General features: G+C 72.2%; 56 protein-coding genes (1 of these 56 running past the window's edge). 44 read left to right on the top strand and 12 right to left on the bottom strand.

What is annotated here, in order from left to right; all coding sequences use genetic code 11:
* The 4 genes from NP777_RS36560 to NP777_RS36545 form a co-directional block, all read left to right on the top strand.
* Window positions 1–2,415, top strand: the 3' portion of a protein-coding gene (locus NP777_RS36560; RefSeq protein ID WP_256654490.1) for a bifunctional acetate--CoA ligase family protein/GNAT family N-acetyltransferase. The gene continues 594 nt to the left of window position 1, outside the view; 2,415 of the gene's 3,009 nt are visible here — the last part of the coding sequence; its start codon lies beyond the left edge, outside the window; its stop codon occupies window positions 2,413–2,415.
* A 127-nt stretch (window positions 2,416–2,542) separates the two neighbouring features.
* Window positions 2,543–3,139: a DUF5998 family protein gene (locus NP777_RS36555; RefSeq protein WP_138917161.1), complete on the top strand. Its 597-nt coding sequence runs from the start codon at window positions 2,543–2,545 to the stop codon at window positions 3,137–3,139.
* A complete protein-coding gene (locus NP777_RS36550) occupies window positions 3,139–4,380 on the top strand; it encodes an alkaline phosphatase family protein (protein ID WP_256654489.1) in 1,242 nt (413 codons plus the stop codon). The genes NP777_RS36555 and NP777_RS36550 overlap by 1 nt, the downstream gene beginning before the upstream one ends.
* 73 nt (window positions 4,381–4,453) lie before the next feature.
* Window positions 4,454–5,098, top strand: coding sequence for a thymidine kinase (locus NP777_RS36545; protein WP_256654488.1), 645 nt, complete (start codon window positions 4,454–4,456; stop codon window positions 5,096–5,098).
* A gap of 43 nt (window positions 5,099–5,141) precedes the next feature.
* Here NP777_RS36545 and NP777_RS36540 read toward each other — a convergent pair whose 3' ends face one another.
* A complete protein-coding gene (locus NP777_RS36540) occupies window positions 5,142–5,915 on the bottom strand; it encodes a VOC family protein (protein ID WP_256654487.1) in 774 nt (257 codons plus the stop codon).
* A gap of 288 nt (window positions 5,916–6,203) precedes the next feature.
* Here NP777_RS36540 and NP777_RS36535 point away from each other — a divergent pair, with 288 nt between their 5' ends.
* Window positions 6,204–7,040 (top strand): sulfurtransferase, encoded by an 837-nt coding sequence (locus NP777_RS36535; RefSeq protein ID WP_256654486.1) that lies wholly within the window; start codon window positions 6,204–6,206, stop codon window positions 7,038–7,040.
* 99 nt (window positions 7,041–7,139) lie between these two features.
* Here NP777_RS36535 and sepH read toward each other — a convergent pair whose 3' ends face one another.
* Window positions 7,140–8,198: a septation protein SepH gene (gene sepH / locus NP777_RS36530; protein WP_256654485.1), complete on the bottom strand. Its 1,059-nt coding sequence runs from the start codon at window positions 8,196–8,198 to the stop codon at window positions 7,140–7,142.
* 388 nt (window positions 8,199–8,586) lie between these two features.
* Here sepH and NP777_RS36525 point away from each other — a divergent pair, with 388 nt between their 5' ends.
* Complete coding sequence (locus tag NP777_RS36525; protein WP_256654484.1) at window positions 8,587–9,447, top strand: hypothetical protein; 861 nt, start codon at window positions 8,587–8,589, stop codon at window positions 9,445–9,447.
* Between the two features lie 108 nt (window positions 9,448–9,555).
* On the opposite strand, the gene NP777_RS36520 is transcribed toward NP777_RS36525, so the two are convergent.
* Together NP777_RS36520 and NP777_RS36515 are read right to left on the bottom strand one after the other, a co-directional pair.
* Window positions 9,556–10,881 (bottom strand): D-arabinono-1,4-lactone oxidase, encoded by a 1,326-nt coding sequence (locus tag NP777_RS36520; RefSeq protein WP_256654483.1) that lies wholly within the window; start codon window positions 10,879–10,881, stop codon window positions 9,556–9,558.
* A complete protein-coding gene (locus tag NP777_RS36515; RefSeq protein ID WP_256654482.1) occupies window positions 10,835–12,091 on the bottom strand; it encodes an MFS transporter in 1,257 nt (418 codons plus the stop codon). The genes NP777_RS36520 and NP777_RS36515 overlap by 47 nt, the downstream gene beginning before the upstream one ends.
* A gap of 118 nt (window positions 12,092–12,209) precedes the next feature.
* On the opposite strand from NP777_RS36515, the gene NP777_RS36510 reads away from it, so the two are divergent.
* Together NP777_RS36510 and NP777_RS36505 are read left to right on the top strand one after the other, a co-directional pair.
* Entirely contained in the window at window positions 12,210–13,361 is a 1,152-nt protein-coding gene (locus NP777_RS36510) for a ferrochelatase (protein ID WP_256654481.1), read from the top strand.
* A gap of 98 nt (window positions 13,362–13,459) precedes the next feature.
* Entirely contained in the window at window positions 13,460–14,260 is an 801-nt protein-coding gene (locus tag NP777_RS36505) for an inositol monophosphatase family protein (protein ID WP_256654480.1), read from the top strand.
* Between the two features lie 182 nt (window positions 14,261–14,442).
* Here the strand turns inward: NP777_RS36505 and NP777_RS36500 are convergent, their stop codons facing one another.
* Complete coding sequence (locus NP777_RS36500; RefSeq protein ID WP_020867951.1) at window positions 14,443–14,616, bottom strand: hypothetical protein; 174 nt, start codon at window positions 14,614–14,616, stop codon at window positions 14,443–14,445.
* Window positions 14,617–14,977: 361 nt separating this feature from the next.
* On the opposite strand from NP777_RS36500, the gene NP777_RS36495 reads away from it, so the two are divergent.
* From NP777_RS36495 to NP777_RS36480, 4 genes are all read left to right on the top strand, one after another.
* A complete protein-coding gene (locus tag NP777_RS36495; protein WP_014055413.1) occupies window positions 14,978–15,631 on the top strand; it encodes a response regulator transcription factor in 654 nt (217 codons plus the stop codon).
* 6 nt (window positions 15,632–15,637) lie between these two features.
* Window positions 15,638–16,885 carry a sensor histidine kinase gene (locus NP777_RS36490; protein ID WP_256654479.1) on the top strand — a complete coding sequence of 416 codons (1,248 nt, stop codon included), beginning with the start codon at window positions 15,638–15,640 and terminating at the stop codon, window positions 16,883–16,885.
* A 406-nt stretch (window positions 16,886–17,291) separates the two neighbouring features.
* Window positions 17,292–17,594 (top strand): DUF4193 domain-containing protein, encoded by a 303-nt coding sequence (locus NP777_RS36485; RefSeq protein WP_009714537.1) that lies wholly within the window; start codon window positions 17,292–17,294, stop codon window positions 17,592–17,594.
* Window positions 17,504–18,310: a hypothetical protein gene (locus tag NP777_RS36480; protein WP_391858643.1), complete on the top strand. Its 807-nt coding sequence runs from the start codon at window positions 17,504–17,506 to the stop codon at window positions 18,308–18,310. Before NP777_RS36485 ends, NP777_RS36480 begins: the two co-directional genes overlap by 91 nt.
* Window positions 18,311–18,328: 18 nt before the next feature.
* Here the strand turns inward: NP777_RS36480 and NP777_RS36475 are convergent, their stop codons facing one another.
* Window positions 18,329–18,775, bottom strand: a complete 447-nt coding sequence (locus NP777_RS36475) for a DUF3093 domain-containing protein (protein ID WP_256654477.1) — start codon at window positions 18,773–18,775, stop codon at window positions 18,329–18,331.
* Window positions 18,776–18,834: 59 nt separating this feature from the next.
* Here NP777_RS36475 and NP777_RS36470 point away from each other — a divergent pair, with 59 nt between their 5' ends.
* The 8 genes from NP777_RS36470 (at window position 18,835) to NP777_RS36435 (ending at window position 26,829) form a co-directional block, all read left to right on the top strand.
* Window positions 18,835–19,416 (top strand): PaaI family thioesterase, encoded by a 582-nt coding sequence (locus NP777_RS36470; RefSeq protein WP_256654476.1) that lies wholly within the window; start codon window positions 18,835–18,837, stop codon window positions 19,414–19,416.
* The gene (gene dut / locus NP777_RS36465; protein WP_191066121.1) at window positions 19,413–19,928 is read left to right on the top strand and encodes a dUTP diphosphatase; all 516 of its coding nucleotides are present in this window, start codon (window positions 19,413–19,415) and stop codon (window positions 19,926–19,928) included. The genes NP777_RS36470 and dut overlap by 4 nt, the downstream gene beginning before the upstream one ends.
* A gap of 1 nt (window position 19,929) precedes the next feature.
* Window positions 19,930–20,715, top strand: coding sequence for a DUF3710 domain-containing protein (locus tag NP777_RS36460; RefSeq protein ID WP_256654475.1), 786 nt, complete (start codon window positions 19,930–19,932; stop codon window positions 20,713–20,715).
* Window positions 20,716–21,086: 371 nt separating this feature from the next.
* Window positions 21,087–21,977, top strand: coding sequence for a hypothetical protein (locus tag NP777_RS36455; protein ID WP_256654474.1), 891 nt, complete (start codon window positions 21,087–21,089; stop codon window positions 21,975–21,977).
* Window positions 21,978–22,245: 268 nt separating this feature from the next.
* Window positions 22,246–24,858 carry a sensor histidine kinase gene (locus NP777_RS36450; RefSeq protein ID WP_256654473.1) on the top strand — a complete coding sequence of 871 codons (2,613 nt, stop codon included), beginning with the start codon at window positions 22,246–22,248 and terminating at the stop codon, window positions 24,856–24,858.
* On the top strand, window positions 24,855–25,538 hold the full coding sequence (locus NP777_RS36445) for a response regulator (protein ID WP_256654472.1): 684 nt from the start codon (window positions 24,855–24,857) through the stop codon (window positions 25,536–25,538). The genes NP777_RS36450 and NP777_RS36445 overlap by 4 nt, the downstream gene beginning before the upstream one ends.
* 46 nt (window positions 25,539–25,584) lie before the next feature.
* A complete protein-coding gene (locus tag NP777_RS36440) occupies window positions 25,585–26,004 on the top strand; it encodes an OB-fold nucleic acid binding domain-containing protein (RefSeq protein WP_256654471.1) in 420 nt (139 codons plus the stop codon).
* A gap of 3 nt (window positions 26,005–26,007) precedes the next feature.
* On the top strand, window positions 26,008–26,829 hold the full coding sequence (locus NP777_RS36435) for a DUF3159 domain-containing protein (protein WP_256654470.1): 822 nt from the start codon (window positions 26,008–26,010) through the stop codon (window positions 26,827–26,829).
* A gap of 96 nt (window positions 26,830–26,925) precedes the next feature.
* Here the strand turns inward: NP777_RS36435 and NP777_RS36430 are convergent, their stop codons facing one another.
* Both NP777_RS36430 and NP777_RS36425 read right to left on the bottom strand, forming a co-directional pair.
* Window positions 26,926–27,603 (bottom strand): potassium channel family protein, encoded by a 678-nt coding sequence (locus tag NP777_RS36430; protein WP_256654469.1) that lies wholly within the window; start codon window positions 27,601–27,603, stop codon window positions 26,926–26,928.
* Window positions 27,600–28,268 (bottom strand): potassium channel family protein, encoded by a 669-nt coding sequence (locus tag NP777_RS36425; RefSeq protein WP_256654468.1) that lies wholly within the window; start codon window positions 28,266–28,268, stop codon window positions 27,600–27,602. The genes NP777_RS36430 and NP777_RS36425 overlap by 4 nt, the downstream gene beginning before the upstream one ends.
* A 612-nt stretch (window positions 28,269–28,880) precedes the next feature.
* On the opposite strand from NP777_RS36425, the gene NP777_RS36420 reads away from it, so the two are divergent.
* From NP777_RS36420 to NP777_RS36385, 8 genes are all read left to right on the top strand, one after another.
* Window positions 28,881–30,467, top strand: a complete 1,587-nt coding sequence (locus NP777_RS36420) for an ATP-binding protein (RefSeq protein WP_256654467.1) — start codon at window positions 28,881–28,883, stop codon at window positions 30,465–30,467.
* Window positions 30,464–30,892, top strand: coding sequence for a roadblock/LC7 domain-containing protein (locus NP777_RS36415; RefSeq protein WP_037962350.1), 429 nt, complete (start codon window positions 30,464–30,466; stop codon window positions 30,890–30,892). Before NP777_RS36420 ends, NP777_RS36415 begins: the two co-directional genes overlap by 4 nt.
* Window positions 30,889–31,245 carry a DUF742 domain-containing protein gene (locus tag NP777_RS36410; RefSeq protein WP_256654466.1) on the top strand — a complete coding sequence of 119 codons (357 nt, stop codon included), beginning with the start codon at window positions 30,889–30,891 and terminating at the stop codon, window positions 31,243–31,245. The genes NP777_RS36415 and NP777_RS36410 overlap by 4 nt, the downstream gene beginning before the upstream one ends.
* Window positions 31,223–31,834, top strand: a complete 612-nt coding sequence (locus NP777_RS36405) for a GTP-binding protein (protein ID WP_256654465.1) — start codon at window positions 31,223–31,225, stop codon at window positions 31,832–31,834. Before NP777_RS36410 ends, NP777_RS36405 begins: the two co-directional genes overlap by 23 nt.
* Window positions 31,831–33,303 carry a cytochrome P450 gene (locus NP777_RS36400; protein WP_256654464.1) on the top strand — a complete coding sequence of 491 codons (1,473 nt, stop codon included), beginning with the start codon at window positions 31,831–31,833 and terminating at the stop codon, window positions 33,301–33,303. Before NP777_RS36405 ends, NP777_RS36400 begins: the two co-directional genes overlap by 4 nt.
* Window positions 33,285–34,400, top strand: a complete 1,116-nt coding sequence (locus NP777_RS36395; RefSeq protein WP_256654463.1) for a cytochrome P450 family protein — start codon at window positions 33,285–33,287, stop codon at window positions 34,398–34,400. The genes NP777_RS36400 and NP777_RS36395 overlap by 19 nt, the downstream gene beginning before the upstream one ends.
* 88 nt (window positions 34,401–34,488) lie before the next feature.
* Window positions 34,489–36,594 (top strand): APC family permease, encoded by a 2,106-nt coding sequence (locus NP777_RS36390; RefSeq protein ID WP_256654462.1) that lies wholly within the window; start codon window positions 34,489–34,491, stop codon window positions 36,592–36,594.
* A 157-nt stretch (window positions 36,595–36,751) separates the two neighbouring features.
* The gene (locus NP777_RS36385) at window positions 36,752–38,086 is read left to right on the top strand and encodes a class I SAM-dependent RNA methyltransferase (RefSeq protein WP_256654461.1); all 1,335 of its coding nucleotides are present in this window, start codon (window positions 36,752–36,754) and stop codon (window positions 38,084–38,086) included.
* Between the two features lie 60 nt (window positions 38,087–38,146).
* Here the strand turns inward: NP777_RS36385 and NP777_RS36380 are convergent, their stop codons facing one another.
* Entirely contained in the window at window positions 38,147–38,554 is a 408-nt protein-coding gene (locus NP777_RS36380) for a hypothetical protein (RefSeq protein WP_256654460.1), read from the bottom strand.
* 631 nt (window positions 38,555–39,185) lie between these two features.
* Entirely contained in the window at window positions 39,186–40,133 is a 948-nt protein-coding gene (locus tag NP777_RS36375; RefSeq protein ID WP_256654459.1) for a hypothetical protein, read from the bottom strand.
* A gap of 674 nt (window positions 40,134–40,807) precedes the next feature.
* Between NP777_RS36375 and NP777_RS36370 the strand changes: the two genes are divergently transcribed.
* Window positions 40,808–41,614: a DNA-binding response regulator gene (locus NP777_RS36370; protein ID WP_256654458.1), complete on the top strand. Its 807-nt coding sequence runs from the start codon at window positions 40,808–40,810 to the stop codon at window positions 41,612–41,614.
* A 97-nt stretch (window positions 41,615–41,711) separates the two neighbouring features.
* A complete protein-coding gene (locus tag NP777_RS36365; RefSeq protein WP_256654457.1) occupies window positions 41,712–42,500 on the top strand; it encodes a LuxR family transcriptional regulator in 789 nt (262 codons plus the stop codon).
* Window positions 42,501–42,839: 339 nt separating this feature from the next.
* Here the strand turns inward: NP777_RS36365 and NP777_RS36360 are convergent, their stop codons facing one another.
* The gene (locus tag NP777_RS36360) at window positions 42,840–42,998 is read right to left on the bottom strand and encodes a hypothetical protein (protein WP_256654456.1); all 159 of its coding nucleotides are present in this window, start codon (window positions 42,996–42,998) and stop codon (window positions 42,840–42,842) included.
* On the opposite strand from NP777_RS36360, the gene NP777_RS36355 reads away from it, so the two are divergent.
* A complete protein-coding gene (locus tag NP777_RS36355; RefSeq protein WP_256654455.1) occupies window positions 42,990–43,817 on the top strand; it encodes an IclR family transcriptional regulator in 828 nt (275 codons plus the stop codon). The genes NP777_RS36360 and NP777_RS36355 overlap by 9 nt on opposite strands.
* 155 nt (window positions 43,818–43,972) lie before the next feature.
* Here NP777_RS36355 and NP777_RS36350 read toward each other — a convergent pair whose 3' ends face one another.
* Entirely contained in the window at window positions 43,973–44,263 is a 291-nt protein-coding gene (locus tag NP777_RS36350; protein WP_256654454.1) for a DUF6269 family protein, read from the bottom strand.
* A gap of 527 nt (window positions 44,264–44,790) precedes the next feature.
* On the opposite strand from NP777_RS36350, the gene NP777_RS36345 reads away from it, so the two are divergent.
* The 13 genes from NP777_RS36345 (at window position 44,791) to NP777_RS36285 (ending at window position 55,070) form a co-directional block, all read left to right on the top strand.
* Window positions 44,791–45,561, top strand: coding sequence for a thioesterase II family protein (locus NP777_RS36345; protein WP_256654453.1), 771 nt, complete (start codon window positions 44,791–44,793; stop codon window positions 45,559–45,561).
* 117 nt (window positions 45,562–45,678) lie between these two features.
* Complete coding sequence (locus NP777_RS36340; protein ID WP_256654452.1) at window positions 45,679–45,930, top strand: acyl carrier protein; 252 nt, start codon at window positions 45,679–45,681, stop codon at window positions 45,928–45,930.
* A gap of 40 nt (window positions 45,931–45,970) precedes the next feature.
* On the top strand, window positions 45,971–47,221 hold the full coding sequence (locus tag NP777_RS36335) for a beta-ketoacyl-[acyl-carrier-protein] synthase family protein (protein ID WP_256654451.1): 1,251 nt from the start codon (window positions 45,971–45,973) through the stop codon (window positions 47,219–47,221).
* The gene (locus NP777_RS36330; RefSeq protein ID WP_256654450.1) at window positions 47,218–48,351 is read left to right on the top strand and encodes a beta-ketoacyl synthase N-terminal-like domain-containing protein; all 1,134 of its coding nucleotides are present in this window, start codon (window positions 47,218–47,220) and stop codon (window positions 48,349–48,351) included. The genes NP777_RS36335 and NP777_RS36330 overlap by 4 nt, the downstream gene beginning before the upstream one ends.
* Entirely contained in the window at window positions 48,348–49,298 is a 951-nt protein-coding gene (locus NP777_RS36325) for a beta-ketoacyl synthase N-terminal-like domain-containing protein (protein ID WP_256654449.1), read from the top strand. The genes NP777_RS36330 and NP777_RS36325 overlap by 4 nt, the downstream gene beginning before the upstream one ends.
* A complete protein-coding gene (locus NP777_RS36320) occupies window positions 49,298–50,149 on the top strand; it encodes an alpha/beta fold hydrolase (protein ID WP_256654448.1) in 852 nt (283 codons plus the stop codon). Before NP777_RS36325 ends, NP777_RS36320 begins: the two co-directional genes overlap by 1 nt.
* A complete protein-coding gene (locus NP777_RS36315) occupies window positions 50,149–51,144 on the top strand; it encodes a thioesterase family protein (RefSeq protein ID WP_256654447.1) in 996 nt (331 codons plus the stop codon). Before NP777_RS36320 ends, NP777_RS36315 begins: the two co-directional genes overlap by 1 nt.
* Window positions 51,141–52,247: a beta-ketoacyl synthase N-terminal-like domain-containing protein gene (locus NP777_RS36310; RefSeq protein ID WP_256654446.1), complete on the top strand. Its 1,107-nt coding sequence runs from the start codon at window positions 51,141–51,143 to the stop codon at window positions 52,245–52,247. The genes NP777_RS36315 and NP777_RS36310 overlap by 4 nt, the downstream gene beginning before the upstream one ends.
* A 40-nt stretch (window positions 52,248–52,287) precedes the next feature.
* Entirely contained in the window at window positions 52,288–52,563 is a 276-nt protein-coding gene (locus NP777_RS36305; protein WP_201852722.1) for an acyl carrier protein, read from the top strand.
* Window positions 52,560–52,970 carry a 3-hydroxyacyl-ACP dehydratase FabZ family protein gene (locus tag NP777_RS36300; RefSeq protein ID WP_256654445.1) on the top strand — a complete coding sequence of 137 codons (411 nt, stop codon included), beginning with the start codon at window positions 52,560–52,562 and terminating at the stop codon, window positions 52,968–52,970. The genes NP777_RS36305 and NP777_RS36300 overlap by 4 nt, the downstream gene beginning before the upstream one ends.
* Entirely contained in the window at window positions 52,967–53,476 is a 510-nt protein-coding gene (locus tag NP777_RS36295) for a 3-hydroxyacyl-ACP dehydratase FabZ family protein (protein ID WP_256654444.1), read from the top strand. Before NP777_RS36300 ends, NP777_RS36295 begins: the two co-directional genes overlap by 4 nt.
* Before the next feature lie 73 nt (window positions 53,477–53,549).
* Window positions 53,550–54,296: a 3-oxoacyl-[acyl-carrier-protein] reductase gene (fabG, locus tag NP777_RS36290; protein ID WP_256654443.1), complete on the top strand. Its 747-nt coding sequence runs from the start codon at window positions 53,550–53,552 to the stop codon at window positions 54,294–54,296.
* 57 nt (window positions 54,297–54,353) lie between these two features.
* Window positions 54,354–55,070 (top strand): 2-hydroxychromene-2-carboxylate isomerase, encoded by a 717-nt coding sequence (locus NP777_RS36285; RefSeq protein WP_256654442.1) that lies wholly within the window; start codon window positions 54,354–54,356, stop codon window positions 55,068–55,070.
* The last annotated feature ends 297 nt before the right edge of the window (window positions 55,071–55,367 follow it).

The raw sequence follows: 55,367 nt of genomic DNA, 5'->3' as shown, positions 1-55,367 counted from the left end.
TTCGACCTCGAACCCACCGACCGCTCCCTGGCCGTCATGCGCGCCCGTGAGCAGCGCGCCGAGGCCCGGTCCGTCCAGCGGCTGCTCGCGCCCGGCTCCGTGGCCGTCATCGGCACCAGCCGCACGCCCGGCGGCGTCGGCCGCACCGTGCTGCGCAACCTCCTGGACGGCGGTTTCACCGGGCGCGTCCACGCCGTCAACCACGCGTTCCCCGACGACCTGACGCGCCTGGAGCCCGAGGGCGTCCCGGCCCACCGCTCGCTGCGCGCCATAGAGGAGCCCGTGGACCTGGCCGTCGTCGCCGTCCCCGCCGAGCGGGTCCCCGCCGTCGTGGCCGAATGCGGCGACCACGGCGTCCAGGGGCTCGTCGTGCTCTCCGCCGGATACGCCGAGAGCGGGGGCGAGGGCCGCGACCGGCAGCGCGAGCTCGTCCGCCAGGCCCGGTCCTACGGCATGCGCGTCATCGGCCCCAACGCCTTCGGCGTCATCAACACCGCCGACGGCGTCCGGCTGAACGCCTCCCTGTCCCCGCAATTGCCCAACCCCGGCCGGCTGGGCCTGTTCACCCAGTCCGGGGCGATCGGCATCGCGCTGCTGTCCGGGCTGAACCGGCGCGGCGCCGGGCTGGCGAGCCTCGCCGGGATCGCGGGGATATCGACCTTCGTCTCCGCCGGGAACCGCGCCGACGTCTCGGGCAACGACCTGCTCCAGTACTGGTATGACGATCCGCTGACCGACGTCGTCCTGATGTACCTGGAGTCGATCGGCAACCCCCGCAAGTTCACCCGGCTCGCCAGGCGCACCGCCGCCGTCAAACCGGTGGTCGTCGTCAAGGGCGCCCGCCACACCGGCAGCGCCCCCACCGGCCACGCCGTGCCCACCACCCGGATCCCGGACGCCACCGTCTCCGATCTGCTGCGGCAGGCGGGCGTCATCCGGGTCGACACCGTGACCGAACTCGCCGACACCGGGGTGCTGCTCGCCTCCCAGCCGCTGCCCGCCGGTCCGCGCGTCGCCATCCTCGGCAACTCCGAGTCGCTCGGCCTCATCACCTACGACGCCTGCCTCACCGAGGAGCTCCGCCCGCTGCCGCCCCGCGACCTGACCACGGACGCCACCCCGGACGACTTCCGGCGCGCCCTGGCCGAGGCCCTTACCGACGACACCTGCGACGCCGTGGTCGTCACCGCCATCCCCTGGGTCGGCGACGGCAGCGCGCAGGCCCTCGCGGCGGCCGTGCGGGAGGCGGCGCAGGCTCCCGGGCCCGGTCCGGCCAAGCCGGTGGCGGTGGTCCACCTGGAGATCCAGGAGCTCGCGCAGGCCCTGGCCGGCACCGGCGACGAGCCCGCCCCGGGCACCCGCCGGATCCCCGCCTACCCCGCCGCCGAGCGTGCCGTGCGTGCGCTCGCCGAGGCCGTACGGTACGCGCGCTGGCGGGAGGAGGCCGCCGAGCCCGGGCGGGTCCCGCAGTACGACGACATCGACGAGGCGGGCGCCGCCGCCGACATCCAGGTGCTGCTCGCCCCGGCCGACGGCGCGAGCGGGGACGGCATGGGAGTCGGAACCGGCCACGGCACGGGAGTCGGTACCGGCCATGACATGGGCGTCAGTACCGGCCATGACACGGGCGGCGGAACCGGCCACGACATGGGCGTCGGAATCGGCCATGACGTGGCCGTCGGGATCGGCGAAGCCACGAGCGGCGGGGCCTTCGACGGCACCGGCCCCGGCGTCGAGCTGTCCGCCGCCGACACCCAGCGCCTCCTGGCCCGCTATGGCGTCAGCGTGCTGCCCGCCCTCCCCGCGCCCGATCCCGACGCCGCCGTGAGGGCCGCCGAGCGGCTCGGCTTCCCGGTCGCGCTCAAGCCCACCGCCTCCCATCTGCGTCACCGCGCCGACCTGGGCGGGGTGCGGCTGGAGCTGGGCAGCGAGGCGGAACTGCGCCGGGCCTACGCCGAGTTGACCGACTATCTGGGCCGCCCCGAGGAGCTGGGGCTGGTCGTCCAGCGGATGGCGCCGCGCGGCGTGGACACCGTCGTACGGGCCGCCATCGACCCCGCCGCCGGGGCCGTGCTCTCCTTCGGGCTCGCCGGTGCCCCGTCCGAACTGCTCGGCGACACCGCCCACGGCCTCGTCCCCGTCACCGGCCGGGACGCCGCCGAGCTGATCCGGTCCATCCGGACCGCGCCGCTGCTCTTCGGCTGGCGCGGCTCCAAGCCGGTGGACACCGCGGCCCTCGAGGAGCTGCTGCTGAGGGTGTCCCGCCTGGTGGACGACCATCCCGAGATGGTCGCCGTCGACCTCGAGCCCGTCGTCGTCGCCCAGCACGGCCTGTCCGTGCTCGGCGCCTCGGCGCGGCTCGCCCCGCCGCCCCCGCGCACCGACCTCGGCCCCCGCCACATGCCCGCCTACTGAGCCGCCCGCCGAGCCCCCGCCGAGCCGTCCGGACCTTGGCGGGGGTCGTCCCCACCTCGGCGGGCAGTCGTCCCAGCCTTGACGGGCACGGGCGCCCGTGTCGGCGTCGCCCCGTAGGATGGTGCACATGGCGAAGACCGGTACGACGACCCAGGGGCTGCGCGCGGCGATCGAGCGCAGCGGCTATTACCCGGCACTCGTGGCCGAGGCGGTGGAGGCCGCCGTGGGCGGCGAGCCCATCGTGTCGTACCTGGTCCACCAGGAGACCACCTTCGACGCCAACGAGGTCCGCCGCCATGTGACGGTCCTCGTCCTCACGGACAATCGCTTCATCGTCAGCCACACCGACGAGCAGGCCGCGGACGGCACCTCCCCGTCGCCGTACGCCACCACCTCCACCGAGTCCGTGAAGCTCCAGCGGATCTCCTCGGTCGTGCTCAGCCGCGTCGTCGCCAACCCCGAGTCGTACACCCCGGGCACGCTGCCCCGCGAGGTCGTGCTGACCATCGGCTGGGGCGCCGTCAGCCGCCTGGACCTGGAGCCCGCCGCCTGCGGCGACCCCAACTGCGAGGCCGACCACGGCTACACCGGCTCCTCCACCGCCGACGACCTCAGCCTGCGCGTCAGCGAGGCCGGGGACGGCCCGGACACCGTCCGTCAGACCCTCGCCTTCGCCCAGGCGCTCTCCGAGGCCACCGCGGCCACCCCGGACGCCGGCCGCTGATGTCCGGTTCCGCCACCGGCCCGCTGCCCTCCACCGCCTCCTTCTGGCCCGAGCCCACCCCGCTCGATCCCCGCTCCGCGCCGCTGCCGCGGTACGGCACCGGCTCGCTCGCCGATCTGCTGCCCGCGGTGGCCGCGGGCCAGGAGGTCCCGGGGCTCTCCTCCGGTCTGGCGCTGGCCCCCGCCGACCGCGTCTGCGTCTTCCTGGTGGACGGCCTCGGCTGGGAGCTGCTGCGCGCCCACCCCGCCGAGGCGCCCTTTCTGACCTCGCTGCTGCCCAGTTCGCTGAACGGTTCGGGGGAGCCGCTCACCGCGGGCTTCCCGTCCACCACCGCGACCTCGCTCGCCTCGGTCGGCACCGGACTGCCCCCCGGCGCCCACGGCCTGCCCGGCTACACGGTGCTGGACCCGGAGACCGGCCAGCTGATGAACCAGCTGCGCTGGCAGCCCTGGACGGAGCCGCACGCCTGGCAGCCGTATCCGACCGTCTTCCAGCTCGCGGACGCCGCGGGCGTGCACACCTGCCAGGTCTCCGCGCCCACCTTCGCCGAGACCCCGCTCACCAAGGTCGCGCTCAGCGGCGGCACCTTCCACGGGCGGCTCACCGGTGAGGAGCGGATGGACCTCGCGGCCGAGCAGCTCGGCGCCGCGGGCCGCTCGCTCGTCTACACGTACTACAGCGAGGTGGACGGCAAGGGGCACCGCTTCGGCGTGGACTCGTCCGAGTGGCGTGAGCAGCTCCGCTATGTCGACGGGCTCGCCCAGCGGCTCGCCGAGAGCCTCCCGCCCCGCTCGGCGCTCTATGTCACCGCCGACCACGGCATGATCGACATCCCCTTCGACCCGGAGTCGCGCATCGACTTCGACGAGGACTGGGAGCTGCGCGCGGGCGTCTCGCTGCTCGGCGGCGAGGGCCGCGCCCGCCATGTGTACGCCGTTCCCGGCGCCGCGGGCGATGTGCTGGCCGTCTGGCGCGAGGTGCTGGGGGAGCGGATGTGGGTGGCCGGGCGTGACGAAGCCATCGAGGCGGGCTGGTTCGGCGGGCCCGGCGGTGCCGATGGCGGGGGTAAGGGCGTCGACGACCGGGTGCACCGGCGGATCGGCGATATCGTGGCCGCCGCGCGCGACGACATCGCGATCGTCGCCTCGCACACCGAGCCGAAGGAGTCCGCCATGGTCGGGCTGCACGGTTCGATGACCCCTCTGGAGCAGCTGGTGCCGCTCCTCGAAGTACGCTCCTGAGCGCCCCCGTTCACTCCTGCCCTGCTCACCCCCGCCCCGGTCACCCCCGCCCCACGAAAGGCCCCGCCTCCTCATGCCCGAGCTGGTGTTCTTTTCCGGAACGATGGACTGCGGAAAGAGCACCCTCGCTCTGCAGATCCAGCACAATCGCTCGGCGCGCGGGCTGCAGGGGATGATCTACAGCCGGGACGACCGGGAGGGCAAGGGCAAGCTCTCCTCACGGCTCGGGCTGGCCACCGAGGCCATAGAGGTCGCCGACGACCTCGACTTCTACACCCATGTGGTCCAGGCGCTGACCGCCGGGGGCCGGGTCGACTACGTCATCGCGGACGAGGCGCAGTTCCTGACCCCGCCGCAGATCGACCAACTCGCCCGGGTGGTGGACGACCTGGAGGTGGACGTCTTCGCCTTCGGCATCACCACCGATTTCCGCAGCAAGCTCTTCCCCGGCTCCCAGCGCCTGGTGGAGCTCGCCGACCGGGTGGAGGTGCTGCAGGTGGAGGCGCTGTGCTGGTGCGGCGCCCGGGCGACGCACAACGCCCGTACCGTCGGCGGCCAGATGGTCGTCGAGGGCGCCCAGGTGGTCGTGGGCGACGTCAACCGGCCGGGGAGCGAGGTCGGTTACGAGGTGCTGTGCCGGCGCCACCACCGGCGCCTGATGACGGCCGCCCGGGCGAGCGCCGCCGCCCTGTCGCCGGACGTGCTGCCCGTCGACTGACGGCGTCCTCCCGTGGACCGGCCCCGGCCCCCCGGCCCCCGGCTCATCCCTCCGTGCGCCGTACGACGGTGAAGGCCGCCCCCTCCGGGTCCCGCACCGTGGCCCGATGGCCGCTCGCTCCCCGCGACGGCGGCCGGACCACCTGACCGCCCAGCGCGGTCACCCGGCGGACCGTTTCCTCCACGTCGTCCACCGCGAAGTGGGTCATCCAGTACGGGCCCCGGCCGCGCGGCAGTGCGTCGCCCACGCTCCGGATCGCGCAGACCGGCCGGCCGTCCAGCCGCAGGGTGCGGCAGCCCGGCTCCTCCGGGGCCGCCGTCTCCGTCTGGTAGCCGAAGACCATCTTGTAGAACTTCAGCACCCCGGTGCCGTCACGGGTCAGCAGCTCGTGCCAGACCGGGGTGCCCGGCGCCCCGGTCTCCGCCGCCGCGTACGTGCGCTCCTGCCACACCCCGAACACCGCGCCCTCGGGGTCGGCGGCGATCAGCATCCGCCCGGCCTCGTCGGCGTCCAGCGGGCCCACCGCCACGGTGCCGCCGCACGCGCGGATCATCTCGGCGGTCTCATCGGCGTCGTCGGAGGCCAGATAGGTCATCCAGGCCACGGGCAGATGGCGTTCCGGAGGCAGCTCGCTCAACCCGGCGACCGGCCGGCCGCCCCGCACCGCGCGGACATACGCGCCGAGCTGCTGGGGGCCCGGGGTGAACTCCCAGCCGAACAGGGAGTGGTAGAAGTCCTGTGTCGCGGCAAGGCTGTGCACCATCAGGCTCGTCCAGCAGGGCGTGCCCGGTGTGCGCCGAGTCGCTGCCTCGGTCATACGTCATTCTCTCCTCGGACCATCGTGGTGGACGTACGGGCCCCGGGCCGGTCGGCGGCGCGGGACGGTCGTGCGGAGGTGCTGATGCGGGGGGCCCGACAGATGTTTGCACCACCTGTCGCACATAGCGCCCTGGCGGAGCCGCAATTCGCCGTGTCTCGCAGCAGAATGCCCGAATTATTACCGCGCATCCGTTTCGGCTTCATTGCGCTCTGGTGTCACCCGGACGTACACCGGGTGACCGGGTGGTCCAATCGACGCAGAGATACCTACGCAAGGATGATCCCTATGCATGCCATCATCACCGCATCCGATCTCATGAGCGAGCTGGCGGAGGATCATCCTCCGCTCCTGCTCGATGTGCGTTGGCAGCTCGGCGGGCCTCCCGGCCGCCCCGCTTACGAGGCGGGGCATCTGCCCGATGCCGTCTACGTCGACCTCGACACCGAGCTCGCGGGCCCGCCCGGAAAGTCCGGCCGCCACCCCCTGCCCGATCTTTCCGCGTTCGCGGCCGCGATGCGCCGGGCCGGGGTGAGCCACGACCGGCGCGTGGTGGTGTACGACGGCGGACAGGGGTGGGCCGCGGCGCGTGCCTGGTGGCTGTTGCGCTGGGCGGGGCATCCGTCCGTCCGGGTGCTCGACGGGGGGCTGCCCGCCTGGACGGCGGTCGGCGGCTCGCTGACCACCGAGGTGCCGGACGCGCCCGAGGGCGACTTCGCCCCGCGGCCCGGGGCCCTGCCGCTGCTGGAGGCGGACGACGCGGCGGCGCTCGCGCGGCGCGGGGTGCTGCTGGACGCCCGCGCGGGCGAGCGCTACCGGGGGGAGGTCGAGCCCATCGACCCCGTCGGCGGCCATATCCCGGGCGCGGTCTCCGCCCCCACGGCGGAGAACGTCACGGACGACGGCCACTTCCTGCCCGCCGAGCGGCTGGCGGAGCGGTTCGCGGCGCTGGGCGCCACCGGGGACGCCGAGGTCGGGGTGTACTGCGGCTCCGGCGTCTCGGCCGCGCACCAGGTGCTGGCGCTGGCGGTCGCGGGCGTTCCGGCGGCCCTGTACGTCGGCTCCTGGAGCGAATGGTCCTCGGACGCCGCCCGTCCGGTGGCCACCGGCCCCGAGCGGGGCTGAGCCCCGCTCGGGGCTGACCACGGCGACGGGCTGACCACGGCGACGGGCCCTGCCACCGGCATCCGGTGGCAGGGCCCGTCGGCGCGACAGCGGCGGCCGCTACTCCTGCTTCTTGCGGCGGGTGCCGAAGACGATCTCGTCCCAACTCGGCACCGCGGCCCGGCGGCCCGGGCGGACGCCGTCCGCCTCCGCCTGGCGGTCCGTCGTACCGGTCAGCCGGTCGCGGTGGCCCGCCACCGAGCGCGGCATCAGCACATCCGCGTACGCCGAACCCGCGCTCGCCGCGGAGGCGGGCGGCTCGACGGCCTCCGGCTCGTCGGCGGGCTCCTCCGGGGGAGGGGCCGCCGACGCGACCGGCGCTTCGGGCACGACCATGTCGCCACGGAAGTTGGGCACGGCCTCCAGCAGGCTGGTGAGCGAGTCCCGCTCGCCGAGGCCGTCGTCCACCAGCGAGGCGGACGCGGATGCCGGGGCGTCGTCGTCGCCGAGGCGCTCGGGCGACGTCCGGTCCCGATCCCTGTCGCGATCCCGGTCCCGCGGCAGCCGGGCGATCCGCGGCACGAAAGGGAAGCTGGGCTCGGGCGTGTCGTCGGCCTCGCCGATCAGCGCCCGTGCCTCGTCGTCCACCGCCTGGACCAGCCGCCGGGGCGGGTCGTAGGTCCAGCTCGCCGAGTGCGGCTCACCGGCGACCCGGTAGACCAGCAGCACTTCCCAGGTGCCGTCGTCGCGCCGCCAGGAGTCCCACTGCGTGGTGTCCTTCTCGGCGCCGCGCAGCAACAGCCGCTCCGCGACGGCCTCGCCGAGCTGCGGTCCGGTGTTCTCGCCGGGGCGGCGCACGGGAGTCTTACGGGCGCGCTCGGCCATGAAGGCGCGCTCCGCGAGCACCGGGCCCTCGAAGCGCCGCACGCGGTCGACGGGGATGCCCGCCATCTGCGCGACCTCTTCGGCGGTGGCGCCGGCACGTATACGGGCCTGGATGTCACGGGGCCGCAGATGGCTCTCGACCTCGATCTCGATCTGGCCGAGCCGAGCGCGGTCATTGCGCACCGCGGCGCGCAGTCGCTCGTCGATGGGAAGTGTGTACTCCGTGCTGTCCGCAGCCTTGAGCACCAGCCGTGTGCCGTCGTTGCTGACGGCCACGACACGCAGTTCGGGCATGGGGACCTCCCGGGTGGTGCCTGCCGACGTCACGGTTGCGTCGCTGCTCTCCCGCTAGACGAGTGTGGCCTGCCCGGGTGCAGCCTGCCACAACTTTGCCGAGTTGCCCGGCCGGTTGATTGCCGCCCTCTGACCCCTCCCGTTGGGTCCGGGCGGCCGGACGGGAAAGCGGGGCCAAGGCTCGCCACAGTACTCCATTCGGGCCGCTCGAGTGGAGCGGCACGCCAGCCGAGTTCATGCCCCGGAGGGGGATGGCAGCCTTAATCCTTCGAAGTGAGGCCCAATTTGGGTGGCAAGTTTCACAGAAACGACAGAATCGGAACGATCTGCTTCGTTTATCGGTCACTTCTCCCTACAGGCTGGAACGAATGTCCAAGCGAGGCGGGAGATGCGCGGCAAGGCGGACGGCGACGGACAACACAAGAGCGGGCGGATGGACCTGAGCGTGGCCCATGTGGCCGCCAGCGCGCTGGCGGCCGTCGCCGCCGCGGTGCTCGCGTCCAAACTGGGCGTCTACGGGACGATCCTGGGGGCCGGTGTGGTGAGCGTGGTGGCGACCGCGGGCGGCACCGTCATCCAGCATCTGTTCCGGCGCACCGGTGAGCAGATCAAGGAGGTGCGGGTCCAGACGCGGCCGACCGGGCGCCGGCGGTACGGCGCTCCCGGCGCTCCCGCCGAGCCGGTCGCGCCCCCGCCGGCCCCGGCCCCCGGCGAGTACGGCGAGCCGACCACGCACGGCGCCCGGCCGCGGGTCCGGCGGCGCCACGCCGTCGGGGCGGCCGCCGTGTTCATCGCCGCCATGACCGTGATCACGGGGATCGAGATGTTCTCCGGCGGCCCGGTGTCCAACGTATGGGGGGAGAACCGGACCGGAACCACTGTCAGCGACAGCGTGAGCGGCTCCTCGGGGCCGAAGTCCACCCCCGGCCCCTCCCGCCGGGACCCGACCTGGCCGTCGCACGGCCCCGGCTCCTCGCGGGGCGGCGAGGCGCCGTCCCCGGGCATCTCCCGCGGGGGCGGCGTGGCCGACGCCTCGGCCACGCCCGACGCATCCGGATCGCCCGGCTCCGGCAAGAGCTCCGGCAGCGGCTCCGGCCAGGACGGCGGCACCGGTGGCACGACCGCGCCCGGCACCTCCGCACCCGCCACCCCGGGCCCGTCCCAGACCCCGTCCGGCGGTGCCACGGAGGGCGGAACGGGCGCTTCCGGCGAGGCCACGCCCACGCCCGGCGCCACCGGCGCGCCATGACCCGCAAGCCGCCCGGCGCGCCATGACCCGCAAGCCGCCCGGCGCGCCGTGACCCGCAAGCCGCCCGACGCGCCGTGACCCGTCAGCCGCCCGGCAGACCGTGAGCCGTCAGTCGCCCAGCACCCGCCGCAGATAGTCGTTGGTGAACAGCCGGTCCGGGTCCAGCCGGTCGCGTACCGCCGCGAACTCGCCGAACCGGGGGTAGACCCCGGCCAGATAGTCGGCGTCGCGGCTGTGCAGCTTGCCCCAGTGCGGACGGCCGCCGTGCGCGATCATGATCTGTTCGGCCGCCGTGAAGTACGCCCGGTGCGGGGTGCCCCGGTACAGATGGACGGCGATGTACGCGGTATCCCGCCCGGAGGCGGTGGACAGCGGGATGTCGTCGGCGGGCGCGGTGCGCACCTCCACCGGGAAGCTGACCCGCAGTCCGGACCGCTCGACGGTCGCCTTGAGCTCGCGCAGCACGGTGACCGCGGCCTCGCGCGGCACGGCGTACTCCATCTCCAGGAACCGCACCCGGCGCGGAGAGGTGAAGACTTTGTAAGGGATGTCCGTGTAGGTCCGGGCGGACAGGGCGCGGCTGGAGATTTTGGCGATTCCGGGGATGGTGGCGGGGACCGCCCGGCCCACCGAACAGGCCACCTGGAAGATGCCGTTCGACAGCAGTTCGTCGTCCACCCAGCCGCTGACCCGGCCCACCGGGGCGGCGGGGCCGGTGCTGCGGTTGTTGCGCTTGGTGTTGCAGTTGCCGGTGTGCGGGAACCAGTAGAACTCGAAGTGCTCGTTCTCGGCCACGAGCTGTTCGAAATCGGCCATCACCCGGTCGAAGGGCATGGGCTCCTCGCGCGCCGAGAGCAGGAACTCCGGTTCCACCCCGAAGGTGATCTCGCTGACCACGCCGAGCGCGCCGAGCCCGATCCGGGCCGCCGCGAAGATCTCCGGGTTCTCCTCGGCCGAGCAGCGCAGCACCGAACCGTCCGCCGTCACCAGCTCCAGACCCTTGATCTGGGCGGCGATCGAGGCGCTGTCCCGGCCGGTGCCGTGGGTGCCGGTGGAGGTCGCCCCGGCCACCGTCTGCTCCATGATGTCGCCCATATTGGCCAGCGAAAGACCATGGGCCGACAGCGTCTCGTTGAGCTGCCGGAGCGAGGTGCCGGCCGCGACGGTCACGGTCCCCCCCTCGCGGTCAAGACCGCGCACCCCCACCATCCGGTGGGGGCGTATCAGCAGCCCGTCGGTGGCGGCCGCGGTGGTGAAGGAGTGCCCGGTGCCCACCGCCTTCACCTTCAGCCCCTCCGCCGTCGCCCGGCGCACCACCTCGGCCAGCTCCTGCGTGGACGACGGGGCGACGATCCGCGTCGGGCGGGCCATCACGTTCCCCGCCCAGTTACGCCACACGCTGCTCCGTACGGTCTTCACGGTCCTGACGGCCATCCGCACCCGACCCCTCCCGCTGTGGCGCCGGCCGGAGCCGGCGGTACCCGAGGAACGCCACCGCGGCCGCGAGCGCCCCGGCCACGGCCGGCACCGCGTACCCCGCTCGGGCGCCGGCCGCGTCCACCACCCATCCGGCGGCCGACGAGCCGAGCGCCACCCCGACCGCGAGCCCGGTGCTCACCCAGGTCATGCCCTCGGTCAGATGCGCGCGTGGTACGTGCCGTTCGACAAGGGCCATGGTGGTGACCATCGTGGGTGCGATGGCCAGGCCCGCGACGAAGAGCGCCACGGCCAGGAACGGCAGGTTCCCGACCAGTTGGAGCGGGATCATACTCACGGCGATCGCACAAATACCCCACAACCAACGACGGGACACCGGACCGCTCAGCCGCAGCACCCCGAAGACCGCGCCCGCGAGGCAGGAGCCCGCCGCGTACACCGCCAGGACCAGACTGGCCGCGCCCTTGTGGCCCTCGTCCTCGGCGAAGGCCACCGTCACCACGTCGATCGCCCCGAAGATCGCGCCGGTCGCCATGAAGGTGACCACCAGCACCTGGAGCCCGCGCGAGCGCAGCGCGGAACCGCCGGTGTGCTGCCCGCGCGGATGCGGTACGGGCTCGGTGGCCCGCTGCGCGGTCAGCGAGAAGACCCCGGCCGCCAGGAAGCAGGCGGCCAGCAGCGGGCCCGCCTCCGGGAACCAGGAGGTGGACAGCCCGATCGAGATGACCGGCCCGACGATGAAGCAGATCTCGTCGACGATGGACTCCCACGCGTACGCGGCGTGCAGCTCGCGCGGGGAGTCCCCGTAGACCGCCGCCCAGCGGGCCCGCACCATGGAGCCCACACTGGGCACACAGCCGGACGTGGCGGCGAAGACGAACAGCGTCCAGTCCGGCCAGCCCCGGTGCGCGCTCAGCAGCAGCCCGCAGATGGCCGCGAGCGCCACGAGCGTCGCCGGGCGCAGCACCCGGCGCTGGCCGTGCCGGTCGACCAGCCGGGAGATCTGCGGGCCGATGACGGCGGCGGAGAGCGCCAGCGTGGCCGACAGGGCGCCCGCGAGCCCGTACCGGCCGGTGAGTTCGGAGACCATGGTGACCACGCCGATGCCCGCCATGGACAGCGGCATCCGCCCGAGGAAGCCGGCGGCGGAGAACTCCTTGGCGCCGGGGGCGGCGAAGATCGCGCGGTAGGGGCTGGCACTGGGCAAGGCAGACTCCGCCGTGAGCAGGGTAAGGATCGTCGAGCGCTGATACAGATTACGGCCCGCGCCCGGTTCGCACAGGGCCGTTTCCCGCCCGTCAGCGGCGGGTGGCAGGATCGGAAGCATGCCGGATCAGTCAGTACAGCCTTCCCCCGACCCGTATGACGCACTGCTGTTGCTCTCCTTCGGCGGTCCGGAGGGTCCCGATGACGTCGTGCCGTTCCTGGAGAACGTCACGCGCGGGCGGGGCATCCCCCGCGAGCGGCTGAAGGAGGTCGGCCGGCACTACTTCCTCTTCGGCGGGGTCAGCCCGATCAACGCGCAGAACCGCGAACTGCTGCACGCGCTGCGCAAGGACTTCGCCGAGCACGGCCTGGACCTGCCGGTCTACTGGGGCAATCGCAACTGGGCGCCGTATCTGACCGACACCCTGCGCGAGATGGCCGCCGACGGCCACCGCCGCATCCTGACGCTGGCCACCAGCGCCTACGCCTCGTACTCGGGCTGCCGGCAGTACCGCGAGAACCTCGCGGACGCGCTGGCCGCCCTGGAGGGCGAGGGCCTGCCGCTGCCGCGGGTGGACAAGCTGCGGCACTACTTCAACCACCCCGGCTTCGTACGGCCCATGGTGGACACCACGCTGGCCGCCCTCGCGGAGCTGCCCGAGGACCGGCGGGCCGGGGCCCACCTCGCCTTCACCACCCACTCCATCCCGACCGCCGCCGCCGACACCTCGGGCCCGGTGGAGGCGCACACCGAGGACGGCGAGGGCGGCGCGTACGTCGCCCAGCACCTCGACGTCGCCCGGCTGATCGCGGACGCGGTGCGCGAGGAGACCGGCGTCGAGCGCCCCTGGCGGCTGGTCTACCAGTCGCGCAGCGGCGCGCCGCACATCCCCTGGCTGGAGCCGGACATCTGCGATCACCTCGAGGAGCTGCACGGCGAGGGCGCGTCCGCCGTCGTCATGGTCCCGATCGGCTTCGTCTCGGACCATATGGAGGTCAAGTACGACCTCGACACCGAGGCCACGGCCAAGGCCGCCGAGCTCGGGCTGCCGGTCTCCCGCGCCTCGACCGTCGGCGCCGACCCGCGGTTCGCCGCGTGCGTACGCGACCTGGTGCTGGAGCGCGCGGCCACCGAGCGGTTCGCCGAGGGCCGGGCGGCGGCCGCCCCCGAGCGCTGCGCCCTGGGCGCCCTCGGCCCGAGCCATGACGTGTGCCCGGTGGGCTGCTGTCCGGCCCGGTCGCCGCGCCCCGCCGCCGCGGGCGCCGACTGACCGCGCCCGCCCTCACGCCCCGGGCATCGACCGACCGCGCCCGCCGTCCCGGCCCGCCACCGCCGCTCGCCCCTCCGGGCAATCCGCTAAGGAGCACGATGACCGACCCGCTCATGACCGAACTCCTCGAGACGGCGCTGGAGGCCGCCCGCGGCGCGGGGGACCTGCTGCGCGACGGCCGCCCGGCGGACCTCGGGGTGGCGGCCACCAAGACCAGCCCGATCGACGTCGTCACCGAGATGGACATCGCCGCCGAGAAGCTGATCACCGACCTCCTCGCGCGCCGCCGCCCACGGGACGGGGTGCTGGGGGAGGAGGGCTCCAGCAGCGAGGGCAGCAGCGGGGTGCGCTGGGTGATCGACCCGCTCGACGGCACCGTGAACTACCTCTACGGCCTGCCGTCGTGGGCGGTCAGCATCGCCGCCGAGAAGGACGGCGAGGCGGTCGTCGGGGTGGTGATCGCCCCGGTGCGCGGCGAGACCTTCCACGCGGTCCTGGGCCAGGGCGCCTGGCGGAACGGGGAGCGGGTGCACTGCCGCCCCGCGGCCCCGCTGGAGGAGTCGCTGATCGGCACCGGTTTCGGGTATGTGCGCGAGCGCCGCGTCGGACAGGCCAGGGTCCTGGGCGGGGTGCTGCCGCGGGTGCGGGACATCCGGCGTGGCGGATCGGCCGCCATCGATCTGTGCGATGTGGCCTGCGGCCGGCTGAACGGCTACTACGAGCGCGGGCTCAACCCCTGGGACTTCGCGGCCGGAGCGCTCATAGCCCGCGAGGCGGGCGCGCTCACCGGAGGGCGGCCGGGCGTCCCGGCCTCCACCGAGCTGACCATCGCCGCCGCCCCCGGCCTCTTCGAGCCGCTGCGGGGGCTTCTGGACGACCTGGGCGCCTGGCACGACTGATCCCGCCGCCGCCCACGGCCCGAACACATCCACACACGAAAGCGCCCCGGAGTCACGAGGACACCGGGGCGCTTCGGCGTGGTTACCGGAGGTTTTCTGGATCACCATCCGGAGGTGAATAGGAAACGGTCACACGGTCACATGGAATCCGGATCTGGATCGGGTCCGGAATCCACAAGGGATCAGGCAAACGAGGCGCTTACTTCGACGCCGTGCTCGGCGGCGAGGCGACGGAGGTCTTCCAGCTCCGACTGCTCCACGTCCACAAGAAAGTCGTCGCCCGTCTCACGGGCGCGAATGAGATCGGACTTGGTGTTCTCTATGCGCTGCAGAATGCCTGCGGTGAACGCGTCCATGTTGCGCCCCCTCGTCGTGGGTCGGTGGCACGGGGGTGTGCCGACGGTGGGTTGATCACGTGAGTGGCCCCTGCCGATGGCAATGCCAGCCAGATATGCCGGGGACAGGGCGTGATCGCGGGTGTGCAGTCGTCCTCCCCACCCCGTCTTCGGGGGAAACCTCCGGACCCGAAAGAATCTGAATTCGGTGTTCCGGCCGCCGCGTGCCCCTCCGCCGCGGCCATGATCCGCACTCGGGATCCCGCGGCGACCCTCTTACCGCCGGTTTATGAGACTTCGAGGCAGGATGGAGGCGCCGAACACCCATCGAGTTTGGCGAGATCACCCCGCCCACTGCGGCAATCAAGGAAGGACCAACGACGTGCGCGTACTCGTCGTCGAGGACGAGCAGCTGCTCGCCGATGCGGTGGCCACCGGACTACGCCGGGAGGCCATGGCCGTCGACGTCGTGTATGACGGGGCCGCCGCCCTGGAGCGGATCGCCGTCAACGACTATGACGTCGTCGTCCTCGACCGGGACCTGCCCCTCGTGCACGGCGACGACGTCTGCCGCAAGATCGTCGAACTCGGCATCCCCACCCGTGTGCTGATGCTCACCGCCTCCGGCGACGTCAGCGACCGCGTGGAGGGCCTGGAGATCGGCGCGGACGACTATCTGCCCAAGCCCTTCGCCTTCAGCGAACTGATCGCGCGCGTCCGGGCGCTCGGCCGCCGGACGACCGTGGCCCTGCCGCCCGTCCTGGAGCGCGCCGGGATCAAGCTGGACCCCAACCGCCGCGAGGTGTTCCGGGACGGCAAGGAGATCCAGCTGGCGCCGAAGGAGTTCGCGGTGCTGGAGGTGCTCATGCGCAGCGAGGGCGCCGTGGTCTCCGCGGAGCAACTGCTGGAGAAGGCCTGGGACGAGAACACCGACCCGTTCACCAATGTGGTGCGGGTGACCGTGATGACCCTGCGCCGCAAGCTGGGTGAGCCCGCGGTGATCGTCACCGTGCCCGGCTCGGGTTACCGGATCTGATCAGGCATGGCGACGACTCCGACCCCGCTGCCGCCGACCGTGCCGCCCAAGCCCAGCTGGGACCCGCAGGCCGGCTCGCGCCAGAACCCCTGGCTGCGCCCCACGATCCGGATACGGCTCACCCTGCTGTACGGCGGGATGTTCCTGATCGCCGGGGTGGTGCTGCTGACGATCATCTACCTGCTGGCCGCGCAGGCCCTGCACGTCGGCAACGAGCTGCCGTTCAAGCTGGTCGGCGGCAGTGTCCAGCCGACCAACAACACCTGCCCCGAGATCATCGGCCAGAGCAGCCCCGACCAGTTCAACGCGGTCCTGAACACCTGTATGAAGGAGCAGCGCCAGCTGGCCCTGGACGGGCTGCTGCGCCGCTCCCTGATAGCCCTCCTGGGGCTGTCCGTGATCGCCTTCGCCTTCGGCTACGCGATGGCCGGGCGGGTGCTCTCGCCGCTCGGCCGGATCACCCGGACCGCGCGCCAGGTGGCGGGCTCGGACCTGTCCCGCCGGATCGAGCTGGACGGTCCGGACGACGAGCTCAAGGAGCTCGCCGACACCTTCGACGAGATGCTGGAGCGCCTGGACCGGGCGTTCACCGCCCAGCAGCGGTTCGTCGCCAACGCCTCGCATGAGCTGCGCACCCCGCTGGCGATCAACCGCACCCTGCTGGAGGTGCAGCTCTCGGACCCCCAGGCGTCCCCCGAGCTGACCCAGCTGGGCAAGACCCTGCTGGCCACCAACGAGCGCAGCGAGCAGCTCGTGGAGGGCCTGCTGCTGCTCGCCCGCAGCGACAACGAGATCGTCGACCGCAAGCCGGTGGACCTCGCCGAGGTGGCCTCCCAGGCGCTGGAGCAGGTGCGGGCGGAGGCGGAGGACAAGGGCGTGGAGCTGCGCGGGCAGCGCGCCCCCGCGGTGGTCCAGGGCAACGGGGTGCTGCTGGAGCGGATCGCGCTGAACCTGGTCCAGAACGCGGTGCGCTACAACGTGGCCCAGGACGGCTGGGTGGAGGTCACCACCGAGAGCCGGCAGAGCCAGGCCGTGCTGGTGGTCGCGAACACCGGCCCGGTGATCCCCGCCTACGAGATGGACAACATCTTCGAGCCGTTCCGCAGGCTCCGCACCGAGCGCACCGGCAGCGACAAGGGCGTCGGCCTCGGGCTGTCGATCGCGCGCTCCGTGGCACGCGCCCACGGCGGCCGCATCGCGGCGGAGCCGCGCGAAGGAGGTGGCCTGGTGATGCGGGTGGTGCTGCCGGTGTGACGCCGGAGAACGCACGGCCGGGGACCCGCCGGGATGTGTTCGCTTTGGGCGGAATTTTCGTGATCCGCCCACCCGATGTAGGGTGTGTGATCGATCACATGGGCGATTTTCCGGCCACATACTCTGTGTGATCGTCACGGTTGACGGAAAGCCGGGAAAATCCGGGTTTTCAGGGGCCGTGATCACGGGAAGTACACGTCATGGCGCATGTGAGTGCGACATTCGGACCGTGTACGGTCCCGATGGCCATCCAACCCGATCACCTCTTCAGGGGTGCGGTTGGGTGTCGATTGAGTAACAGACCTTGATGTGAGGCAAAATCTCCGCCTCGGGTCGGGCACAAGTCCGGCCTCTCACGCGTTACGTGCGCTGGAGACACCACAGACACCCAGAGGGGGAGAGCGACATGGCAACGGATTACGACACCCCACGCAAGACCGACGATGACGTCAACGAGGACAGCATCGAGGAACTGAAGGCCCGGCGGAACGACAAGTCCGCGTCCACCGTCGACGTGGATGAGTTCGAGCAGGCCGAAGGCCTGGAGCTGCCCGGTGCGGACCTCTCCAACGAGGAGCTGTCCGTCCGGGTCTTGCCCCGCCAGGCCGACGAGTTCACCTGCATGAGCTGCTTCCTTGTGCACCACCGCAGCCAACTGGCCGCCGAGACCAAGAACGGCCAGCCGATCTGCCGCGACTGCGCGGCCTGAGCCGCGGGGTCGGCGTGGAGGCGGAACACGACGACATGAACGAGACCGAGCGAGGCCGGATGGCCTCGCTCGCGACCGCTGTCGGCCGTGGTGTGCGACGAGGCGGTGAGCGCGCGAGAGCGGGGGTCTACGCGGTCGCCGACCGGATCATCGCGAACGCTCCACGCATTGCTGTCCGCGATCTCGCGACGCTGCGCAGGCAGTTCCCGGGGCTGGGCCCCGAAGAGCTCGCGGACAAGCTGGTGGCCGGTGCCGCGGGCGGCACCGCCACAGTGGGTGCGGGCGTCGGTGCCGCGGCGATGCTGCCGGCCCCGCCCGCCATGCCCACCGAACTGGCCGCCGAGATCGTCGGCGTGGCCTCCATAGAGTTCAAGCTGATCGCCGAGCTGCACGAGGTCTACGGGGTGCGCGCACCCGGCTCCACGCGGCAGCGCGCCGTCGCCTATCTCGGCGCCTGGGCCGAGGAGCGCGGTATCGACGTCGCCCAGCCGGCGACCGTCAACGCGGCTCTCGGCGTCCAGATGAAGCGCGAGCTGCGCCAGCAGGTCCTCAGACGCGGCTTCCGGAACATGCCGTCCCTGGCGCCCTTCATGGTCGGCGCGGCCGTGGGAGCCGCGATGAACCGGCGCGACACCAAGAAGCTCGCGCGCAAGGTCCGCAAGGATCTGCGGGCCAAGCAGATCCCCTGGGACCTCCCCGTGCCCCTGGAGAAGTGAGCCCCTCGCCCGCCCCCGTCAGGCCGAGTGAACGGCCGTGAGCGCGGCGGCGAGCCCCTCCGGATTCCGTGTGGACACATACACATACGGTGTCGGGTCTTCCGGATCGGTGACCTCCACTCGCAGCGCCGTCGGGATGTAGCTGCGCAGCAGCATGAACGCCCGCGGATCGGCCTTGTAGGACCGCCAGGCGGCCGCCTCGGCGGCGTCCAGCACCTGCGGGGTCCCCAGCGCCGACACCGGGATCTTCGCCTCACCGGCCACCAGTGAGTCCGCCACCACGCGCACCCGCGCCGAACCGTACGAACTCACCGCCACACAGGCCAGCGCCGCCCCGCCGATCAGCCCGCCGAGCATCGGCAGGGTGCCGAACGGCAGCATGATCAACCCCACCGAGACCCCGATCAGGACGGCGATGAACCACCAGGAACGGGGCGCGCTGAGGCGTTCTTCGTAAGGCTGCATGCGTATCAGCTTGGCACGGCCGCCGACCCGGACTGTTCTCGCGGGTAAGGTCAGCCGTTGTGAGTGGACGAACGACAGGGCTGACGCCGCCGGAGGGCTCCAAGGCACCCGTGCGCCACCCCGACGCGCCCGCGCCCGGGGAGACCCTCGGCGCGCACTACGACCAGTGCTTCGGCTGCGGCGACCAGGCGAGCGGCCTGGGGCTGACCACACGGGCCGGCGAGGGCGTGAGCGTCACCGCCGAGTTCACCGTGCGCGGCGGCCACCAGGGCGCGCCGGGCCTCGCCCACGGCGGGGTGCTGGCCGCGGCGCTGGACGAGACGCTCGGGTCGCTCAACTGGCTTCAGCGGGTGATCGCGGTGACCGGGCGGCTGGAGACGGACTTCGTACGGCCGGTGCCGGTCGGCACCGCGCTCCACCTGGAGGCACGGGTGACCGCCGTGCACGGCCGCAAGATCTACTGCTCGGCCACGGGCCGGATCGACGCCCCCGACGGCCCCGTCGCGGTGCGGGCGCAGGCCCTCTTCATAGAGGTGCGGGTCGACCACTTCATCGAGAACGGCCGGGCGGAGGAGATCGACGCGGCGCTCGCCGACCCGGATCAGGTGAAGCTCGCACGCGCTTTCGAGGTGAACCCATGAGCCCGCTGCCGGTCGACGTGCTGATCCGCAGGGTGGACCCCGAGGTGCCGATCCCCGGCTACGCCCACCCCGGCGACGCCGGGGCCGACCTGGTCACCACCGAGCCCGCCGAGCTGGCCCCCGGGGAGCGCGCGGTTCTGCCCACCGGAGTGTCTATCGCGCTCCCGGAGGGGTATGCCGCCTTCGTGCATCCACGGTCCGGACTCGCCGCGCGCTGCGGCGTCGCCATGGTGAATGCCCCGGGGACCATCGATGCCGGGTACCGTGGAGAGATCAAGGTGATCGTGGTCAATCTGGACCCGCGCGAGAGCGTGCGGTTCGAGCGCTTCGACCGGATCGCCCAATTGGTCGTCCAGCAGGTCGAGAAGGTGCGCTTCCAGGAGGTGGCGGAGCTTCCCGGGTCGGCGCGGGCCGAAGGGGGCTTCGGGTCCACCGGCGGTCATGCCGCCGTGGACGGCACAACGGGTGGGAATGGATACGCTTCGGTCGGTTCCGACCGGGAAGGACGATGACGTGTTCGGACGTCGCCGCAAGCGCAGCAAGGAGGACGTCGAGTCGCTCGACGTGACCTCCGACGAGTTGGCCGAGGACGCGGAGGACGCGGACGGCGCTGAGGACACCGCCGCACCCGTGGAGAGCGAGCGGGTGAGCCTGCCGCCGGCCCCGCGCCCCGAGGGCCCCTGGGACGTGTCCGAGGTGCGCGACCCCGGCGAGGGCCGGGTGGACCTCGGTGGTCTGTTCGTGCCCGGCGTGGAGGGCATGGAGCTGCGGGTGGAGGTCGCGGGGGACGCGATCGTCGCCGCGACCGTGGTGCTGCGGGACAGCGCCGTGCAGCTCCAGGGGTTCGCCGCGCCCAAGAAGGAAGGCATCTGGGGCGAGGTGCGCGACGAGATCGCCACCGGCATCACCCAGCAGGGCGGGATCGTGGACGAGGTCGAGGGCCCGCTCGGCTGGGAGCTGCGCGCCCAGGTGCCGGTGCAGCTCCCGGACGGCAAGAACGGTGTGCAGGTGGTCCGCTTCGTCGGTGTGGACGGGCCCCGCTGGTTCCTGCGCGGTGTGATCTCCGGGCAGGGCGCGGTGCAGCCCGAGACCGGCAGTCTCCTGGAAGCGATCTTCCGGGACACGGTCGTGGTGCGTGGCGAGGGCCCGATGGCCCCGCGCGACCCGATCGTCCTCAAGCTGCCGGACGACGCGCAGATGGTGCCCGACGGGGTGCAGCAGGACGAGGCGCAGGGCTCGCGGTTCGCGGGCGGCGCCGACCGGCTCCAGCGCGGCCCGGAGATCTCCGAGGTGCGCTGAGCCGCCCTCGCGTACGAGAACTCGCGTAACCGCGTACGAGGGCGTGCGTACCGCGTACGAGGGCGTGCGTACCGCGTACGAGGGCGTGCGTACCGCGTACGAGGGCGTGCGTACCGCGTACGAGAACTCGCGTACGGCAGCTCGCGTACGGCAGCGAGCCAAGGCCCGGAAGGGGCCCGGGGCAGGGCCCCCGGGCCCCTTCGGCGTGTTCCGGAGCCTTCTCCCGGGGATTTCGGGTTTTCCCGGAACCCGTTGAACACACCCGCCGCACCGGCCGTACTCATGGGCGCGAGACCTTGTGACGCTCCGAGGGGGAGAAGGCGCGTCGCGAGAGACACCCCCTGTCCGACCTCAACGAGGTGAGTGATCAGATGTCGCGTGGCCTTCCGTTACTCCACCGCCGGAGAGTCCTCCTCTCCGGGGCGATCGGCGGTATCACCTGTGCGGCCGTCGCGGTGGGAGCCGCCATGGCCGGTCAGGACGGCGGCGGCGACGCCGGTGCGTCGACCAAGGCGGCCTCGGCCATCAGCTGCCCCGCCGTCTCCGGTTCCCTCCCGGAGATCCCGGCGGAGGCCAGGGCCGAGGTGGACCGCAACCTCGCCCTGCTGGACACCCAGCTGGCGGAGGCCAACAAACGGCTCAGCACCAGCCAGGGCGAGGGCGGCCCCAACTTCGTGCAGAACGCCATCCTCGGGCCGCTGGCGGACAAGCGGAAGTCCACCCTGGACCGCATCGCGATCTCCATAGGACGGCATGCCGAGAAGCCGGCGGGGCTGGACGCGCTCGCCGAGTGCACGCTGTCGGACGGCGGGGCGGGAGCGGGCTCCGACACCGGCGCGGGCGGCGAGGCGGGCGGCGCCGCGACTCCGACCGCCGCCGCGTCCCAGCCCGCGGACGAGCAGGGCGGGGGAGCCGACCAGGGCGGGGGAGCCGAGCAGGGCGGCGGGGCCGGCGCGGGCTCCGGCCAGACGATCAGCTGCCCCGATGTCGCCTCCGAGATCGGCGACGTACCGGCCGCCGCCCAGGCCGAGGTGGACCGCAATATCGCGCTGCTCCAGACCCAGCTCGACGAGGCCAACAAGCGGCTGGCCTCCTCCGCGGGCGAGGGCGGCCCCAACTTCGTGCAGAACGCGATCCTCGGCCCGCTGAAGGACAAGCGCGCCTCGACGATCGACCGCATCGAACTCTCATTCTCCCGCCAGGGCTCGACCGCCCCCTCCGGTCTTGACGCCTTGGCGGGCTGCTCGCTCGCGTCCGGCTGAGCCGACGGCGTAAGGCCCGGCCCGATGTGAGCGTCTGCCGGTGGGCCGTACTCTTCTCTGCGGAGTACGGCCCACCGGCTTTTTCCTGCTGGTTTGCCCCCAGGTGTGCGGGCGCCGCGCGTCAGGGAGGCGTCAAGAGGCCGCCGATGGCCGTAAGGGAGGCGTCAAGGGACGGCCGGTCGGGCCGGGGGCGGGGTTTGCTCGACGGGTATCGCCCGCCGGCGGCTCGCCGAGCGTTCAGGCGCCGTCCAACAGGGAAAATAGGGGCATGGGACGCGGAAAGTTGCGGATCTACCTCGGTGCGGCACCGGGCGTCGGCAAGACCTACGCGATGCTCTCCGAGGGGCACCGCCGGGTCGAGCGGGGCACGGACCTCGTGGTCGGCTTCGTGGAGCACCACGGCCGCCGGCGCACCCAGGTGATGATGCACGGGCTCGAGGAGGTGCCCCGCCGGGAGGTGGAGTACCGGGGGTCCACCTTCAGCGAGATGGACGTGGACGCGGTGCTGGCGCGCCGCCCCGCCGTCGCGCTCGTCGACGAGCTGGCCCACACCAACGTCCCCGGCTGCCGGAACGAGAAGCGCTGGCAGGACGTCGAGGAGCTGCTGCGGGCGGGCGTCGACGTCGTCTCCACCGTCAACATCCAGCACCTGGAGTCGCTGGGGGACGTGGTGGAGTCGATCACGGGGGTGCGCCAGCGGGAGACCGTCCCGGACGAGGTGGTGCGCCGGGCCGACCAGATCGAGCTGGTCGACATGTCGCCCCAGGCGCTGCGCCGCCGCATGGCGCACGGCAACATCTACGCGCCCGACAAGGTGGACGCCGCGCTGTCGAACTACTTCCGGCCCGGGAACCTGACCGCGCTGCGCGAGCTGGCCCTGCTGTGGACCGCCGACCGGGTGGACGAATACCTCCAGCAGTACCGCGACGAGCACTCCATCCGCTCCACCTGGCAGGCCCGTGAGCGCATCGTCGTCGGGCTGACCGGCGGCCCGGAGGGGCGGACGCTGATCCGCCGGGCGGCCCGGATGGCGGCCAAGGGGTCCGGCAGCGAGATCCTCGCCGTCTACATCGCCCGCAGCGACGGCCTGACCTCGGCATCCCCCAAGGAGCTGGCGGTCCAGCGCACCCTCGTCGAGGACCTCGGAGGCACCTTCCACCACGTCATAGGGGAGGACATCCCGGGCGCGCTGCTGGAGTTCGCGCGCGGGGTCAACGCGACCCAGGTCGTGCTCGGCTCCAGCCGCCGCAAGACCTGGCAGTACATGTTCGGACCCGGGGTGGGCGCCACCGTCGCCCGGGAGTCCGGGCCGGACCTGGACGTCCACATCGTCACCCATGACGAGGTCGCCAAGGGCCGCGGGCTGCCGGTGGCGCGCGGCGCCCGGCTCGGCCGCTCCCGGCTGATCGCCGGCTGGGTGGTCGGAGTGGCCGGACCGGCCCTGCTGACGCTGCTGCTCACCGCCACCGGCGCCACCCTCGCCTCCGAGGCCGGGCCGGGTTTCGCCAACGAGGTGCTGCTCTTCCTGTTCCTCAATGTGCTGGCCGCCCTGCTGGGCGGCATGGTGCCCGCGCTCGCCTCGGCGGCCGTCGGATCGCTGCTGCTCAACTACTACTTCACCCCGCCCACCCACACCCTGACCATCGCCGACCCCGAGAACATCATCGCCATAGCGATCTTCGTGGCGGTGGCCGTCTGTGTGGCCTCCGTGGTGGATCTCGCCGCCCGCCGCACCCATCAGGCCGCCCGGCTGCGCGCCGAGTCCGAGATACTGTCCTTCCTCGCGGGCAGCGTGCTGCGCGGCGAGACCAGCCTGGAGGCGCTGCTGGAGCGGGTCCGCGAGACGTTCGCCATGGACTCCGTCGCGCTGCTGGAGCGGGAGAGCGACGTCGCCCCCTGGACCTGCGCGGGCAGCGTCGGCGGCCACGGCGGCAGCCCGCCGCCCGAGCGGCCGGAGGACGCCGAGGTGGACATGCCGGTCGGCGACCATATGGCGCTCGCGCTCTCCGGCCGGGTCCTGCCCGCGGAGGACCGCCGGGTGCTCGCCGCCTTCGCCGCCCAGGCCGCCGTCGTCCTCGACCGGCAGCGGCTGGCCCAGGAGGCCGGGCAGGCCCGCGAGCTGGCCGAGGGGAACCGCATCCGGACCGCGCTGCTCGCCGCCGTCAGCCACGATCTGCGCACCCCGCTCGCGGCCATCAAGGCGGCCGTGAGCTCCCTGCGCTCCGATGACGTGGCCTGGTCGGCGGAGGACGAGGCCGAGCTGCTCGAGGGCATCGAGAGCGGCGCCGACCGGCTGGACCACCTGGTGGGCAACCTCCTGGACATCTCCCGGCTGCAGACCGGCACCGTCACCCCGCTCATCCGGGAGATCGACCTGGACGAGGTGGTGCCGATGGCGCTCGTCGGCGTCCCCGAGGCCGATGTCACCCTCGACATCCCCGAGGAGCTGCCGATGGTCGCGGTCGACCCCGGGCTGCTGGAGCGCGCCGTGGCCAACATCGTGGAGAACGCGGTGAAGTACAGCCCGCCGGACCGCCCCGTGCTGGTCTCCGCGAGCGCCCTCGGCGACCGGGTGGAGCTGCGGGTGGCCGACGGCGGGCCGGGCGTGCCGGACAGCGAGAAGGACCGTATCTTCGAGCCCTTCCAGCGGTACGGGGACGCCCCGCGCGGCGCCGGGGTCGGCCTCGGGCTCGCCGTCGCCCGCGGCTTCGCCGAGGCCATGGGCGGGCGGCTGACCGCCGAGGACACCCCCGGCGGCGGGATGACCATGGCGCTCACGCTGCGTGTCGCCCGCGACCGCCCGCCGGCCGATCCCGGCCTCCCGGTCCAGGTCGGCTCCACGTCAGGCACAACGACACGGAAAGGCAGGCCCACCAGATGAACCGGGTGCTCGTGGTGGACGACGAGCCGCAGATCGTGCGCGCCCTCGTGATCAACCTGAAGGCGCGCAAGTACGAGGTGGACGCGGCCTCGGACGGCGCCACCGCTCTCCGGCTCGCCGCCGCCCGCCATCCCGATGTGATCGTGCTCGACCTCGGCCTGCCCGATATGGACGGGGTGGAGGTGATCAGGGGGATCCGGGGCTGGACCCGGGTGCCGATCCTGGTCCTCTCCGCCCGTCAGACCTCGGACGAGAAGGTCGAGGCGCTCGACGCCGGGGCGGACGACTACGTCACCAAGCCGTTCGGCATGGACGAGCTGCTCGCCCGGCTGCGCGCGGCCGTCCGCCGCGCCGAGCCCGTCGGGCGGCCGGAGGACTCGGTGGTGGTGGAGACCGACGCGTTCACCGTCGACCTGGCCGCCAAGAAGGCCCATCGCGACGGCCGCGATGTGCGACTGACCCCCACCGAATGGCATCTGCTGGAGGTCCTGGTGCGCAACGCCGGCCGTCTGGTCAGCCAGAAGCAGCTGCTCCAGGAGGTGTGGGGCCCCTCGTACGGCACCGAGAGCAACTATCTGCGGGTGTACATGGCGCAGCTGCGCCGCAAGCTGGAGGCCGACCCCTCGCATCCGCGGCACTTCGTCACCGAGCCGGGTATGGGGTACCGGTTCGAGCGATGAGCGCGGGGACGGCGTTTCGGGGATGGCGCACCGGTACGCTGGCCGTATGAGTTCCGTACGCCACCCCTCCGATGGGGGAGACAGGCCCGGGAAGCCGGGCGGCCGGTTCCGGCGGATGCTGGACCGGCTGTCGAGCTCCCAGGAGGAGCTGCACTCCGCCGAGTTGCAGCAGGACGCGGAGGCCGCGGGCTGCACCAAGATCGGCGACTGCGGTGACCGTCAGATCGTCAAGGTGACGGGCACGCTGCGCACGGTGACGCTCAGGCCGCGGGCCGGAGTTCCCGCACTGGAGGCGGAGCTCTTCGACGGCACCGCCGCGCTGGACGTGGTGTGGCTGGGCCGTCGCTCCATCATCGGGATAGAACCGGGGCGCAGGCTGATCGCCTCGGGCCGGATCTCCATGAGCCATGGGCGCCGGGTGCTGTTCAATCCGAAGTACGAACTCCGACCGCTCGGACAGGAGTAGCCGGTGACACCAGACGACAAGACGCCCCCGACCGGGCACCGACGTACCGCCGCCGACAGCAGGGCGGCGGCGGACACCGCGCTCATGGAGGCGTTCGGCGGGGTGCGGGGCATGGTGGACACCACCGTCCCCGGTCTGGTCTTCGTCCTGATGTACACGATCAAGCGGGACATCCACCTCGCCGCGATCGCCGCGCTCGGCCTCACCGTGCTGCTCGGGCTCGCCCGGCTGGTGCGCAAGGAGACCCTGAAGCACGCCTTCAGCGGGGTCCTCGGGGTCGCGTTCGGCGCGATCTTCGCGATGATTTCCGGCGACGCGAAGAACTTCTATCTGCCGGGCATGCTCTACACCCTGGGCCTGGCGATCGCCTACATCCTCTCGGCGATCTTCCGCTTCCCGCTGATCGGCGTGCTGCTCGGGCCGATGCTGAAGGAGAACCTCTCCTGGCGCACCCGCAACCCGGGCCGGTTCCGCGCGTACACCCGGTCCACCTGGGCGTGGGGGCTGATCCTGCTGGCCAAGTCGGCGGTGCTGTTCCCGCTGTACTGGTGGGGGGACGCCACCCAGCTCGGCTGGGTCAAGGTGGCGCTCGGCATTCCGCCGTTCCTGCTCTGCGTCTACTTGACCTGGATCTTCCTGGCCAAGGCCCCGCCGCCGATCGACGTCATCGCGGAGATGGAGGCGGAGGAGAAGGCCGAGCGGGAGCGGGAGCGGACGAAGGCCGAGGCCGACAAGATCGCCGATCCGCTGCTCTCGGAGTGGACCGGCCAGATCGTGTCCGAGGCCCGTACCGAATCCGCCGACCGGCAGCCGCCCCGGCACTGAGGCGTTCACCGAGGCGCTGTGCCCGCCGCCCGGTCTCCCGGGTGGCGGGCACAGTCCTGGGCAGGGCCCGGCCCCGTCAGCCCGAGACGTCCCTCGTCAGCCCGCGGTGTCCTGGCGCTGGACGGACAGCAGCGCCTCCAGCTGCTCCTCGCGCGCCTGCGCCGCGACGAACAGCAGCTCGTCCCCGGCCTCCAGCACATCGTCCTTGTTCGGGGTCAGCACGCGGGTGCCGCGGATGATGGTGACCAGCGTGGTGTCCTCCGGCCACTCCACATCGCCGACCCGGGTGCCCACCAGCGCCGCCTCCGGCGGCAGCGTCAGCTCCACCAGGTTGGCGTCGCCGTGGCTGAAGCGGAGCAGCCGCACCAGATCGCCGACGCTCACCGCCTCCTCGACCAGCGCCGACATCAGACGCGGGGTGGAGACGGCCACATCGACGCCCCACGCCTCGTTGAACAGCCATTCGTTCTTGGGGTTGTTGACCCGGGCGACCACCCGGGGCACCCCGTACTCGGTCTTGGCGAGCAGCGAGACGACCAGGTTGACCTTGTCGTCACCGGTGGCCGCGATGACCACGTTGCAGCGCTGCAGCGCGGCCTCGTCCAGCGAGGTGATCTCGCAGGCGTCGGCCAGCAGCCACTCGGCCTGCGGCACCCGCTCCACCGAGATGGCGGTCGGCGCCTTGTCGATGAGGAGCACCTCGTGCCCGTTCTCCAGCAGCTCGCTCGCGATGGAACGCCCCACGGCGCCCGCACCGGCAATGGCGACCCTCATCGGCTTGCCTCCTCGGGACCCTTTTCGAACGCCGCCTCGACCTTCTCGACCTCGTCGGTGCGCATCATCACATGCACCAGGTCGCCCTCCTGGAGCACCGTCCCGGAGGTCGGCAGCATCGCCTCGCCGAGCCGGGTGAGGAACGCGACCCGCACCCCGGTCTCCTCCTGGAGCGTGCTGACCTTGTGGCCCACCCACGAGGGGGAGATGTGCACCTCGGCCAGCTGGACCCCGCCGCTCGGGTCCCGCCACAGCGGCTCCGCGCCGGACGGCAGCAGCCGCCGCAGCATCTGGTCGGCGGTCCAGCGCACCGTGGCCACGGTCGGGATGCCGAGGCGCTGATAGACCTCGGCCCGGCGGGGGTCGTAGATCCGGGCCGCCACGTTCTCCACGCCGAACATCTCGCGGGCCACCCGGGCCGCGATGATGTTGGAGTTGTCGCCGCTGCTGACCGCGGCGAAGGCCCCGGCCTCCTCGATGCCCGCCTCGCGCAGGGTGTCCTGGTCGAAGCCGACGCCGGTCACCCGGCGCCCGCCGAAGCCCGCGCCGAGGCGGCGGAAGGCGGTGGGGTCCTGGTCGACGACCGCGACCGTGTGCCCCTGTTGCTCCAGGGTCTGGGCGAGGGCCGCGCCCACCCGGCCGCAGCCCATGATCACGATATGCATGCGTCCTACCCCGCACTCCTGATGACCGTGCCGACCTGCGCAAACACCCTGCTCACATCTTCCTTCCAGGACCTACGGGGCGACAGCGGGGCGGAACCCCGATGCCGGTGCCAGGGGACGACGGGAGTCGGCCGCCGCGGCACCTCTCCCCACCGTATCCGTACCGGCGGCCCGCTCCCCCGTCCGCGCGCGACGGTCCGGAAATGAAGGTGGTGACGTATGACATAGCCCGAAAGTTCCCACGGTGATCGGTGATGAGCGGAGGTGGCCGGAGGCGATCGCGGACACGCCCGGAGGAAAGAGGTAACGATCATTTCCGGTTGCGGATGGAGAGTGAAAAAGCTGTCGGTGATCAGCCGTGACCACTACGGTGGGCCCGGGTTGCGGCGCTCCTCGGGTGGTCGAGACCCTTCATCTTCGCCTGAAATCCCGGATCTTCACCGAAACCACATGACAAATGACCGGTGATTCCCGCTGGTTCGAACTTTGTCACGGGTGTCGGACGCTAGGTCACGACATGGCTAAGATGATCGTCGTATTCCGTTTCCGGACGGGACATCAGGGCTCTGAACGTTCCTTCCGCGCCCGCGTTTCTCCTGCACGAGGTTCCTGATGACTGATCACATATCGGAGGCGGTGAGCTGGTGTCTGGCCGCCGCGCTTCTCGTCGTCCTGGTGCTTCTGATCCGCCAGCGGCAGATCACCGCCGGAGTCCGCAGGCGCAACGCCACGCTCGAGGACAGCCTGCGCGCCCGTGACGAGGAGGTGCGCCACCTCGTCGACGTACGCCTCCCCTCGATCGCCGACGCGCTGAGCCAGGCCGGCCCGCTGCCGGGCCTGCGCGACGAGAAGCTGGCCGGTACGGCCTTCGCGCAGAGCCTGCACGCCGTCATGGAGCAGTTCACCCGGGCGGTGGACAAGGCGCAGACGCGCGCCGACGCCTCCGCCAAGGCGGCGCTCAAGGCGTCCATGCGAGCCGTCCAGGGACTCGCCAATGAACAGCAGGTCTCCATCTCCGAGATGCAGGAGCGGCACGACAACCCCGATGTGCTGCGGGACCTGCTGGAGATCGACCACGCCAACGCCCAGTTCGGCCGGCGCGCCCAGGCCATCGCGGTGCTCTGCGGCTCCTGGCCCGGCCGGCAGCGGCTGGCCTCCTCGCTGACCGATGTGGTCCGCGGCGCCAAGTCGCGCATCCGCGACTACCAGCGCGTCCAGGTGCACACCCTGATCGACGTCGCCGTGGTGAGCCGGGCCGTGGAGCCCGCGGTGCTCGCGGTCGCCGAGCTGCTGGACAACGCCGCCCGCCACTCGCAGCCCAACACCTCGGTGGAGGTCAGCCTCCAGCCGGTGCACAACGGGGCCTGCATCGTGATCGACGACGCCGGTGTGGGCATGGACGGCCTGGAGGTCCAGCGGGCCGCCAGCCTGCTCTCCGGCCAGCGCGCCGTGGACGTCGCCCGGCTCGGCGACCCGCCGCAGTTCGGCTTCGCCGTGGTGGGCCTGCTGGCCGCGCGGTACGGCTTCAGCGTCTCGGTGGACACCCGGTCCCCGTACGGCGGTGTGCGCGCCGTGCTGTTCCTGCCGACCGAGCTGCTCACCCATGTCGACCCCGACGGGCGGCCGGGCACCGCCGGGCAGGACCCCGAGGGCGCCGAGCCGCTGCACACCCTGCCCTCCCGCAGGACCCGTCCCCCCAGGAGGGCGCAGCAGGCTCCGGCCGCCCCGGCCCAGGCGCAGGAGCCGTCCCCGATCCCGCACCGGGCCCCGGGCTCGTATCAGGCCCCGGCCCCGCACCAGGCTCCCTCCCCGCATCAGGCCCCGGCCCCGCACCAGGCGCCGATCCCGCACCGGGCCCAGCCTCCGGCACCGGCCCAGGCGGCATCCGCCCCGGAACCGGCACCCGCCCCGGCGCCCCAGCCGTCCCCCGACGGCGAGGGCACCGGCGTGTACGGCACCACGGCGGGCGGTCTGCCCAAGCGCCGCCGCCGGCAGGCCGCGGCCACCCCGCCGCCCGGCGACTGGACCACGGGCGCCGGGCAGACCGGCGCCGCCGACCCCGACACGGGCGCGTTCCGCGTGCGGTCCGCGAAGGAAACCGCTTCGCGGATGGGCGCGTTCGCCCGCGGCACCCGCTCCGGCCGGTCCGCCACCCAGGACTCCGCCCCGCACCATGACGAAGGGAATCGCCAGGCATGAACGACCATCTCAACAACGAGCTCGGCTGGATGCTCGACGAGGTCGTCAAGATGCCGGAGGCGCGGCACGCGATCCTGCTCTCCGCGGACGGGATGCTCCGGGCACACTCCCAGGGCATCGCGCGCGACGAGGCCGAGCGCCAGGCCGCCGCACTCTCCGGACTGCAGTCGATCAGCCGCTCCACCTCCGAGTTCTGTGATCCGCACGAGACGCCCTGGCAGCAGACGCTGGTCGAGTTCGTCGGCGGGTACGTCTTCCTGATCGCCGCCGGGCCCGGTGCGTATCTGGCGGTCTCGGCCACCGAGGCGGTGGACATGGAGGCGGTCAGCTACCGGATGCAGAAACTCGTCGACCGGCTCGGCAAGGAGCTCACCAGCCCGCCGAGGCAGGGCCTCCCGCGGCAGGGGATCGGCAGCCACGCATGAGCCCGGGGAGGCGCGAACGAGGATTGGTACGGCCGTATGTCGTGACCGACGGCCGTGCCTACCCGACTCGTAACACCTTCGACCTGGTGACCCTGGTCATGGCCCACCCCGACCGGCCGCTCACCGGGCTCAGCCCGGAGAAGCGGCGGGTCATGGAGCTGTGCCTGGGCGGCGCGCTCTCGGTGGCCGAGGTCTCCGGGTATCTGGAGCTGCCCGTCAGCGTCACCAAGGTGCTGCTCGGCGACCTCGTGGACAGTGGCCACATCAGCGCGCGGGCCCCGATCCCGCCCGCCGAACTCCCCGAGGTCCAGCTGCTCCAGGAGGTGCTCGATGGACTCCGCGCTCGCCTCTGACCAGGCGGCCTATCTGCCGGCCACGGTGCGGGTGGCGGCGAAGATCCTGGTCGTCGGGCACTTCGCGGTCGGCAAGACGACCTATGTGAGCTCGCTGTCGGAAATCCGGCCGCTGCGCACCGAGGAGACGATGACCGAGGCCGGTGCGCTCATCGACGATCTGCGGGGCACCGAGGACAAGACGACCACCACCGTCGCCATGGACTTCGGCCGGCTCACCCTCAGCGAGTCCCTGGTGCTCTATCTGTTCGGCACACCGGGGCAGCGGCGCTTCACCCGGCTGTGGCGGGACATGACGCTCGGGGCGCTGGGCGCGCTGGTGCTGGCCGACACCCGGCGGCTGGAGCAGTCCTTCCCGGTGATGGCCGTCCTGGAGGAGCACGGACTGCCGTACGCCGTCGCCGTCAACCACTTCGAGGGCGCTCCCCGCTTCGCCGAGCCGGAGGTGCGGGAGGCCCTCGATCTGCTTCCGGAGACCCCCCTGGTGACCTGCGACGCCCGGGACCGGATCTCCTCCACCCGCGCGCTGATCGCCCTCGTCCAGTACCTACAGGCCCGCCAGACCCGTAGTTCTCAGGAGATTGTGTGACCAACAGTCCAGCCGTCGGACCCGTTCCGCCGCCCGGCTGCCCCGCGCACGCCGCCCCCGCCGAGGCCGGGGGCGCCACCGGGTCCCGCGCGGCCGTGCCGATGTACGGTCAGGAGTTCGCCGACGACCCGCACGGTGCCTATGCGCGGATGCGCGCCACCTTCGGGCCGATCGCACCGGTCGAGCTGTCGCCGGGGGTGTACGCCTCGCTGGTCACCAGCTATCAGCTCGGCCTGGAGATCCTGCGCGACACCGAGCGGTTCGCCAAGGACCCGCGTAGCTGGCGGGCGATGCAGGACGGCACCGTGGGGCTGGACAACCCGGTCGCGCCGATGATGATGTACCGGCCGAACGCGCTGTTCAGCGACGGGGAGGCACATGCCCGGCTGCGCGGGGCGATCACCGACAGCCTGGACCGGGTGGATCCGCACGCCCTCAGCGAGTACGTCGAGCGCAGCGCGGAGACGCTGATCGACGCCTTCGCCTCCCGGGGCCAGGCCGATCTGATCACCGAGTACGCGTCGGTGCTCCCGCTGCTGGTCTTCAACCAGCTCTTCGGCGCCCGCCCGGCGGACGGGCCGAAGCTGGTCGAGACGATGATGAAGCTCTTCGACAGCGGCGAGGACGCGGCGGCGGCCAACGACGAGCTGCTCCGGTGGATCTCCGGCCTGGTGGCGGAGAAGCGCGAGCAGCTCGCCGCCGACGTCACCTCCTGGCTGATCGCCCACCCCTCGCAGCTCTCCGACGACGAGCTGATGCAGCAGATCATCCTGATGATGGCGGCCGGTACCGACCCCGAGCAGAACCTGATCGCCAACGCGCTGCGGCTGCTGCTGTCGGACGACCGCTTCGCCGGTGAGCTGTCCGGCGGCAGCATGCCCGTCCAGGACGCCCTGGACGAGGTGCTCTGGAACGATCCGCCGATGGCCAACTACGGCACCCGGTTCCCCCGGTACGACTGCGAGGTGGCGGGCGTACGGCTGCGCAAGGGCGACCCGGTGCTGATCAGCTACGCGGCGGCCAACCACGAGGCCGCCCTGGCCTCCGACCGCCGCTCCGGCAACCGGGCCCATCTGGCCTGGAGCGCGGGCGCCCACCGCTGCCCCGCCGAGCGGCCCGCCCGGGTGATCGCCTCCGTGGCCATCGAGCGGCTCCTGGACCGCCTCCCCGACATGGAACTGGCGGTTCCGGTCGAGCGGCTGACCTGGCGGACCGGCCCCTTCCACCGCGCCCTGGCCGCCCTGCCGGTGCGCTTCCCCGCCCAGGCGGCGGCTCAGGCCGAGCCGTTCGCGGCATCCGTGTCCAAGTCGGCCCCATTCGACGAGAACCCTGGAGGCAGCCAGTGGAACCCCGTCCCATCGTCCTCGACCCCGCCGGCCGAGACATCGTCGGAGAGGCAGCCCGAGTCGCAGCAGGCGGCGAGGCGACGCTTGTTGAGCTTCCTGACGGCGTGGTGGCGTGGGCAATAACCCGCCAGCGCACGCTCAAACAGCTGCTGACCGACCCACGGGTCTCCAAGGACCCCCGGCAGCACTGGCCCGCGTGGAACAACGGTGAGATCTCGCCGGAGTGGCCGCTGATCACCTGGGTCGCCGTGGAGAACATGTTCACGGCCTACGGGGGTGAGCACCGGCGGCTGCGCACCCTGGTCTCCAAGGCGTTCACCGCCCGGCGCACCGCCGCCCTGCGGCCGCGCATCGAGGAGATCTGCGCCAGGCTCCTGGACGACCTGGCCGCCGTCGCGCCGGGCGAGGTGGTCGACCTGCGCGAGGCGTACGCGTATCCGCTGCCCATCCAGGTGATCTCCGAGCTGTTCGGGCTCGAGGACGAGAACCTGCGCGAGCGGATGCGCCGGGTCGTGGACAGCATCTTCCACACCTCAGCCTCCGCGGAGGAGGTCACCGCCACCTACGGCGAGATGTACGCCGTACTCGGCGAACTGGTGGCCACCAAGCGCGAGAACCCCGGCGACGACCTGACCAGCGGGCTGATCGCGGTGCGGGACGAGGAGAGCGGCTCCAGGCTCAGCGAGAAGGAGCTGACCGACACCCTCGCCCTGTTCCTCTCGGCCGGTCATGAGACCACGGTCAACCTCCTGGACAACGCCATCCACGCGCTGCTCACCCGGCCCGAGCAGCTCGAGCACGTCCGGGCGTCCCGGGCCACCTGGGACGATGTGATCGAGGAGACCCTGCGGCACTCCGCCCCGGTCGCCAACCTGCCGCTGCGCTACGCGGTGGAGGACATCGAGCTGGACGGCGGCGTGGTGCTGCGCAAGGGCGACGCGATCCTGGCCGCCTACGCGGCCGCCGGACGCGACCCGGAGGTGCACGGCGACGCGGACGCCTTCGACGTCACCCGGCGGCTCAAGAACCATCTGGCGTTCGGCCACGGCGTCCATCTGTGCGTCGGCGCCCCGCTGGGGCGGCTGGAGGCCGCGATCGCGCTCCCGGCGCTCTTCGACCGCTTCCCCGGGCTCGCACTCGCGTCCGGGCAGGACCCCCTGGAGCCGGTGGAGTCGTTCATCTCCAACGGCCACCGCACCCTGCCCGCGCGACTGGCCTGACCGCTCGGGGGTCCGTGCTCCCGCCCGCCCCTTTTCCCGGGGGTGGGCGGGTGGGCGGGGGCACGGGCTACCCCTTACGATCCTCTGCGTGTCCAAACTGACCGACCTCCCGAAACGGATCCTGATCGGGCGGGCGCTGCGCAGCGACAAGCTGGGGGAGACCCTCCTCCCGAAGCGCATCGCGCTCCCCGTCTTCGCTTCCGACCCCCTGTCCTCCGTCGCGTACGCGCCGGGGCAGGTGATGATCGTTCTGTCCGTGGCGGGGGCGTCGGCCTACCACTACAGCCCGTGGATCACGATCGCGATCATCGTGCTGATGTTCACGGTGGTCGCCTCGTACCGCCAGAACGTCCACGCGTACCCCAGCGGAGGCGGTGACTACGAGGTCGCCACCACCAACCTCGGCCCCAAGGCCGGGCTGACCGTCGCCAGCGCCCTGCTGGTCGACTACGTCCTCACGGTGGCGGTGTCGATCTCCTCCGGTGTGGAGAACCTCGGCTCGGCCGTCCCCTTCATCGTCGAGCACAAGACGCTCTGCGCGGTCGGGATCATCCTGCTGCTGACGCTCATGAACCTGCGGGGCGTACGGGAGTCGGGCAAGCTCTTCGCGGTCCCCACCTATGTCTTCGTCGGCGGCGTCTTCGTGATGATCCTCTGGGGCGCCTACCGCGGGCTGGTCCAGGGCGACGACATGAAGGCCCCCACCGCGGGCTTCGAGGTGCACGCCGAGCAGACCGGGCTGGCCGGTTTCGCGCTGATCTTCCTGCTGCTGCGCGCGTTCTCCGACGGCTGCGCGGCCCTGACCGGCGTCGAGGCGATCAGCAACGGCGTGCCCGCCTTCCGCAAGCCCAAGAGCCGTAACGCGGCGACGACGCTGGCGCTGATGGGCGGCCTCGCCGTGACCATGTTCGTCGGCATCATCACCCTCGCTCTGGTCACCAACGTCAAGATGGCCGAGAACCCCGCGCACGACCTGCTGAAGAACGGCACCCCGGTGGGCGCCGACTACACCCAGAACCCGGTGATCTCGCAGGTGGCGGCCGCGGTCTTCGGCGACGGCTCGTTCCTCTTCGTGGTGCTGGCCGGAGCCACCGCGCTGGTGCTGTTCCTGGCCGCCAACACCGCGTACAACGGCTTCCCGCTGCTCGGCTCGATCCTGGCCCAGGACCGCTATCTGCCCCGTCAGCTGCACACCCGCGGCGACCGGCTCGCCTTCTCCAACGGCATCGTGCTGCTGGCGTCGGCCGCCGCGGTCCTGGTCTACCTCTACGGGGCCGACTCCACCCGGCTGATCCAGCTCTACATCGTCGGTGTCTTCGTCTCGTTCACCCTCAGCCAGACCGGTATGGTGCGGCACTGGAACCGCCATCTGGCCACCGAGCGGGACCAGGCCGTCCGCCGCCGCATGATCCGCTCCCGCGCGATCAACACCTTCGGGGCCTTCTTCACCGGTCTGGTGCTGGTCGTGGTGCTGCTGACGAAGTTCACCCACGGCGCCTGGGTCGCCCTGCTCGGCATGGTCATCTTCTACGTCACCATGACGGCCATCAGGCGCCACTACGACGGCGTCTCCGAGGAACTGGCGGCGGCCACCGAACATCTCGACGAGGAGGAGGTGCGCCCCTCCCGGGTGCACTCCATCGTCCTGGTCTCCAAGGTCCACAAGCCGACGCTGCGCGCCCTGGCCTACGCCAAGCTGATGCGCTCCCACCGGCTGGAGGCGCTGAGCATCAACGTGGACCCCGCCGAGACGAAGGCGCTCCAGACGGTGTGGCACGAGCGCGGGATAGACGTACCGCTCAAGATCCTCGACTCGCCCTACCGCGAGATCACCCGGCCGGTCATCGACTACGTCAAGAGCCTGCGCCGGGAGAGCCCGCGCGATGTGGTCTCCGTCTTCATCCCGGAGTACGTGGTCGGCCACTGGTACGAGCATCTGCTGCACAACCAGAGCGCGCTGCGGCTCAAGGGGCGGCTGCTGTTCACCCCGGGCGTCATGGTGACCTCCGTGCCGTGGCAGCTGGACTCCTCCGAGCTGGCCCGGAAGCGGGCCCGCAAGCGGGCCGAGTGGAGCGCGCCGGGTGCGGTGCGGCGCGGCCCGGTGATCCCGCCCAAGCGGGAGAAGGGCGAGAAGGGCGAGAAGGGGGCGAAGGGCGAGAAGCCGGGCGTCACCTCGCAGGTGCCGGGTCGCTAGGCCCGGGGATCCGGAGGCTTGGGGATCCGGGGGCCTGGGGCCCGGGGATCCGGGGGCCCGGGGATCCGGGGGTGACGGGGTGAGGTCCGGCGGGACGTAGACTGGTGGGCTGTTGTCCCACCGCGCCCCCTCACACCTTCTGGAGCCTGAGCCCGCCATGCAAAGTGAACCCAAGGCATCGCTGGTCGGCGAGGAGTACGAGGTCGAGGTCGGCCCGGTGGCGCACGGCGGCCACTGCATCGCCCGGACCGCCGAGGGCCAGGTGCTGTTCGTCCGGCACGCGCTGCCCGGCGAGCGGGTCGTCGCCCGGGTGACCGAGGGCGAGGAGGGCGCGCGTTTCCTGCGCGCCGACGCGGTGCGGGTGCTGGACGCCGCCAAGGACCGGGTGGAGGCGCCGTGCCCGTTCGCCGGGCCCGGCAAGTGCGGCGGCTGCGACTGGCAGCACGCGGCCCCCGGCGCCCAGCGCAGGCTCAAGGCCGATGTGATCACCGAGCAGCTGGCCCGGCTGGCCGGGCTCACCCCCGAGGAGGCGGGCTGGGACGGCACGGTCGAGCCCGCGCCCGGCGACAAGGTGGCCCGCGGCGAGGTCCCGGCCTGGCGCACCCGGGTGCAGTACGCGGTGGACGAGCAGGGCCGTCCCGGGCTGCGCCGCCACCGCTCGCACGACGTCGAGCCGGTCGACCACTGTCTGATCGCCGCCCCCGGCGTCACCGAACTCGGCGTCGAGAAGCGCGAATGGCCCCAGATCGCCACCGTGGAGGCCATCGCCGCCACCGGCTCCTCCGACCGGCAGGTGGTCCTCACCCCGCGCCCCGGCGGCCGGCTGCCGATCGTGGAGCTGGACCGGCCGGTCTCGGTGCTGCGGGTCAGCGAGTCCCGCGGCCGGGAGCGGACCCGTCTGGTGCACCGCGTCCACGGCCGCCCCTTCGTCCGCGAGCGCGCGGCGGGCCGCACCTGGCGGGTCGGCGAGGGCGGCTTCTGGCAGGTCCACTCGAAGGCGGCGGACGTTCTCGTCGAGGCCGTGATGCAGGGACTGATGCCCCGTAAGGGCGAGATGGCCCTCGATCTGTACTGCGGTGTCGGCCTCTTCGCGGGCGCGATCGCCGAGCGGGTGGGGGAGAGCGGCGCGGTGCTGGGCATCGAGTCGAGCAAGCGCGCGGTCGAGGACGCCCGGCACAACCTCCAGGACCTGGAGCGCGTCCGCGTCGAGCACGGCAAGGTCGAGCAGGTGCTGCCCCGCACCGGGATCACCGAGGCCGACCTGATCGTCCTGGACCCGCCCCGCGCGGGCGCGGGCAAGGAGACGGTCACCCGCGTCGCGGCCCTGGGCGCCCGTCGCATCGCCTATGTCGCCTGCGACCCGGCGGCCCTCGCCCGCGACCTCAAGTACTTCCGCGAGGCGGGCTACGCCCCGCGCCGCACCCGCGCCTTCGACCTCTTCCCGGTGACGCACCATGTGGAGTGCGTGGCGGTGCTGGAGCCCGCGAAGTAACGGGCGGCGGGCCTGCGGTGGCGGAGTCACCGGCGTCGGGTCCGGCCGAACCGTCCGGCGTCACCCGCCGATCGGTGACTCCGCGACGCAGCCCCCCTCGTTGATCAGGCTTTCGCCCTTCTCCTCGGCGATGACCTTGCCCTTGTGCACGATCTTGCAGGTCACCTCGGAGCCGGTGGAGACCGGCGCGACCGCCGACGGCATGATGCCCCTCAGCGTCACCGTCTTCTTCCAGGGCAGCGCGGGCTTCTCCACCGTTTCGGTCTTCGGGTCCATGGCCTTGCCGCCGCCCCCGTTGAACTCGATCGACTCGACATCCTTCCCCGTCACCTCATAGGTGACCTCGTACGTCTGGTCGACCACCTTGTCGACGGCGTCTACGGCATCCTCGTCCGAACAGGCGGAGACGCCCAGCGCGAGGCAGGTGAGGGCAACGGAAATGACGGCGCTACGTATGGTGCGATTCATGCGGGATCCCCCTGGATTCCAGAAAACGGACGCGCGGCTGACCGTAAATAGACAGTCAAGTCGAGGTGAAGGTTGCCCTATGGAGGCCGCCCTCCCGAGAGGTGGCGCGACCTCGCCTGGACCACGTCCCACACCGGCCGCGCGGCCGAGGCGGCGGGGCCGGGCTCTCGCATGAACTGACAGGCTCGTGACCGCTGACGGGCCCGGTCAGGACCTGCTGACCATCGTCGACGAGCGGGGGCCGCTGCCGCTGGTGGAGGCGGCCAGTCTCGGTGCCCTGCTCGCCGAAGGACTCGGCACCGTATACGAGGCCGGGCTGCTCCACCGCGACCTCAAGCCGCAGACGGTCTGCGGCCGGCGCGGCGACCCGGGCCCGTGCTGCCCTCACCATCACCTGGAACGGGGAACCGAGCCGGTTCCTCCGTCCCGTGGGTGTTCGTTGAGACGCACCTGTCGGCTGGGCGCCGCACCCCGATCCGACGCGCGAGGAGCGCTGAGGCGGAAACCTCCGGCCCCGCACGGCCGTTGGCGCCGGGCGGCTCGGGCGGCTCGGGCGGCTCGGGCGGCTCGGGCGGCTCGGGCGGCTCGGGCGGCTCGGGCGGCTCGGGCGGCGTCAGGTGGGTGGGGGGTGTCAGGCGGGTGGGGCCGTGGCCACGCCCGGGGTGGTCCGGGACGGGGCGCGGGTCAGGGTCCACATCATCGCGGCGCCCGCCGCGACGGCGCACAGGTGGAGGGTGATCGCGAGGCCCAGCCGTTCCGGGAGGACGACGTCGGAGGGCGAGGCGATCGCCACGTACAGCGTGAAGGGCAGCTTCCAGCCGCTCCACGCGAACAGCGAGCCCGAGCCGAGCCAGCCGAGGACCGACGGCAGCCAGCGGGGAAGCCGACCGGGGCCCTCGCGGCCGGGGCGGGCCACGGCGAACGCGGCGACCAGCGCCCAGGTGCCGCAGATCCCGCACAGCAGGCGCCAGGTGGTACGGCCCTCGTCGGGGTGGGCGAGGCCCGCGGTGCCGCCCGCCGCCCAGTACAGCCACATCAGGCCGACGGCGGCGCCGAGCGCCACGGCCGCCCGGCCGAGCGGTGCGGGACCGCCGGCCCGGCCGCTGAACGCCTCGGGCCAGCGCCTGCGCAGATAGGCGGGGAGCGCGAGGGTCAGGCCCAGGCCCATGCCGATGAAGCCGAACTGGATCAGGGCGGCCTCCCAGCCGGGCATCTGCGGGTCGCTGTCGCTCCCGGAGCCGGAGGCGTCCGGCTCCGACAGCAGCGAGTCGGCCACCGCGTACGGCAGCATCGAGACCAGGAACCCCGCGCCGACCCAGGCGCAGAACACCAGTGGCACCCCGGGCAGCCGCATTCCCCACGGCCGGGCCAGCGCCAGTCCGAGAGTGATTCCGATGACCGCCATGCCGACCGTGATCGTGTTGAGCACCACCCATTCGGCGAGCCCGAACCCGGCCCCGACCGGCGCCAGTCCGAGCAGTGAGCCGACCACCCACGACACCTTGATCACGGCGTAGGGGGCCATGGCGGCGGCGCCCCCGTACGCGGCCAGCCGCCCCATCCGGTCCCACCGGTCCATCGAGCTCTCCTTCTGTGCGTTGCGATCATCTTCGCGCCCGGTGCCGGGGGCCGCGTCCGTCTCCGGGACCATCCGGCTCCGCCGTGCGGGGGAGCGGGATTCGTTCCCCGGCAGGACGGGCGGGGAGCGGAAAGCATGGCCGAATTCATTCCCCTGGTGCGGTTGAATTCTTTTATCGCTCAACAAAGAAGGAGGCAATTCATGGCGGTTTTCGGACGATGGCGCAGGTCGAAATGCCTGATGCGGACGTGGTTTTTACCGACTACTGTGACGTAAGGTGCTGAAGCGGCCTGCGGGGGTGTGCCATCGCGTGATCACCGTAGGCAACAAGGTGCCTACGGGGGAGCGGTGTTGACCTCAAGAGGTCATCGGTGTGGCGAAGTGTGATCGTACGCATGCGCATCGGCGTGAAAAGGAGGGGGAGCGATTCCGCTTAGGGGGTCGCAGCGCAGCAACCTGACAGCCGCGGCGCATGGGTGCACGCTTCACTGAAAACGGTCGTTTACTTGTTCTTTGGCCGGTGAGCGCCTTGACTCGCTCACGGTTGACCCAATCTGTTCGCTCAATCTAGTGTCCAATACACTGCTGCGCACGGTGCCATTCCGCTCGGGTGAATTCTCATGGCCCGGCGGATGGCGAAGAACCGGTGCATGCCAATCGACGGGGGATTCGGGATGGGTGTGGCAATTGATCCACGTGGTGTTGATCCACGTGGTGTTGATCCACGGGGTGCCGACGAGACGGCGGAGCGGTCCGACGACCACGCGTCTCATCTGGAACAGGCGCTGTTGCAGGCGCGCAAGCTGATCGAGTCCACGGTTCTGCTGCACTCGCGCAGAAGGACCACGCCCTCTCCGGTGGTGCGCACCGACGGCGCCCGGATCGGCGACTCGCTCGCCCCGCTCATCGTCGGCGCCCGGTACTCGGTGGCCGTGACCCTCACCGGCGCGGGCGCCTTCGAGAACGCCGTGATCGAGGAGTTGGACCGCACCCCGAGCCGGGCGGTGGTCCGGGTGCTGTGCAATGTGCCGGCCGCGGCGGGCGTGGCCGAGCGGCTGCGCCCGCTGACCCGGGTCCGTCCCGAAGTGCGCGTCTCGCAGAGCGAGTTGCGCGGCATCGTGGTGGTCGACGGCGCCTCGGCGCTGGTGCAGACGCAGGACCGGGAGCCGGAGGGGCAGGTGGCCGTCGTCAACGACCTCGGCGCCGTACGGGCCCTGGAGCTCCTCTTCGCCGGTGCCTGGTCCCGGGGCCGCAAGCTGGCGGACCACCTCGGGCTCGCGCCGAGGCTGCGCACGGAGTTCGCCCGCACCGTTCTGGAGGCGCTGCGCGCCGGTCACACCGATGAGACCGCGGCGCGGGCGATCAATGTGTCGCTGCGCACCTACCGCCGCCATGTCGCGGAGATCATGCGCGAGCTGGACGCCAGCTCGCGCTTCCAGGCCGGGGCCCGCGCGGTCGAGCTCGGCCTGCTCGCCGACTGAGGGCGACGACGGGGCGACGGCACGACGCTGTCGGGACCGGGCCGTCACGGGGGAACGCGGCGGCCCGCCGATCCATATCTTCAGGGGGATGGTTGGCATGTCCGGCTCGCGAGCGGACGAACTCGAAAAGGCCCTGCTGGAAGCGAAGGCGCGCATCGAGTCGATGGTCGCGCTGCACCGGGACCGCAGCTCCCAGGAGCAGCTCATCACCGAGGTCGACAACGCCTACGACGCGGTGTTGGAGACGGCCGAGGGCCTGGTCAAGGAGGCGCGGACCAGCATTGACATCATCCACGCGCGACGGCCGTCCCGGGCGGACCGGCTGGGGCGGCGCAGCGACCAGGTCGAGCGGGACCTGCTCTACGGCGCCCATGAGGACGTGGCGATCCGGCTGCTGACCACGCCCACGCTGCTGGACGACGACTTCGTCCGCGAACAGCTGGGCCGGGAGCGGGCCGTGGCCATCCGGGTGGCCCATATGCCGCCGCTCCAGGCGCTCATCGTGGACGACAGCGTGGCGCTGGTGGTGGCCGAGTCGGCGGCCGGGCGGCGGGCGTCGGTGATCCGGGTGGCGGAGCTGCTGCACTCGCTGCGGATGCTCTTCGAGTCCATCTGGAAGGACGCCTTCCGGGCCGGGGAGCGGTTCGTCTTCGGGGACCGCACGCGGGCGGCGTTCGCCCGCCGCATCCTCAAGTACCTCCAGGCCGGGGTCACCGATGAGGTCGCGGCGCGCGAACTCACCGTCTCGGTGCGCACGTATCGGCGCTATGTGGCCGACATCATGTCCCAGCTCGGCGCCAACTCCCGGTTCCAGGCCGGGGTGCGCGCCGCCGAGCTGGGGCTTCTGCCGCCTACGCCGGGGGCGGAGCCGAATGGTCGCGGCTAGGCGGGCGGATGGTGACGCCTGCGGCGGGCTGCTCCCCTCCCCGCCCCTTCCCACAACTGGGGCTCCGCCCCAGACCCCGGATTGGGGCTTCGCCCCCTCCGGCGGTATCGATATGCGGCTCCGCCGCCGGGGGGCTCCGCCTCGGGCCCCGGGGGTCCAGGGGGCGAAGCCCCCTGGTAACGGGAAGGGGCGGGGTGGGGAAAGCATCGATATGCGGTTCCGCCGCGTGGGGGCTCCGCCCCGGGCCCCGGGTAGTGGGTAGCGGGAAGGGGCGGGGCCTGGCAGTTTCCTGTCTCCGGCGTTGCCCGTGCCGGGGCACGTCGATTTGGATGGGGCACATCAGAGCGGGGGACCGGCGAGCCGTAGCTCCCGCCGCGTCCCGGCGGCCGGTTGCCACACCCGCGAGCCGTCGATGTGCGGGATTCCGGTGCCGCGCGGCACCGGAGCCTCGCGCCATCCGGTGTCCGCCGTGCGGAAGGCGAATCCTCCATGAGTCACATGCCGATCGGTCCGGTCTACCGGCGCGCTGACGCCGACGGGGCGGGCACGCTGAGCGTCGCGTCACGGCCGCTGCCGATGAGCGGTGTCGGAGTACTCGACAAGGCGTCCATGATCCTCAGCGTGGTCGAGCAGCGCCCCGCCAGCCTCGCCCAGGTGGTGGCGATCAGCGGGCTGCCGCGCCCCACCGTCTACCGCATCGCCACCGCCCTGGAACGGCTCGAGCTGCTGAGCCGGGACGCCAACGGCCGGTTCCTGCCCGGCGCCAGGATCGGCCACGCGGCGGTCGGGCAGCCGCGCGACCGGCTGGAGCACCTCGCGGAGGGCGTGCTGGCCGATCTGCACGCGCGCACCGGCCTCAACGCCCGGGTGCACCGCCGCCGCGACGCCGTGCACATCTGTGTGGCCAGCTCGGCCGACCCGGTCACCGGGCAGGACGCGGTCCCGCTCGGCACGGCCCGGCCCGCCAAGTCCGGCCCGGTCGCCCAGGTGCTCCTGGCCTGGGAGGACCCGGACGAGCTGTACGCGGGGCTGCGCGGCGCACGCTTCAACGCGGCGCAGCTGGCCCTGATCCGGCAGCGCGGCTGGGCGCACGGGCCGGATGTGATGGTGCTGGACGAGTATGTGCTGGCCGTACCGGTCCGGGACGGCGAGGGGCGGGTGTCCGCCGCGCTCGTACTGTCCGGTCCGCGGGCGAGGATGGCGAAGCCGCCCGAGCGCGGGCTGCGGAACACGGTCATCGACGCCGCGGCCGGGCTGACCGAGACGCTGCCGAGGCCCCCGCTCCGGCCCCGGCTGCGCAGCGTGCCACCCCGATAAGCCCGCCACCCCGATAAGCCCGCCACGCCGGTAAGCCTGCCACGCCGGTAAGCCCGCCACCCCCGGCGGCCGGGCCACTTGCTGACGGCCACTCGCCGACGGTCACCTGCTGACGGGTCGCTCGATGACGGGCCGTCCGTACCGGAGGCGGCCACTCACGGTGTCCCCGGCGGGGGCCGCCACTCCCCGGCGCGGTCCCCGGGGCTCGGCGCACCCGGCCCGCCCGCCTCCCCACCCTGGGCGGCGTCCCCCTCGCCCGGGTCGCCCTCCACGGCTGGGCACGGTCGGCCCGTCAGGGCGTCGACGAATCGCTCGAGCAACTCGCCCCAGGGCGCCCCGCAGTCGCGTAGACACGCCTCCTGGTCCAGGGCGATCTGCTCCTCCAGCCGGGCCAGGAACTGCCATGGAGGCTCGGTCGCGGCCGGAGAGGTCGGGTCGTCGGTCATCGGGCGGCTCGCTGACTGGTGGGTTACGGGCATGAGTACAGAGGATCTCCTGCGCATCCTGCCCCGCCCGGGTGCCGGTGATCCATCGCGACGCGACCTGCGGCGCGCACTGGCAGCAAGCTGTTACCCCGCCCCCTCAACTCCCCTCCGGCCGTGCCGGATCCGCTTCCGGTGCCTGCCCTGGCACCTTCCTGAAAGGGACATTGAGGCGCGGGGCGGGCCTGGTTAGAAAGGTGTCCCGGGTCCTCCCGCCCGCCGCCGAGCGGACAGCGGAGTGCGACCCGGCGGTGGGGCCCTTCCCCGCGACCCGCCGCCGACACCTCACGGGACGCGGGCGGCGAGCCCCCGGAGCGCGTCCGGGTCCGGGAGGCGACGGCCGGTCGCCGCTCCGGTGCGGAAGTCCCCGCCACGGGAGCCCCCGCCCGGGAGCCCCCGCCACGGGAGCCCCCGCCCGGGAGCTCCCGCCACGGGAGCCCCGCCCGCGGGAGACGCGGGAGTCGCGGGAGACAGCCACGAGGAGAGCGACGATGACATCGTCCGGCAGTGCCCGAACCCGGTGGTTCCGGCGGTACCCGGCGGCCGGCCGGCCGCGGGCGCGGCTGGTCTGCCTGCCCCACGCGGGCGGGACCGCGACGTTCTTCCACCCCTGGGCCGGGGCGCTGGGCCCCGAAGTCGAGGTGCTGGCCACCCGGTACCCCGGCCGTCAGGAGCGGATCGCCGAACCGTGCGCGACCACCATGGCGGAGCTGGCCGATCCGCTGGCCGCGGAACTGCTCCCCTTCCTCGACGTCCCGGTGGCCTTCTTCGGCCACAGCATGGGGGCGTCCCTCGCCTATGAACTGGCCCTGCGCCTCCAGCCGGCCCACGCGGACCGGCTGGCCGGGCTCTTCGTCTCGTCCCGCGAGGCCCCCCATCTGGTGACCCCCAAGGAGATCCACCTCGGCACCGACGACGAGCTGATCGCCGAGGTGCTGCGGCTCGGCGGCGCGGATGCCGCGCTGCTGGCCGACCCCGGGATCCGGGACATCGTGCTGCCGTCCGTACGGGCCGACTTCCGGATCGCGGGCACCTACCGGGCCCAGACCCCGCACCCCGTCGGCTGTCCGGTCGTGGCGTACGCCGGGGACCGGGATCCGGGCGCCGGGGAGAACGAGATGAAGCACTGGTCCGAGGTCGCCGGACATTCCTTCGACATGCGCGTCCTGCCCGGTGGCCATTTCTACCTGAATGCCGAGCGGGATTCCCTGGTGAGCGACATCAAAAGGCGCCTGGACGAAGCAGTGTTGGCACCTTCCTGACGCAGGGCGTGCACATCACATAACCGTACTGCGATGGTTTCGAGTGCGGGAACGCAAAAGGAGCGCCGAACGGGGGGATTCCCGCCCGGCGGCAATGACCGAGAGGTTGAATTCATCATGCCCACCCTTACCGAAGAGCGCGCTGAGAAGATCAAGGAAATCGTCTGCGAGATTCTCGAGCTGGAAGAGGACGAGGTCACCGAGACCAGCCTCTTCCGCGAGGACCACGACGCCGACTCGCTGCGCGCCATCGAGATCCTGGCCTCCCTGGAGAAGGAGTTCAAGGTCGTCATCGACCAGTCGGAACTCGCCCGCATGGTCAACCTCAAGGGCGTCCACGAGGTCGTCGCCGAGTCAGCCGGCTGGTAATCCCGTCCGCTGTTCAAGCCGAGACTGGTTGGAGGTTTCGATGACTGCTCCCGTGCGCGACGGTTCCGCTGTCGCGACTCACCGAGTGGTTCTTACCGGGTTTGGCGTTTTCTCCAGCATTGGAGTGGGCGCCGCCGAGTTCGCCGAAGGGCTGCGTTCCGGCCGCAGCGGAGCGAAGCCGATCACCGCCTTCGACACCGAGGGGTTCGCCCACGCCAACGGCTGCGAAATTGTCGACTTCGAACCGGAGAAGTGGATACGCAATCTGGACGTGGCGGAACTCGGCCGGGCCAGTCAGTTCTCGGCGGCCGCGGCCCGTATGGCCGTCGAGGACGCGAATCTCGACGTCGACGTACTGCGCGAGCAGCGCGGCCTCATCTCCATCGGCACCACCGACGGGGAGTCCTTCGATCTGGACCAGCTGGTGGAGAGCCAGATCGCCCACGGGCCGGAGAAGATGGACTCCACCATCGCCCGCCGGGTGCGGGCCGGCCGCCTCTCCGCGGCCGTCGCCCATGAGCTCGGGCTGACGGACGTCGAAGCGGTGACGATTCCGACGGCCTGCGCCGCGGGCAACTACGCGATCGGCTACGGCTTCGACGCCGTACGCACCGGTGAGGTGGACTTCGCCCTCTGCGGCGGCGCCGACGCCATGTGCCGCAAGACCTTCGCCGGGTTCTACCGGCTGGGCACCATCGCACCCGAGCGGTGCCAGCCGTTCGACGTCGACCGCAAGGGCATCCTCACCGGCGAGGGCGCGGGCGTGCTCGTCCTGGAGAGCCTGGAGTCGGCCCTGGCCCGGGGCGCCCGCATCTACGCGGAGGTCCTCGGCTACGGCCTCAACTGCGACGCCTATCACCAGGTGGCCCCGAACCAGAGCAGCGTCGCCCGCTGCATGGCGCTCGCCCTGGAGAACGCCGGGGTCAAGCCCGGCGAGGTGGACCTGGTGTCCGCGCACGGCACCGGCACCAAGGCCAACGACATCACCGAGGCCCGCGCCATCCGCGAGGTCTACGGCGCGGCCCCGCCGCGCACCATCTCCATCAAGTCGATGCTCGGCCACACCATGGGCGCCGCCAGCGCCCTCGCCGCGATCGCCTGCTCACTGGCGATCGTGCACCGCTTCATCCCGCCGACCATCAACCACACCGCCACCGACCCCGAATGCGAGGTCGACTGCGTGCCCAACCAGGCGGTCGAGGCGGATCTGCGGATCGTGCAGAACAACGGTCTCGCCTTCGGCGGCAACAACGCGGTCGTCATCCTGGGCAAGTACGAGGAGCACCGATGAGCCGCTGGCCCATCACCGGAGTCGGCGCCGTCGCCAGCGTCGGAGCCGACCCGGCGGAGATTTTCGACAGCCTCTGCGAGGGGCGCGGCGGGCTGCACAGCCTGCGCGGCTTCAACCGCGACTGGTACAACGCCGACCTGCTGTACGAGGTGGACGACCGGCCGGCGCCCGGCACCGATGTCGTGGGCCGGGCCACCGGCCTGCTCACCACGGCCGTGGGGCAGGCGCTGGACGACGCCGGTCTGCCCCGGGACCTGCGCGGGGTGCCCGTCCTCATCGGCACCGGGCTGCGCGAGCTGCGCTCGCTGGAGCTGTGGTGGCGCGACGGACAGGACTTCGACGCCGGAGGCATGCACTTCGGCACCGCGCTGCGCGAGCGGTTCGGCGCCGATGACACCACCACCATCTCCAACGCCTGCTCCGCCTCGCTGTACTCGCTGGCCCTGGGCGTGGACCTGCTGGAGTTCCGGGCGGCCGACACCGTCGTGGTGGCGGGCGTGGACGTCATCACCGAGTCCATGTTCGGCCTCTCCGACCGGCTCCAGCTCGACCCGCCGGACGCGCTGCGCCCGTTCGACCGGGACCGCAAGGGCACCGTGATGGGCGAGGGCGCCGCCGCGATCGTGCTGCGCCGCGCCGCCGACGGCGGCGGGCACGGCTGGGTGCGGGGCGTGGGCGTCAACTGCGACGCCTACCACGCCACCGCGCCCGACCCCGGCGGTATCGCCCTGGCCATCAAGGACGCCCACAGCCGGGCGGGGGTCAAACCGGAGGACGTGGAACTGGTGATGGTGCACGGCACGGGCACCCCGCTCAACGACGCCGCCGAGGCCACCGCGCTGCGGGAGGTGTACGGCGACCACCTGGGCCGCCCCGTGATGACCGGGATCAAGTCGATGACCGGGCACACCTCCGGCGCCTCCGGCGTGCTCAGCCTGATCGTGGCGCTGCGCGCCATGCGGGAGCACCGGGTGCCCCCGATCACCGGTCTCGACCATCCGGCCGCGGAGACCGAGGGATTCCGGCTGGTGCGCGGCACCGCCCAGCGGGCGGATGTCTCCCTCGCCCAGATCGACGCCTTCGGCTTCGGCGGCATCAACGCCGTGGCGGTAGTGGAGGCGGCCCGATGAGCGCCGTACTGACCGGAGTCGGGCTCGCCCTGCCCGGCGTCGCCACCCCGAAGGACCTGCTGGCCCCGGTGCCCGGCGGCGCGGAGCCGGTGGACCCCGCCGCCCGCATCGGCAAGAAGGGGCTGCGCTTCAAGGACCGCGCCACCCAGCTCGCGCTCGCCTGCGCCGATGAGGCGCTGGCGGACGCGGGGCTGCTCGGCCCCGAGGGGCTCACGGTCCCCGGGGAGACCGTCGCCGTCCTGGTGGCCTCCAACTACGGCAACGTGGACACCGTCTGCTCGGTCGTGGACACCATCGCGGCCGAGGGGACCGCGGGCGGCGTCAGCCCCATGGACACGCCCAACGCGTCCAGCAATGTGATCGCCTCCACGCTCGCCATCAAGTACGGGCTGCGCGGCCCCAACCTGATGGTCTGCAACGGCGCCACCTCCGGCCTGGACGCGGTCCGCTGGGCCGCCGCCCTCGTCGGCGCCCGCCGCGCCGACCGGGCGCTGGTCCTGGCCGTCGAACCGGACAACGAGATGGTCCGCCGCCTCACCGGGGCCGACCGGATCGTGGACGGCGCCGCCGCCGTCGTCGTGGAGCGCCGGGCGGCCGCCGCCGTCCGCGGCGCCGAGGCCCGCGCGGTGGTCAGCTCCGCGGTCCGCGCCGGAAGCGTCGAGGCGTGCCTGGAGCGGCTGGCCGGGGACGACCGCACCCCGCCCGCCGCCTGGTTCGGCCCCGGTGGCGAGCGGGGAGCCGACTCCTCGCTGCTGCCGTCCGGCACCGTCCACCACACGCTGGCCGACACCTTCGGCGAGGCGTCGGCGGTCCTCGGCGTCCTCCAGTGCGCCGGAACCATCGGCTGGTACGCCGACGGCGGCGCCGGACCCGTCTACGCCCTGGCCGGCCGCGACGGCGACGACGCCACCGCCGGACTCGCCCTGCTGGCCCCGGGCCGGTCCTGATGGCCCACGGTGAGACCGGCGCGGCCGGGAGCCGCGGCGCGGCGCGGCAGCCCCTGCTGCTGCGCCACCGCCCCGCGCGGGACGCGACCCGGCTGCGCGCCCTGTTCCTGCACGGCCTGGCCAGCAGCGGGGTGGTCTGGGACGGGCTGGCCCCGCTGCTGCCGCCGGACCTGGAGACCTGGACCGCCGATCTGCCCTGGCGCGCCGACCACGTCCAGCCCTGGAGCCGCCGGCCGGAGCGGACCGACTGGATCGGCACGGCCCTGGAGCGGCTGCCGGACCCGCCCGACGTCGTTGTCGCCCACTCGTTCTCGGCGAACCAGCTGCTGGACCTGCTCAGCCGGGAGGCCGAGGCGGGCAACGACGTGCGCGAGCGGTACGGGATCCGGGGCGTGGTCCTCGTCTCGCCCTTCTACCGGCGCTCACCGGACGACTTCGCCTGGGACTCCGTCTCGGGCATGCAGCGGGACTTCCTCCACATCATGGAGGAGGGGCTGCGCAACCACTCCTCCCGCCGGATCACCCCGACGGTCCGGCGGCACATGGCGGAGCGGGTGTGCGAACGGGTCGGCCCCTACGGCTGGGTGCGGTTCTTCGAGCACTATCTGCGCACCCCCTGGCTCCGCCCCGAACTGATCACCGTGCCCGGCCTGGTCGTGACCGGCCAGGACGACTTCGCCGCCGCCGAGAGCGCCCTGCTCGCGGCCGACCTCCCCGGGGCAGAGCTGCACGCGATCCCCGGGTGCGGTCACTACCCGATGTCCGAGCACGCGGAGTCGTTCTCCGCCCTGGTCGGCGCGTTCCTCCGGCGGCTCCCGGACCGGGCCGCCCCACACCTCACGGAGAAGTGATGTCGCAAGCCGTCAAGTCGCTGCTGAACGAGTCGACCACGGTCGTCCTCAGCCCGGGATACGAGGGTGCCAACATCGGCACCATCATCGGTTTCAAGCATGTCAACTACCTGGTCGAGAAGGCCGTCATCGCGCACTTCCGGCGCAGCGGGCTCCCGGTCGGCGGGCTCTACGAGGAGCACGGCCTCGGATTCGACATCGTCGACATCGACTCCCGCCTCCAGACCGCGCTCGTCGTCGATGACGAGGCGTCCATCGAGGTGACCCCGGTGACCAAGGACGACGCCACCGAGCTGTCGTTCAAGGTCGCCATCACCGTCGAGCGCGACGGCGCCCCCAAGAAGGCCGTCGCCTCCAAGGTCAAGGCCGTGCTGCGGTACGACGAGAACGATGTGCGGATGCCGCGCAGGCTGCCGGTGCCCGAGGGCCTGGAGCGGTTCGTCACGGCGCGCGTCGGCGGCGCCGAGCCGGGGGCGGCCGTGCCCGCGGTCACCGAGGAGCTGATCTCCGGCGCCTGCGTCGAGACCGACGCGGTGCTGGAGCGGCTGCTGGCCGGACAGAACGCCTACGGCTGGAAGTTCCGCATCCCCTACCCGTTCGTGCACTTCTTCGAGCGGCTCCAGATGTCGGGCTATCTGCGGCTGATGGAAGAGGCCAAGCACCGCTTCGTGGACGCGCGCGGCATCTCCATCCGGGCGCTGCTGGCGGAGAAGAACTGGATCCCCGCCGTCACCCACTCCCGGGTGACGCTGCTGGACGAGGCGCTCCTCGAAGAGGACCTCTACGTCGTCTACACCGTCGACAACGTCTTCAAGAACCTGCTCTACACCTCGCGCCTGGACACCTATGTGGTCCGCGACGGCCGCCTGGTGCAGACCTCCACCGGCACCATCACCCACGCCTACGGAGTGGTGGAGAACGGCAAGGAAGGCCGCCTGGTCACCTTCGACGAGCGAGTCCTGAACGCCTTCGGCGACGGCCGGAACCAGCCGTGAGCGCCCCGGCCACCGCGCCGGCCACCGCGCCGCGCGGTCCCGTCATCGCGGGATGGTCGGCGGTGTCGCCGTACGGCATCGGCCGGGACGCCTTCGCCGAGGGCGCCCGGTCGGGCCGGTCCACGGCCACCGTGGCGGAGCCCGGCGGCGAGCCGGTCCCCGACGAGCGGGTGTGCCTGGCCCGGGACCTGGTGATCAAGGAGGTGCTGGGCCGCAAGGGCACCCGGTCCATGGACCGGGTCACCGGGCTGGCCGTGGCGACGGTGCGGGAGCTGGTCACGGGGGCCGACGGCGCCACCGAGAGCGGCGCCGACGTGGGCCTCGTCCTGGGCACCACCACCGGAAGCGCCCAGAGCATGATGGACATCACCCGCGACACCCTCATCCACGAGAAGCCCTTCTACATCGACCCCTCGCACATCCCCAACGCCATCATGAACTGCCCCGCCGGGCAGTGCGCCATCTGGTACGGGCTCAAGGGGCCGAACACCACGGTCGCCGCCGGACGCTCCTCCGGGCTGATCGCCCTCAACTACGCCCGGCGGCTGCTCGCCTCCGGGCGCGCCATGACCGTCCTGTGCGGGGCCGTCGAGGAGTACTCCCCGGCCCGCGCCTGGCTGGAATGGCACACCCGGGGCGAGGACGAGACCGGCGTCGTGCTCGGCGAGGGCTGTGCGGTGCTGCGGCTGCGGCCCGCCGAGGCGGTGGCCGACGGTGAGGGGCTCGCCGAGGTGCTCGCGGTCGAGTCCGGGGTCGCGGGCCCCGACGGGGCGGGCCCCTCGCTGCGGTCCGCCGTGGAGCGTGCGCTGCGCCGGGCCGGGGCGTCGCGCGAGGACGTCTGGGCGGTGTCGCCCTCGGGCCCGGCCGGTCTCCTCGGCGAGCAGGAACGGACCGCGCTGCGGGCCGGGTTCGCCGGTCACGAGGTGCGCTGGATCCCGCAGCCGGAAACGATCGGCGACACCGCCGCCGCGACCGCCGCCTTCCAGATCGTCTCCGTGCTGACGGCGGCCCAGGACGACGACCGGGCCGCCGGCCGGCTGGCGGTCGTGACGTCCGTGGACCGTGACGGCGCGCTCGCCTGCGCACTCCTGCGCCTGTTGTGACCCCCTCTCGCTGTGTGAACCGCTGTGTGAAAGGAACCCCATGTCCGTCACCTACTCCGACGCGGCCGGCGCGGCCCCGCTCGACATGGACGAACTGCGCGGCATCGTCGCCGACATCCTGGAGGTCGACGCCACCGACGTGGCCGACGACGCCGACTTCATGGAGGACCTCGAGGTCGACTCCCTGATGGCGCTCGAGGTCATCGTGGTCCTGGAGAAGAAGTACGGCGTCAAGTTCGCGGAGTCCGAGCTGCGCCAGGTGGTCTCGCTGCGCCAGGCGCACGAGCTGCTGACCCAGAAGCTGCGCGCCCGGTGACCGCGAACACCACCAACAGCCCGGTGCGGGCCGTGCCCGAGGTCGTGCGGCGGGCCTCGGCGGACGCCGGGCAGTCCGGGCTGAGCAGCGAGGTCCGGTTCCGCATCGCACCGGAGGAGCCGGTCTTCGCCGGTCACTACCCGGACTTCCCGATCTTCCCCGGGGTGTGCGTGGTCGAGTGCGCCCACCGCGCGGCCCTCGCCACCGCCCCCGGGGACGGGGCCATCGCGCTGCGGGCCCTGGAGTCGGCCCGGTTCATCGGCCCGGTCTTCCCCGGCGACGTCCTGACCGTCCGCGCCGACTGGAAGGCGGCCGACGGCGGCTGGACGTACACCGCGACGGCCGCCACCGAGCGCGGCACGTCCGCCAAGGTGCGGCTGGGCTTTCGTACGGAGGTCACACCATGATCGACGCGGCCGGGATCAAGCGCCTGCTGCCGCATCGCCATCCGATGCTGCTGATCGACCGGGTGGTGGAGCTCGTCCCGGGCGACCGGCTGGTGGCGCTGAAGGCCATCACCTGCAATGAGCCCTGGTACCGCCACCTCGGCGAGGACGCGGCCCCGGAGGAGTTCGGCTATCCACGGACCCTGCTGGTCGAGTCCTGGGGCCAGGCAGCCGGGCTGCTCGCGGTGTGCGGCGCCGAGGCGAGCGGAGGGCCGACCAGCCAGGTCATGCTGGCCGGTTCGATGTCCGGGGTGGAGTTCCACCGTCCGGTCCAGCCCGGCGACGTACTGGAGCACCGGGTGCGGCTCTTCCGGGCGCTCACCGACACCGTGATCTTCGAGGGCGAGACGCTGGTCGGCGGCGAGGTCGCGCTGACCTTCTCCCGCATGGTGATGGCGTTCCGCCCCGGGGACCAGCTGCGCCCGTCGGCCCCCGCCGACCAGGTCGCGGCCCCCGCCGTTCCATAGCCCGCCGCTTCACGGCCCGTTGGCCCACAAGCCGGCCAGGAGGGCCCGCGGCCCATCAGGAGAGGGAACAGTCGTGCACAACAGTGAGTCCAGGGTCGCCCTCGTCAGCGGCGGATCCCGCGGCATCGGGCGGGAGGTGGTCCTGCGCCTGGCCCGGGACGGCTTCGACGTCGCCTACTGCTACCGGTCCGACGAGGCCGCGGCGAACGTCCTGGAGAAGGAGGTCCGGGAGCTGGGCGTCAGGGCGCTGGCCGTCCGCGCCGACGTCTCCGACATGGCGTCGGTGCGCTCGTTCATCACCCGTACCGAGGAGACCCTCGGCCCGGTCGACGCCGCGGTCACCTCCGCCGGCATCACCCGGGACAACCCCCTGCTGATGATGGCCGACGAGGAGTGGCGGCAGGTCATCGGCACCAACCTCGACGGGGTCTACCACGTCTGCCGCGCCGTCATCTTCGAGATGATGAAGCGGAAGTCGGGCGCCATCGTGAACCTCTCGTCGGTGGCGGGGGTCTACGGCAACCCCACCCAGACCAACTACTCGGCCTCCAAGGCGGGCATCATCGGCTTCTCCCGGTCGCTCGCCAAGGAGGTCGGCCGGTACGGCATCCGCACCAATGTGGTCGCCCCCGGCTTCATCGAGACCGATATGACGGCGGAACTGAGCGACCAGGTGCGCAAGAAGGCCCTGCAGCAGATCCCGCTGAAGCGGCTGGGCCGCCCGGAAGAGGTCGCCGACCTCGTCTCCTACCTGGTCTCCGACCGGGCCGCCTACATCACCGGCGCCGTCTTCCAGATCGACGGCGGTATCACCATCTGACCCCGGCCGGTCCACGACCGGCCCCGACCGACCTCTACCGGAAGGCGGAACATCACCGTGCCCAAGCCCAAGAAGCCACCGAGGTGGTACTTCTCGCTGCGCAGCCCGTACTCCTGGTTCGCCTACCTGGACCTGATCGAGCGCTACCCCGACGTGGCCGACGGAATGGACTGGATCCCCTTCTGGGAGCCCGACGCCATCACGCAGCAGATGCTGGACCAGGCCGATGTGGAGCTGCCCATCGTCGCCATGTCCCGCGCGAAGAACTTCTACATCCTCCAGGACCTCTCGCGGATCTCCAAGGCACGCGGTCTGCGGATGACCGTGCCGGTCGACAAGGACCCCAACTGGGAGGTCTCCCACCTGGCCTACCTCGCCGCCCAGGAGGAGGGCCACGGCCGCCGCTTCATCGAGCTCACCTACCGGGCCCGCTGGCAGGAGGGCCGGGACATCACCCGGCGCGAGACGATGGCCGAGATCGCCGCGGAGCTGGGGCTCCCGGCCGAGCAGCTGGCGGACGCGTCGGACGACCCCGGGCTGCGCAAGCGGGGACTGGATTGCCTGATCCAGTCTTATCAGGACGGCCTGTTCGGCGTTCCGTTCTTCATTCACGGACGCGAGAAGTTCTGGGGCGCGGACCGGCTGGCGCCCTTTGTCGCGGCCTTCCGCGGCCAACCTCTCGAAGAGGTCGAGAAAGGCTGGCAGCATCATGACGAGCTGCCCCGGTTCTCCGCCCCCGGTGGAGATACTGGACACGCAGGAGGCTGCGGCTAGACCGCTCGGTCACCACACCCGCCGAGAAGAATTCGAGGCCGGGGCGGACGGGTCTCCCGCGGATTGTCCGAGCCGTAGGGGAGGGACCCTCCACCCCGGCCTTGTTGTGCCGTGAATTCCGTACGCAGTTCGTCGAATCCTCCACTGGTCACGCATTTTTCGAGGGGTTCAACTCATGTCCGATCGCGTTCAGACCGCCACACTTCCCGAGTTGTTCGAGGCCCGGGTGCGGGTTTCGGCGGAGAGTGTCGCCGTGGTCTGTGGCGAGGAGTCCCTGTCGTATGGGGAGTTGAATGC

This window comes from Streptomyces rugosispiralis (genome assembly GCF_024505145.1).
In the GTDB taxonomy this organism is placed as follows: Bacteria; Actinomycetota; Actinomycetes; order Streptomycetales; family Streptomycetaceae; genus Streptomyces; species Streptomyces rugosispiralis.
This window is presented reverse-complemented; position numbering and strand designations above follow the sequence as displayed.

What these genes read in the sequence shown, in the direction of transcription:
- NP777_RS36315 (WP_256654447.1), top strand. Translation starts at nt 50,149, where the DNA reads ATGTCGCAAGCCGTCAAGTCGCTGCTGAACGAGTCGACCACGGTCGTC.
- NP777_RS36415 (WP_037962350.1), top strand. Translation starts at nt 30,464, where the DNA reads ATGAACGACCATCTCAACAACGAGCTCGGCTGGATGCTCGACGAGGTC.
- NP777_RS36350 (WP_256654454.1), bottom strand. Translation starts at nt 44,263, where the DNA reads ATGACCGACGACCCGACCTCTCCGGCCGCGACCGAGCCTCCATGGCAG.
- NP777_RS36340 (WP_256654452.1), top strand. Translation starts at nt 45,679, where the DNA reads ATGCCCACCCTTACCGAAGAGCGCGCTGAGAAGATCAAGGAAATCGTC.
- NP777_RS36425 (WP_256654468.1), bottom strand. Translation starts at nt 28,268, where the DNA reads ATGCATATCGTGATCATGGGCTGCGGCCGGGTGGGCGCGGCCCTCGCC.
- NP777_RS36505 (WP_256654480.1), top strand. Translation starts at nt 13,460, where the DNA reads ATGACCGACCCGCTCATGACCGAACTCCTCGAGACGGCGCTGGAGGCC.
- NP777_RS36420 (WP_256654467.1), top strand. Translation starts at nt 28,881, where the DNA reads ATGACTGATCACATATCGGAGGCGGTGAGCTGGTGTCTGGCCGCCGCG.
- NP777_RS36375 (WP_256654459.1), bottom strand. Translation starts at nt 40,133, where the DNA reads ATGGACCGGTGGGACCGGATGGGGCGGCTGGCCGCGTACGGGGGCGCC.
- NP777_RS36335 (WP_256654451.1), top strand. Translation starts at nt 45,971, where the DNA reads ATGACTGCTCCCGTGCGCGACGGTTCCGCTGTCGCGACTCACCGAGTG.
- sepH (WP_256654485.1), bottom strand. Translation starts at nt 8,198, where the DNA reads ATGCCCGAACTGCGTGTCGTGGCCGTCAGCAACGACGGCACACGGCTG.
- NP777_RS36475 (WP_256654477.1), bottom strand. Translation starts at nt 18,775, where the DNA reads ATGCAGCCTTACGAAGAACGCCTCAGCGCGCCCCGTTCCTGGTGGTTC.
- NP777_RS36410 (WP_256654466.1), top strand. Translation starts at nt 30,889, where the DNA reads ATGAGCCCGGGGAGGCGCGAACGAGGATTGGTACGGCCGTATGTCGTG.
- NP777_RS36330 (WP_256654450.1), top strand. Translation starts at nt 47,218, where the DNA reads ATGAGCCGCTGGCCCATCACCGGAGTCGGCGCCGTCGCCAGCGTCGGA.
- NP777_RS36555 (WP_138917161.1), top strand. Translation starts at nt 2,543, where the DNA reads ATGGCGAAGACCGGTACGACGACCCAGGGGCTGCGCGCGGCGATCGAG.
- NP777_RS36385 (WP_256654461.1), top strand. Translation starts at nt 36,752, where the DNA reads ATGCAAAGTGAACCCAAGGCATCGCTGGTCGGCGAGGAGTACGAGGTC.
- NP777_RS36540 (WP_256654487.1), bottom strand. Translation starts at nt 5,915, where the DNA reads ATGACCGAGGCAGCGACTCGGCGCACACCGGGCACGCCCTGCTGGACG.
- dut (WP_191066121.1), top strand. Translation starts at nt 19,413, where the DNA reads ATGAGCCCGCTGCCGGTCGACGTGCTGATCCGCAGGGTGGACCCCGAG.
- NP777_RS36365 (WP_256654457.1), top strand. Translation starts at nt 41,712, where the DNA reads ATGTCCGGCTCGCGAGCGGACGAACTCGAAAAGGCCCTGCTGGAAGCG.
- NP777_RS36380 (WP_256654460.1), bottom strand. Translation starts at nt 38,554, where the DNA reads ATGAATCGCACCATACGTAGCGCCGTCATTTCCGTTGCCCTCACCTGC.
- NP777_RS36535 (WP_256654486.1), top strand. Translation starts at nt 6,204, where the DNA reads ATGCATGCCATCATCACCGCATCCGATCTCATGAGCGAGCTGGCGGAG.
- NP777_RS36550 (WP_256654489.1), top strand. Translation starts at nt 3,139, where the DNA reads ATGTCCGGTTCCGCCACCGGCCCGCTGCCCTCCACCGCCTCCTTCTGG.
- NP777_RS36325 (WP_256654449.1), top strand. Translation starts at nt 48,348, where the DNA reads ATGAGCGCCGTACTGACCGGAGTCGGGCTCGCCCTGCCCGGCGTCGCC.
- NP777_RS36295 (WP_256654444.1), top strand. Translation starts at nt 52,967, where the DNA reads ATGATCGACGCGGCCGGGATCAAGCGCCTGCTGCCGCATCGCCATCCG.
- NP777_RS36355 (WP_256654455.1), top strand. Translation starts at nt 42,990, where the DNA reads ATGAGTCACATGCCGATCGGTCCGGTCTACCGGCGCGCTGACGCCGAC.
- NP777_RS36450 (WP_256654473.1), top strand. Translation starts at nt 22,246, where the DNA reads ATGGGACGCGGAAAGTTGCGGATCTACCTCGGTGCGGCACCGGGCGTC.
- NP777_RS36545 (WP_256654488.1), top strand. Translation starts at nt 4,454, where the DNA reads ATGCCCGAGCTGGTGTTCTTTTCCGGAACGATGGACTGCGGAAAGAGC.
- NP777_RS36510 (WP_256654481.1), top strand. Translation starts at nt 12,210, where the DNA reads ATGCCGGATCAGTCAGTACAGCCTTCCCCCGACCCGTATGACGCACTG.
- NP777_RS36445 (WP_256654472.1), top strand. Translation starts at nt 24,855, where the DNA reads ATGAACCGGGTGCTCGTGGTGGACGACGAGCCGCAGATCGTGCGCGCC.
- NP777_RS36430 (WP_256654469.1), bottom strand. Translation starts at nt 27,603, where the DNA reads ATGAGGGTCGCCATTGCCGGTGCGGGCGCCGTGGGGCGTTCCATCGCG.
- NP777_RS36405 (WP_256654465.1), top strand. Translation starts at nt 31,223, where the DNA reads ATGGACTCCGCGCTCGCCTCTGACCAGGCGGCCTATCTGCCGGCCACG.
- NP777_RS36485 (WP_009714537.1), top strand. Translation starts at nt 17,292, where the DNA reads ATGGCAACGGATTACGACACCCCACGCAAGACCGACGATGACGTCAAC.
- NP777_RS36500 (WP_020867951.1), bottom strand. Translation starts at nt 14,616, where the DNA reads ATGGACGCGTTCACCGCAGGCATTCTGCAGCGCATAGAGAACACCAAG.
- NP777_RS36320 (WP_256654448.1), top strand. Translation starts at nt 49,298, where the DNA reads ATGGCCCACGGTGAGACCGGCGCGGCCGGGAGCCGCGGCGCGGCGCGG.
- NP777_RS36440 (WP_256654471.1), top strand. Translation starts at nt 25,585, where the DNA reads ATGAGTTCCGTACGCCACCCCTCCGATGGGGGAGACAGGCCCGGGAAG.
- NP777_RS36525 (WP_256654484.1), top strand. Translation starts at nt 8,587, where the DNA reads ATGCGCGGCAAGGCGGACGGCGACGGACAACACAAGAGCGGGCGGATG.
- NP777_RS36455 (WP_256654474.1), top strand. Translation starts at nt 21,087, where the DNA reads ATGTCGCGTGGCCTTCCGTTACTCCACCGCCGGAGAGTCCTCCTCTCC.
- NP777_RS36520 (WP_256654483.1), bottom strand. Translation starts at nt 10,881, where the DNA reads ATGGCCGTCAGGACCGTGAAGACCGTACGGAGCAGCGTGTGGCGTAAC.
- NP777_RS36345 (WP_256654453.1), top strand. Translation starts at nt 44,791, where the DNA reads ATGACATCGTCCGGCAGTGCCCGAACCCGGTGGTTCCGGCGGTACCCG.
- NP777_RS36370 (WP_256654458.1), top strand. Translation starts at nt 40,808, where the DNA reads ATGGGTGTGGCAATTGATCCACGTGGTGTTGATCCACGTGGTGTTGAT.
- NP777_RS36490 (WP_256654479.1), top strand. Translation starts at nt 15,638, where the DNA reads ATGGCGACGACTCCGACCCCGCTGCCGCCGACCGTGCCGCCCAAGCCC.
- NP777_RS36305 (WP_201852722.1), top strand. Translation starts at nt 52,288, where the DNA reads ATGTCCGTCACCTACTCCGACGCGGCCGGCGCGGCCCCGCTCGACATG.